Origin of the sequence: Paenibacillus sp. D9, assembly GCF_001188365.1 — a bacterium.
In the GTDB taxonomy this organism is placed as follows: Bacteria; Bacillota; Bacilli; order Paenibacillales; family Paenibacillaceae; genus Paenibacillus_O; species Paenibacillus_O humicus.
This window is the reverse complement of sequence record NZ_JZEJ01000001.1, coordinates 2,121,422-2,179,092: the sequence shown is the minus strand read 5'-3', so window position 1 is coordinate 2,179,092 and position 57,671 is coordinate 2,121,422. Positions and strand designations below refer to the sequence as shown.

51 protein-coding genes and 1 pseudogene (1 of these 52 cut by a window edge) are annotated in these 57,671 nt (G+C 59.1%); 42 read left to right on the top strand and 10 right to left on the bottom strand.

Annotation, left to right across the window (positions count from 1 at the left end; all coding sequences use genetic code 11):
* Together VE23_RS10010 and VE23_RS10005 are read left to right on the top strand one after the other, a co-directional pair.
* Positions 1-275, top strand: the 3' portion of a protein-coding gene (locus tag VE23_RS10010; RefSeq protein ID WP_048744837.1) for a hypothetical protein. Its footprint begins 61 nt before the window's first position; the window shows 275 of its 336 coding nt (coding positions 62-336); its start codon lies beyond the left edge, outside the window; the stop codon is at positions 273-275.
* An 86-nt stretch (positions 276-361) separates the two neighbouring features.
* Positions 362-1,030 carry a hypothetical protein gene (locus VE23_RS10005; protein ID WP_049867905.1) on the top strand — a complete coding sequence of 223 codons (669 nt, stop codon included), beginning with the start codon at positions 362-364 and terminating at the stop codon, positions 1,028-1,030.
* A gap of 222 nt (positions 1,031-1,252) precedes the next feature.
* Here VE23_RS10005 and VE23_RS10000 read toward each other — a convergent pair whose 3' ends face one another.
* Positions 1,253-1,876 (bottom strand): FMN-dependent NADH-azoreductase, encoded by a 624-nt coding sequence (locus VE23_RS10000; protein WP_049867904.1) that lies wholly within the window; start codon positions 1,874-1,876, stop codon positions 1,253-1,255.
* A 229-nt stretch (positions 1,877-2,105) separates the two neighbouring features.
* Here VE23_RS10000 and VE23_RS26985 point away from each other — a divergent pair, with 229 nt between their 5' ends.
* Positions 2,106-2,270: a hypothetical protein gene (locus VE23_RS26985; RefSeq protein ID WP_164763018.1), complete on the top strand. Its 165-nt coding sequence runs from the start codon at positions 2,106-2,108 to the stop codon at positions 2,268-2,270.
* A 112-nt stretch (positions 2,271-2,382) separates the two neighbouring features.
* Here the strand turns inward: VE23_RS26985 and VE23_RS09995 are convergent, their stop codons facing one another.
* On the bottom strand, positions 2,383-3,816 hold the full coding sequence (locus VE23_RS09995; RefSeq protein WP_049867903.1) for a SpoVR family protein: 1,434 nt from the start codon (positions 3,814-3,816) through the stop codon (positions 2,383-2,385).
* A gap of 626 nt (positions 3,817-4,442) precedes the next feature.
* Between VE23_RS09995 and helD the strand changes: the two genes are divergently transcribed.
* From helD to VE23_RS09925, 14 genes are all read left to right on the top strand, one after another.
* The gene (helD, locus tag VE23_RS09990; protein ID WP_049867902.1) at positions 4,443-6,860 is read left to right on the top strand and encodes an RNA polymerase recycling motor HelD; all 2,418 of its coding nucleotides are present in this window, start codon (positions 4,443-4,445) and stop codon (positions 6,858-6,860) included.
* Positions 6,861-7,495: 635 nt separating this feature from the next.
* Entirely contained in the window at positions 7,496-9,313 is a 1,818-nt protein-coding gene (locus tag VE23_RS09985; RefSeq protein ID WP_048744283.1) for an APC family permease, read from the top strand.
* Positions 9,314-9,444: 131 nt separating this feature from the next.
* On the top strand, positions 9,445-10,326 hold the full coding sequence (locus tag VE23_RS09980; protein WP_049867901.1) for a VOC family protein: 882 nt from the start codon (positions 9,445-9,447) through the stop codon (positions 10,324-10,326).
* Between the two features lie 152 nt (positions 10,327-10,478).
* Positions 10,479-10,745, top strand: coding sequence for a DUF3886 domain-containing protein (locus tag VE23_RS09975; protein WP_048749396.1), 267 nt, complete (start codon positions 10,479-10,481; stop codon positions 10,743-10,745).
* 124 nt (positions 10,746-10,869) lie between these two features.
* Positions 10,870-11,139, top strand: coding sequence for a hypothetical protein (locus VE23_RS09970; protein ID WP_021882416.1), 270 nt, complete (start codon positions 10,870-10,872; stop codon positions 11,137-11,139).
* A 264-nt stretch (positions 11,140-11,403) separates the two neighbouring features.
* Entirely contained in the window at positions 11,404-12,822 is a 1,419-nt protein-coding gene (locus VE23_RS09965) for a family 43 glycosylhydrolase (protein ID WP_049867900.1), read from the top strand.
* 121 nt (positions 12,823-12,943) lie between these two features.
* Complete coding sequence (locus tag VE23_RS09960) at positions 12,944-14,227, top strand: ABC transporter substrate-binding protein (protein WP_048749367.1); 1,284 nt, start codon at positions 12,944-12,946, stop codon at positions 14,225-14,227.
* Positions 14,228-14,335: 108 nt separating this feature from the next.
* Complete coding sequence (locus VE23_RS09955) at positions 14,336-15,229, top strand: carbohydrate ABC transporter permease (RefSeq protein ID WP_048749370.1); 894 nt, start codon at positions 14,336-14,338, stop codon at positions 15,227-15,229.
* Positions 15,230-16,069 (top strand): carbohydrate ABC transporter permease, encoded by an 840-nt coding sequence (locus VE23_RS09950; protein WP_021880036.1) that lies wholly within the window; start codon positions 15,230-15,232, stop codon positions 16,067-16,069.
* Positions 16,070-16,120: 51 nt separating this feature from the next.
* Positions 16,121-17,860, top strand: a complete 1,740-nt coding sequence (locus VE23_RS09945) for a family 43 glycosylhydrolase (protein WP_049867899.1) — start codon at positions 16,121-16,123, stop codon at positions 17,858-17,860.
* A 126-nt stretch (positions 17,861-17,986) separates the two neighbouring features.
* Complete coding sequence (locus VE23_RS09940) at positions 17,987-19,327, top strand: ABC transporter substrate-binding protein (RefSeq protein WP_083436624.1); 1,341 nt, start codon at positions 17,987-17,989, stop codon at positions 19,325-19,327.
* 28 nt (positions 19,328-19,355) lie between these two features.
* A complete protein-coding gene (locus VE23_RS09935; protein WP_049867897.1) occupies positions 19,356-21,161 on the top strand; it encodes a cache domain-containing sensor histidine kinase in 1,806 nt (601 codons plus the stop codon).
* Positions 21,162-22,790, top strand: a complete 1,629-nt coding sequence (locus VE23_RS09930; RefSeq protein ID WP_049867895.1) for a response regulator — start codon at positions 21,162-21,164, stop codon at positions 22,788-22,790.
* A gap of 232 nt (positions 22,791-23,022) precedes the next feature.
* Positions 23,023-24,789, top strand: coding sequence for a glycoside hydrolase family 2 protein (locus VE23_RS09925; protein ID WP_049867893.1), 1,767 nt, complete (start codon positions 23,023-23,025; stop codon positions 24,787-24,789).
* Positions 24,790-25,287: 498 nt separating this feature from the next.
* Here the strand turns inward: VE23_RS09925 and VE23_RS09920 are convergent, their stop codons facing one another.
* Both VE23_RS09920 and yhbH read right to left on the bottom strand, forming a co-directional pair.
* Complete coding sequence (locus VE23_RS09920; protein WP_049867891.1) at positions 25,288-27,246, bottom strand: prenyltransferase/squalene oxidase repeat-containing protein; 1,959 nt, start codon at positions 27,244-27,246, stop codon at positions 25,288-25,290.
* Between the two features lie 530 nt (positions 27,247-27,776).
* Positions 27,777-28,922: a sporulation protein YhbH gene (yhbH, locus tag VE23_RS09910; protein ID WP_049867888.1), complete on the bottom strand. Its 1,146-nt coding sequence runs from the start codon at positions 28,920-28,922 to the stop codon at positions 27,777-27,779.
* A gap of 199 nt (positions 28,923-29,121) precedes the next feature.
* Between yhbH and VE23_RS09905 the strand changes: the two genes are divergently transcribed.
* Positions 29,122-29,505 (top strand): DUF423 domain-containing protein, encoded by a 384-nt coding sequence (locus VE23_RS09905; RefSeq protein WP_048749378.1) that lies wholly within the window; start codon positions 29,122-29,124, stop codon positions 29,503-29,505.
* Between the two features lie 133 nt (positions 29,506-29,638).
* Here VE23_RS09905 and VE23_RS09900 read toward each other — a convergent pair whose 3' ends face one another.
* Positions 29,639-30,079 carry a hypothetical protein gene (locus tag VE23_RS09900; protein ID WP_049867886.1) on the bottom strand — a complete coding sequence of 147 codons (441 nt, stop codon included), beginning with the start codon at positions 30,077-30,079 and terminating at the stop codon, positions 29,639-29,641.
* A 224-nt stretch (positions 30,080-30,303) separates the two neighbouring features.
* Here VE23_RS09900 and VE23_RS09895 point away from each other — a divergent pair, with 224 nt between their 5' ends.
* The 4 genes from VE23_RS09895 to VE23_RS09880 all read left to right on the top strand — a co-directional run bounded on the left by VE23_RS09895 (position 30,304) and on the right by VE23_RS09880 (position 35,938).
* Positions 30,304-30,912, top strand: a complete 609-nt coding sequence (locus VE23_RS09895; RefSeq protein WP_048749380.1) for a biliverdin-producing heme oxygenase — start codon at positions 30,304-30,306, stop codon at positions 30,910-30,912.
* 27 nt (positions 30,913-30,939) lie between these two features.
* Entirely contained in the window at positions 30,940-33,489 is a 2,550-nt protein-coding gene (locus VE23_RS09890) for a diguanylate cyclase domain-containing protein (protein ID WP_049867885.1), read from the top strand.
* A 195-nt stretch (positions 33,490-33,684) separates the two neighbouring features.
* On the top strand, positions 33,685-33,996 hold the full coding sequence (locus VE23_RS09885) for a YunC family protein (protein ID WP_048749383.1): 312 nt from the start codon (positions 33,685-33,687) through the stop codon (positions 33,994-33,996).
* Positions 33,997-34,165: 169 nt separating this feature from the next.
* Positions 34,166-35,938, top strand: a complete 1,773-nt coding sequence (locus tag VE23_RS09880) for an ATP-binding protein (RefSeq protein ID WP_049867884.1) — start codon at positions 34,166-34,168, stop codon at positions 35,936-35,938.
* A 153-nt stretch (positions 35,939-36,091) separates the two neighbouring features.
* Here VE23_RS09880 and mtnA read toward each other — a convergent pair whose 3' ends face one another.
* Positions 36,092-37,189 (bottom strand): S-methyl-5-thioribose-1-phosphate isomerase, encoded by a 1,098-nt coding sequence (mtnA, locus tag VE23_RS09875; protein ID WP_048749386.1) that lies wholly within the window; start codon positions 37,187-37,189, stop codon positions 36,092-36,094.
* A gap of 85 nt (positions 37,190-37,274) precedes the next feature.
* Positions 37,275-38,486, bottom strand: a complete 1,212-nt coding sequence (mtnK, locus tag VE23_RS09870) for an S-methyl-5-thioribose kinase (RefSeq protein WP_048749388.1) — start codon at positions 38,484-38,486, stop codon at positions 37,275-37,277.
* A gap of 195 nt (positions 38,487-38,681) precedes the next feature.
* Between mtnK and VE23_RS09865 the strand changes: the two genes are divergently transcribed.
* The 6 genes from VE23_RS09865 to sufB all read left to right on the top strand — a co-directional run bounded on the left by VE23_RS09865 (position 38,682) and on the right by sufB (position 44,875).
* The gene (locus VE23_RS09865; RefSeq protein WP_084781383.1) at positions 38,682-39,287 is read left to right on the top strand and encodes a DUF1802 family protein; all 606 of its coding nucleotides are present in this window, start codon (positions 38,682-38,684) and stop codon (positions 39,285-39,287) included.
* Positions 39,288-39,451: 164 nt separating this feature from the next.
* Entirely contained in the window at positions 39,452-40,231 is a 780-nt protein-coding gene (gene sufC / locus VE23_RS09860; RefSeq protein ID WP_048749392.1) for a Fe-S cluster assembly ATPase SufC, read from the top strand.
* Positions 40,232-40,247: 16 nt separating this feature from the next.
* The gene (gene sufD, locus VE23_RS09855; RefSeq protein ID WP_049867883.1) at positions 40,248-41,546 is read left to right on the top strand and encodes a Fe-S cluster assembly protein SufD; all 1,299 of its coding nucleotides are present in this window, start codon (positions 40,248-40,250) and stop codon (positions 41,544-41,546) included.
* Positions 41,546-42,772, top strand: a complete 1,227-nt coding sequence (locus tag VE23_RS09850) for a cysteine desulfurase (protein ID WP_048748820.1) — start codon at positions 41,546-41,548, stop codon at positions 42,770-42,772. Before sufD ends, VE23_RS09850 begins: the two co-directional genes overlap by 1 nt.
* Positions 42,759-43,184: a Fe-S cluster assembly sulfur transfer protein SufU gene (sufU, locus tag VE23_RS09845; protein ID WP_021882199.1), complete on the top strand. Its 426-nt coding sequence runs from the start codon at positions 42,759-42,761 to the stop codon at positions 43,182-43,184. Before VE23_RS09850 ends, sufU begins: the two co-directional genes overlap by 14 nt.
* Positions 43,185-43,477: 293 nt before the next feature.
* Positions 43,478-44,875, top strand: coding sequence for a Fe-S cluster assembly protein SufB (gene sufB, locus VE23_RS09840; protein WP_048748824.1), 1,398 nt, complete (start codon positions 43,478-43,480; stop codon positions 44,873-44,875).
* A 78-nt stretch (positions 44,876-44,953) separates the two neighbouring features.
* On the opposite strand, the pseudogene VE23_RS25780 reads toward sufB, so the two are convergent.
* From VE23_RS25780 to VE23_RS09830, 3 genes and pseudogenes are all read right to left on the bottom strand, one after another.
* Positions 44,954-45,318 (bottom strand): annotated as a pseudogene (locus VE23_RS25780) (manganese catalase family protein); the annotation flags it as partial.
* A 22-nt stretch (positions 45,319-45,340) separates the two neighbouring features.
* On the bottom strand, positions 45,341-45,814 hold the full coding sequence (locus tag VE23_RS09835) for an ImmA/IrrE family metallo-endopeptidase (protein ID WP_048748826.1): 474 nt from the start codon (positions 45,812-45,814) through the stop codon (positions 45,341-45,343).
* Between the two features lie 24 nt (positions 45,815-45,838).
* Complete coding sequence (locus VE23_RS09830; RefSeq protein ID WP_021880849.1) at positions 45,839-46,231, bottom strand: helix-turn-helix domain-containing protein; 393 nt, start codon at positions 46,229-46,231, stop codon at positions 45,839-45,841.
* Between the two features lie 304 nt (positions 46,232-46,535).
* Here VE23_RS09830 and VE23_RS09825 point away from each other — a divergent pair, with 304 nt between their 5' ends.
* The 14 genes from VE23_RS09825 (at position 46,536) to VE23_RS09765 (ending at position 57,408) form a co-directional block, all read left to right on the top strand.
* Positions 46,536-47,240, top strand: a complete 705-nt coding sequence (locus VE23_RS09825; RefSeq protein ID WP_232316870.1) for an RNA polymerase subunit sigma-24 — start codon at positions 46,536-46,538, stop codon at positions 47,238-47,240.
* Between the two features lie 286 nt (positions 47,241-47,526).
* Positions 47,527-47,931, top strand: coding sequence for an HK97 gp10 family phage protein (locus VE23_RS09820; protein ID WP_127507011.1), 405 nt, complete (start codon positions 47,527-47,529; stop codon positions 47,929-47,931).
* Positions 47,928-48,389: a phage tail terminator family protein gene (locus tag VE23_RS09815; protein WP_049867881.1), complete on the top strand. Its 462-nt coding sequence runs from the start codon at positions 47,928-47,930 to the stop codon at positions 48,387-48,389. Before VE23_RS09820 ends, VE23_RS09815 begins: the two co-directional genes overlap by 4 nt.
* Positions 48,382-48,546, top strand: coding sequence for a hypothetical protein (locus VE23_RS26435; RefSeq protein WP_164763016.1), 165 nt, complete (start codon positions 48,382-48,384; stop codon positions 48,544-48,546). The genes VE23_RS09815 and VE23_RS26435 overlap by 8 nt, the downstream gene beginning before the upstream one ends.
* A 25-nt stretch (positions 48,547-48,571) precedes the next feature.
* Positions 48,572-49,861 (top strand): phage tail sheath family protein, encoded by a 1,290-nt coding sequence (locus VE23_RS09810; RefSeq protein WP_332310166.1) that lies wholly within the window; start codon positions 48,572-48,574, stop codon positions 49,859-49,861.
* 1 nt (position 49,862) lies between these two features.
* Positions 49,863-50,333 carry a phage tail tube protein gene (locus tag VE23_RS09805; RefSeq protein ID WP_048748829.1) on the top strand — a complete coding sequence of 157 codons (471 nt, stop codon included), beginning with the start codon at positions 49,863-49,865 and terminating at the stop codon, positions 50,331-50,333.
* An 18-nt stretch (positions 50,334-50,351) separates the two neighbouring features.
* Entirely contained in the window at positions 50,352-50,771 is a 420-nt protein-coding gene (locus tag VE23_RS09800) for a phage tail assembly chaperone (protein ID WP_021880856.1), read from the top strand.
* A gap of 207 nt (positions 50,772-50,978) precedes the next feature.
* Positions 50,979-53,207: a hypothetical protein gene (locus VE23_RS09795; RefSeq protein WP_049867879.1), complete on the top strand. Its 2,229-nt coding sequence runs from the start codon at positions 50,979-50,981 to the stop codon at positions 53,205-53,207.
* A gap of 62 nt (positions 53,208-53,269) precedes the next feature.
* Positions 53,270-54,079 carry a LysM peptidoglycan-binding domain-containing protein gene (locus tag VE23_RS09790; protein WP_232316868.1) on the top strand — a complete coding sequence of 270 codons (810 nt, stop codon included), beginning with the start codon at positions 53,270-53,272 and terminating at the stop codon, positions 54,077-54,079.
* Positions 54,076-55,065: an XkdQ/YqbQ family protein gene (locus VE23_RS09785; protein ID WP_232316867.1), complete on the top strand. Its 990-nt coding sequence runs from the start codon at positions 54,076-54,078 to the stop codon at positions 55,063-55,065. The genes VE23_RS09790 and VE23_RS09785 overlap by 4 nt, the downstream gene beginning before the upstream one ends.
* Positions 55,052-55,348 (top strand): DUF2577 domain-containing protein, encoded by a 297-nt coding sequence (locus VE23_RS09780; RefSeq protein WP_084781381.1) that lies wholly within the window; start codon positions 55,052-55,054, stop codon positions 55,346-55,348. Before VE23_RS09785 ends, VE23_RS09780 begins: the two co-directional genes overlap by 14 nt.
* Positions 55,345-55,734, top strand: a complete 390-nt coding sequence (locus VE23_RS09775) for a DUF2634 domain-containing protein (RefSeq protein ID WP_069202453.1) — start codon at positions 55,345-55,347, stop codon at positions 55,732-55,734. Before VE23_RS09780 ends, VE23_RS09775 begins: the two co-directional genes overlap by 4 nt.
* The gene (locus VE23_RS09770; RefSeq protein WP_049867878.1) at positions 55,731-56,816 is read left to right on the top strand and encodes a baseplate J/gp47 family protein; all 1,086 of its coding nucleotides are present in this window, start codon (positions 55,731-55,733) and stop codon (positions 56,814-56,816) included. Before VE23_RS09775 ends, VE23_RS09770 begins: the two co-directional genes overlap by 4 nt.
* Positions 56,809-57,408, top strand: a complete 600-nt coding sequence (locus VE23_RS09765; protein ID WP_232316864.1) for a putative phage tail protein — start codon at positions 56,809-56,811, stop codon at positions 57,406-57,408. Before VE23_RS09770 ends, VE23_RS09765 begins: the two co-directional genes overlap by 8 nt.
* Positions 57,409-57,671: the final 263 nt, after the last annotated feature.

The window sequence follows — 57,671 nt, the reverse complement described above, 5'->3', positions numbered from 1 at the left end:
TGAATCTTCTTTTGTCTTCGATCGCATTGGAAGAGATGGGCTTGTCCAACATCATCAACGCCGAAGGTGAAAAACTGCAAAAGGTCATTCATGCGGAAGAGAGCAGCTCGAAGGATTTGATGGAAGTCAATGAAAGCGTGGAGCGCATGATGCGCATCATTATCAAAAACCAGATGCTCCTGCAGTTCAAGCTGGAGGATGTGATCAAGCTCGAGAAATCCTCGTTCCAAGACGAATATCAGGACGAGTATCACGACGAGATTCACGAAGAGTAAGGTGAGGTAGGTGTATGACTCTTCATTCATCCACAAGTTCGGAATGGTCTGCCATAGTCACCTGGATAGCCAGGGAAGAACTGTCGTTGTCCAAGCTGGTGTTGTTTCGAATTCGAGCATCCAGCAAAACGATGGATCAGGATGATCTAATGACGCTGAAATCGATGGCGAAGACGCTGACATACGGAAAAATGTCGCAAAGGCTCGTATGGGATCGTCTAACCATGATTTCGGATACCTTCTCCTTCAAGAGCGGCGAAATTGACGCCATTCTTTTGGAGTCCATGGATATCTTTCACCAAGCCATCACGGAATTCCTGAACCTGTTGAATAAGCACTTAAAATCAAATAAAATCTATACGGTCGAAAATAATCATAAAGAACTGTGCCCGAACGTCTTGTTGACGCAGCTTTTAAGCACAGCATGGGATCTGCTGGAAAGTTATGACAGCATTCGATTCCGCTATGCTTCCTTGTGCGCGGGTCCAGAGACATCCAAGCGGATAAGCAGCGTTCAACCGGGATGGCTTGTGCCGCTATCCTCGGTTATTACTCTCTGTCATCAAATACTGCTCAGACATTCAGCTTCCTCATCGGAAGCTTTTTCCTACATTCATAAGATGAGAAGCTTTGTTCTGAGCACGACGCTTCTGTTCCGCCAGCATTCATCCCTGTCTGACCGGGAAGACAGGACGGGCAGCGGGAACAAGGAAATGAACAACTCGCGCACCAAGCCGTCCATTTTTTATAAATGACGGACGCTTTTTATGCATGAACCCATTTACATGTCCATTATGGCCGTTAAATTCAATGATACAGGCAAGGAGACAATCTCGCATGGACAGGAAAGACCAAGCAAGCGGAGCAGGGCATTCCCTCTCCTGTTGGCTCGATAGTCGAGCTTTGGCCAACAGGATTGAACAAACGTAAAGCCCCTTCCCGGCTATCCGGAAAGGGGCTTTTGTCATGAAGAGCTCTTAGAAAGCAGCGGCTTCGGCTTTGACTTTATCCAGACCTTCGCTGACGATGTCGGCAGCGCGGTCACGGAATTGGTTGTGGCCTTCGATGACGATTTCCTGGGCTTGTACGCCGAACAGGCCGAATGCGCCTTTGAGAGGACGGAGAGCCGATTCGAAGTCTGCCATAGGGGCCGTGGAGTATACGCCGCCGCGAGCGCTCAGCAGAGCGACTTTTTTGCCGGTTGCGAGGCCTACAGGACCTTCAGCCGTGTAGCGGAACGTCTTGCCTGCTTGCGCCAGGTAAGCGACATAGTTGATCAGCGGAGCCGGAGCGGTGAAGTTCCAGAGCGGAACGGTAATCACGACTTTGTCGGCTTCGAGGAATTGGTTGACGTATTTCGTGACGAGCTCGACAGCTGCCTGCTCCTCAGGAGTCGTGTCGATGCCTTGTCCAGCCTTGAACATGCCGGTCATGGCCGTGTTGCCGTAGAAAGGAAGCACTTCCTCGTACAGGTCCAGCTCGGTTACCGTGTCGTTCGGGTGAGCGGCTTTATAGGATTCGAGGAACGTATTGTACATTTGGACGCTGATCGCTTGATCAGCCGGACGGTCGTTCGCTTTAACAAAAAGAATGGATGCCATGATGGAAAGGTCTCTCCTTGTGTCTTTAAAATGTATTTGCAATAGTGACAGTATACATCGATAACGAAAATAATGCAACTAAACAAACGGAAGTGAAATCCTGCCTTTTTAGGTTTCCTCATCCGCTCTAGATACATGCCAGGACTTTGTTGGAAACCTTACTCTATGGGTAAATAAAGGAAACAGATACTACCTTCGCATCCACATTTCATTAAAAAGGTGGTTCTATATGGCGTCTAAAGGGCTTGAAATTCTCATTGCCATGATGTTGGGCTTCTTCACCGGCATCCTGCTCAGCGGAAATGGCATGCATGTTCAGGAGAGCGGAATCCAGATCCTGCTCGGATGCATCTTTTGGCTGCTTGCATTCTCCTACTTGAAGCGCCGCCCGTGACGTACAATTCCATCAGAGACGGCATCCTTGCGATGCCGCAGCAACAGCCGGCCCCAATAGGAGCCGGCTGTTTCCATGGTTTCTATACCGTTTCATCAAAACAAATTAACGTTCAAATAAACTTCCGGCTCGTCTTCTTCCCGTCGCAGCTGAAGACGATTTTCTTGTCCTCGACGACTGTCTCCAGATGCACGGATTTGCCCCAGAGGGCGACGACATGGGGGAGCGTGCGCTCCACATACTTCAGGTCCAGCTCCACGCCTTCATAATGGTGGACCAGGTACAGCTCGCCTGCCCGGTTGAAATCGCCGTTATGCACCTCGATGACGGGAAATCCGCCGTTGACGCGGGAGTAGACGAGCTGCTCGCGGATGTTTTTCCACGCCTTGTCGGTGATTTTCCATTCGGGGCCCTTCTTCTCGAAAATGTACAGGTCGAGATCGTCGACCAGTTTTTTGGTCAAGTAATTGCGGAGGAAGGAGGTGTCGGAGTCCAGCTCCCGGACCTCGAATATTTTTTCCCTGCCCCTTCCGGGCTTGTAGCCGAAGCGGCGCTGGTCTTCCTCCGTCGGGTCCTCCCAGCGCTTCTCGATATCCTCGAATATTTTCAGCCCCAGGTAATATGGGTTCAGGCTGCCGCGGCCCGGCACGACGACGGAGGCGTTCAGCTTGGCGAACTCGATCGTCTCCTCGCTGTCGAGATCCATCTCGCGGATAATCCGCTGATGCCAGTAGGAAGCCCAGCCCTCGTTCATGATCTTGGTTTCCATCTGCGGCCAGAAATAGAGCATTTCCTCGCGCAGCATGCTCATGATGTCCCGCTGCCAGTCGGCGAGATGGGCCGAATGCTCCTCAATGAACCAGACGAGGTCCTTCTCGGGACGAAGGGGGAACTTCGGCGGCTCCGGCGGTCCCGCCTCTTCTTCCAACGAGACCTCCTCCAGCCGCCACAGGTCGTCATACTCTCCAGGCGGCCGCTCCTCCGCGTTCTCGGCTTCCCTGCGCAGGTATTCGTCTCGCTTCGACTTGTCGAGCTGGCGGGGCTTCACAAGAGTCGGATCGATATGCTCTTGAATCGCGAGCACGGAGTCGATAAAACGCTCGACGGTCTCCGTTCCGTAGAGCATCTCGTACTGGCCGACCCGCTCGGCCGTCGCGGACATGCTCTCGACCATGTCCCGGTTGGTGCCGGAGAAGCGGGCGTTGTTCTTGAAAAAGTCGCAGTGGGCGAGCACATGGGCGACGATGAGCTTGTTCTGGATGAGCGAGTTGCCATCGAGCAGGAAGGCGTAGCAGGGGTTCGAATTGATGACGAGCTCGTAGATTTTGCTGAGGCCGAGATCGTACTGCAGCTTCATTTTGTTGAACGTCTTGCCGAAGCTCCAATGGCTGAAGCGCGTCGGCATGCCGTAAGCGCCGAACGTATAGATGATGTCTGCCGGGCAGATTTCATACCGCATCGGATAGAAGTCCAGGCCGAAGCCTGCGGCGATTTCCGTAATCTCGTCGATCGCCCGCTCCAGCTGGCGGATGTCGTCCTGAGTCATAAGCTCAATCCCTCCGTGCCGAGATAAGTAAGGTTCATACCCACTGTATGCTCCGGTGGACGGGACTATGAGCGGCGATATGGAGAGCATGGACGGCTCTCCGGATTTCTTCCATGAAGCCATGCAGGAAATAGGAGCCGGAGAGGCCGGCGTAGGTAACTTCCTTTATCCCGAGAGGGAGCGGGCCATGCCCAAAAAAAATGACCCTCCGGCATAAAGCCAGGGGTCCAAGGTGCTGCTATATTCAAAGGGGGGTCATGTCCTTATTATAAAACCGCTTTCTTAAAAAAAGCTGAAGAGGACATTTCAGTTGCATGACAATTCATTGCAGCACGGTTTAGGCTCGAACAACTTATCTGGTCCTTGCGATGTGCCGGGAAATCGAAGACGTTTATCGGAACGGCCCGGCGGTCCGAGTCCGCGTCCACCTTTGCTAGAAACACAAGCAAAAAAACATATTGAACGCAAAAAAGCGCTATGATAAAATCTATAGCGGAATTAAATTTAATGAAATTGTGGGTGCAAATATTCTTTTCCTAATCTAATTCTACATCTGGAACTCTGATTTTGTCAAGGCTCTTTTTTTGCCCCAGAAAAAGGAAGACGAGGAGTGTGTTGAGGGAGAGATGGAAGCGGAGGATTGGAAGCAGGAACAGGAGCGGTTGGAGCAGGTCCGGAACAAGCTGCAGGCGAGAATAAACGAACTGGAGCCGGAGGTTGCCGGATTGCACGGCCAAGCTGCGGACATCCGCAAGCGGTTTTGGGAAGATGTGACGATCAACACCAGCACGGACGAAGATTTTGAAGAGACGTTCCATACGATCAACCAGCAGTCCGCGGTATTGGCCGAACGGGAGCGCGGCCACAAGCTGCTGGCGCAGCAGTGGAAAAGCATGAAACGTCTGCTTCCTTCGCCCTATTTCGGACGCATCGATTTCAAGGAGGAAGGGCTGGGACTCTCCGAGCAGATCTATATCGGCGTTTCTTCCTTTGTCGACGAGGACGGCTTGAGCTTTCTGATCTATGACTGGCGGACGCCGATCGCGAGCCTATATTACGACCATTCCCCCGGCCCGGCTTCTTATGTTACGCCCGCTGGACCCATCGAAGGGACGATGGAGCTCAAAAGGCAGTTTCAAATTCATGACGGGCACATCCGCAACATGTTCGACGCGAGTGAAACGATTGGAGACGAGCTGCTCCAGCAGGTGCTGGGCAAAGGCGCGGACTCGCAAATGAAGAGCATCGTAGCCACGATCCAGAAGGAGCAAAATGCGATTATCCGCAATGACAAAAGCCGGATGCTGATCGTCCAGGGGGCGGCTGGAAGCGGCAAAACTTCCGCGGCCCTGCAGCGGGTGGCGTACTTGCTCTACAAGCACCGCCAGACGATCAAGGCCGACCAGATCGTTCTCTTCTCCCCCAATCCGATGTTTGCCAGCTATATCTCCACGGTTCTTCCGGAGCTCGGTGAAGAGAACATGCAGCAGACGACTTTTCAGGAGTATCTCGACTATTGGCTAGGTCCATCGCTCCGTCCGGAGGATCCCTTTGACCAAATCGAATATGTGCTGACCGCTCATGGAGCGCCGGGGCATGAGGCTCGTCTTCAGGGGATCGAATACAAAGCTTCCGAGCCTTTCCTGCAGGCGCTGCGGAGCTATGGAGCCTGGTTGGGACAGGAAGGCATGCGATTCAACAGAATTCGGCTTCGGGACCGCGATCTGATTGCCGCGGAGCGGATGGAAGCGGAATTTTACGGCTATGACCGTTCCCTGCCTTTGTTCAATCGGGTCGTATTGCTGCAGGAATGGCTTCTGCACGAGCTGGCTTTGCTGGAACGCAAGGAACGGAAAGCGGCTTGGGTCCAGGAGGAGCTGGATTATCTCGATACCGATCAGTACGCGGAAGTTTTCGGGATGCTTCATAAAGAAAGGGAGCTGTTCGACCTTGCGGAGCATTACGCCGCAGTCCGCGAGAAAATCATCCAGAAGCGCAGGGAAGATGAAAGCGACTTTGACTTCGCCCAGAGGGAGGAGGAGCTGCTCCGCCGCAGCATCGTGAAGGAGCTCTTCAAGCCGCTGAGGAAAAGCGTGAGAAGATTCATGTTTATTGATGCCGAAGGCATTTACGGTCAATTGTTTGCCGACGAAGCCGCTTATCGGGAGCGGACAAACGGGGCGGCAGTCCCCCCGCTGTGGCCCGAGATATGCAGGCAAACGAAGGAAGCGCTGCTCCGGAACGAGCTGCTCCACGAGGATGCGACGCCGTACTTGTATCTGAGAGAACTGATCGAAGGGGTGCGGACGAATACGGAGATCCGGCATGTCTTCGTTGATGAGGGCCAGGACTATTCGATGTTTCAATACGAGTATCTGAAAAAGCTGTTTCCGCGCGCCAGAATGACCGTGCTCGGCGACTTCGGGCAAGCGATCTTCGTTCAGGCGACAAGCTTGGACGCATCCGATTCGCCTCTGCTCCGTCTTTTTGGAGAAGCCGACACGAGCCTTGTCCGTCTTGTGCGCAGCTATCGTTCAACGAGGCAGATTGTGGAATGGACAAAATCGATGCTTCCCGGCGGGGAAGAAATCGAATCGTTTGAAAGGGGAGGCCGCAAGCCCCTTCTGACGAGGCTGGACAGCGTCGAGATGCGTGACGCCCGGCTGCTGGCAGACATCGCGGAGCTCAAGGGCGAGGGCTTCGAATCCATCGCTGTCATAGCGAAGACGGCAGCCGAAAGCCGGGAGGCTATTGCCTCGCTGCGGGCTCATGGCGGCGAAGCTCTCCAGCTCATTACGAAGGAGACGCCGGACTTCGAAAAAGGCGTAATGGTCCTTCCCGTGTATCTCGCCAAGGGTGTCGAATTCGATGCCGTGCTGGTCTATGAGGCCTCGTCCGAGGCTTACGGCCGGGACAGCGAACGCAAGCTTCTGTATACGGCATGCACGCGGGCCATGCACCGGCTTCATCTTTACTCGACGGGCGATTGGTCGCCGTTCGTGCAGGGATTGCCGGCGGATTTGTACGAGACAGCGCCCTATTGATGGATCGGAACCAAAAGCGGCCGGAAGAAGTCGGAAATTTCGAAGCCGTTCATACGGACCCGAAGCTGATGAAGCATGGACCGCGCGGATCGGCACCGATTCGCTCACAGCAGATAGCCTTGGCCTTTAGCGGCCAAGGCTTTTTTTTGTGCTGTTTTTTTGCCCGTTTGCACAGAAGCCAGTCAGAGCCTTCCGATCCTGCTTCACCATTGAACAACTGCTCGACAGAAGCGCAAGGGACTATTGTCCAGCCTGGAAGGATATAATTTCATCATCATCTCCATCCGTTTCTTTGCGCTCCTCCATTAAATGAGCATGCGTCTTTGTCTGCGTTTGCAGCTCCTGGAAAGCGCCGGCCAGAAATACATCAGAGCTTTTTGGAGAGGTTCAATTTCCACGAGTATTTTATTTCGAGATGTTTTTGGTCTAAATGGTTCGGCATTAAAGCAGCCGGGGTAAATTTGCTTTGGAAGCCGAGGGCGGAGGCAAGATTTTTCGTCCTTCAAGCAGCATACGCTCCGGGAAGAATCCCGTTTACAGAAGTTGGCTTCGGGTGTACGATACATCATGTTTCTCCAGCTGGGGCAAAGTAATTATTCACGCTGCGCACGATGCGCAAAGGAGCAAAAAGAATCATGGTCAACCGTATGAAACGCCTTCTGATCGGGCGCCCTATGAAGAGCAGAGAGCTTGAGGGCGAGAAGCTAACCAAATTGAAGGCGCTGGCCGTCCTTTCCTCGGACGCCTTGTCTTCCGTCGCCTACGGGACGGAACAGATTCTCATCGCCCTTATGGCGGCCGGCTTCGCCGCCGTATGGTACTCCATTCCCATTTCCCTTGCTGTGCTCGGACTTCTTCTCATCCTCATCCTGTCTTACCGCCAAACGATCTATTCCTACCCTATGGGGGGCGGGGCTTATGTCGTCGCCAAGGACAATATCGGCACGACGACCGGCCTGCTGGCCGGCGGCTCGCTTCTCATCGACTATATCCTGACAGTAGCGGTCAGCGCTTCCGCGGGAACCGACGCCATCACGTCGGCCTTTCCTTCCCTGCATGACAGCCGGATCCTGATCTCCATCATCGTCATCGTCCTGCTGACGATCATGAACCTGAGGGGCGTGACGGAATCCGCTTCGGTGCTTGCCGTGCCGATCTACCTGTTCGTCGTCTCCATCTTCGTGCTCATCCTTTCAGGCGTTGTCAAATACGCTTTCGGCGGCGCCCACCCGGATATTCCGGAAATCGGCGCGACGGTCAGCAACATCAGCCTGTTCCTGCTGCTGAAGGCGTTCAGCTCGGGCTGCTCCGCGCTGACGGGCGTGGAAGCCGTATCCAACGCGATCCCGAATTTCAAGCAGCCGGCCGAAAAAAATGCCGCGTCCACCCTGGTCATGATGGGCGTCATTCTCGGCTCGATGTTTCTCGGCATCAGCCTGCTGGCCTATTGGTACGGAATCACGCCGAAAGCGAGCGAGACGGTCGTATCGCAGATTGCCGCCGGCACGTTCGGGCGGGGCATCCTGTATTACTTCATCCAGGGCGTTACGGCGCTGATCCTGTTCCTGGCCGCCAACACAGCCTACTCGGCCTTCCCGCTGCTCGCGTTCATGCTGGCCAAGGACAAATACATGCCGCATGCCTTCATGGTGCGCGGCGACCGGCTCGGCTTCTCCAACGGCATCATCTTCCTGGCCGTATTCTCCATCATCCTCGTCGTGGTGTTCGGGGGCGACACCGAGAATCTGATTCCGCTCTATGCGGTCGGCGTGTTCATCCCGTTCACGCTGTCGCAGCTCGGGATGATGATCCGCTGGATCAAGCTGAAGCCGAAAGGCTGGATCGGCAAATTGACCATCAATACGATCGGCATGCTGACGACGCTCGGCATTACGCTGATCTTCATCTTCACGAAGTTCGCGCATGTCTGGATGGTATTCGTGTTCCTCCCGATCGTCATGTTCCTCTTCCATCGCATCCATAGGCACTACACCAAGGTGGCCGCCGAGCTGCGGATCAACCCGGAAGTCGACAAGCCGGTCATCAAGGGCAGCACGGTCGTCGTGCCGGTGGCGGGCATTACGCGAGTCGTCGCCAACTCGCTCGGTTACGCCAAGTCGCTCACCGACAACGTCGTCGCCGTTTATGTCGGCTTCAACGAAGAAGACATCGCGCGCATGGAGAAGAAATGGGAGGACTGGAACCCCGGCGTCCGTCTCATCACGCTGCGCTCGAGCTACCGGAGCATCACGAGGCCGATCCTGAAGTTCATCGACACGGTGGAATGGAAAACGGGCGAGCAGGATCATATTACGATTCTCATTCCGCAGTTCATCACGAAGCACTGGTGGCAGCATATCCTGCACAACCAGACGGGGCTTCTGCTGCGGGCCTACCTGTTCAGCAACAAGGATATCGTCATCGCCACGGTGCCATACCATCTGCGGCATTAGGATGGGTGAACAGGCTGCATGAATAGCAAGACGAAAGCGGGCGGATCCTACTTGGACCGCCCGCTTGAATTTTTTTGTTCCCGGCATTATACTTACTTTTAATAAGTTACTTATTCAAGGGGGAATACAGGATGACTCAACCGCATCTGTCCATCCATCCCGGCGTGTCGATCGGTCTTGTGAAGCTGAAAGTCAAAGAAATCGATCGTTCCGTCCGGTTTTATACCGATATCATCGGCTTTCAAGTTTTGCGCAGGGACGAGGAGGGCGTCTGGCTGACAGCCGGCGGCCCGGAGCCTTTGCTGCTGCTCGAGGAACGCCCGGATGCCGTCCCGGCGGCGGGACGCACCGCCGGCCTGTACCATTTCGCTATTCTCGTTCCGGACCGCTTGTCGCTCGGCCTTGTCCTGCGCCGTCTGGCGGAAGCCAGGCTGCCTGTCGGACAAGGCGACCACTGGGTGAGCGAAGCGTTGTACCTTGACGATCCCGACGGCAACGGCATCGAGATCTACCGCGACCGGCCGCGCAGCGAGTGGAAGCATGACGCCGAAGGCCATGTCCTTATGGGCACCGATCCTGTCGACGTCGAGGGCCTGCTGCAGCTGGCGGAAGGACAGGAGTGGCAAGGACTGCCGGCCGGCACGGTCATCGGCCACGTCCACTTCCATGTATCCGACCTGCAAGCCGCCTACGACTTCTATTGCGGCCTGCTCGGCTTCGACCTGATCGCGGACGGCTGGCAGTCGATGGGGGCGCTTTTCGTCTCGGCGGGCGGTTATCATCATCATATCGGGCTGAACATCTGGGCGGGCAAAGGAGCGCCGCCTGCGCCCGAGCGGGGAGTCGGGCTTGCCTACGCCACGATTCTCTATCCGGATGCCGAATCGCTTGCGGCCGCCATGGACAGGCTCCGCGACGGCGGAGCCGAGGTCAGGGACGTGCCGGAAGGCGGCGAAGTGACCGATCCTTCGGGAATCCGGCTGCGCCTGGCGAGCGCCGCGAAGCAGGCATGAGGCCAGGCTGCACGGCAAGCAAGGCGTGCTTGTCTAGGGGAGGCGCGCGCTTCCAGCTCCCCATCCTTCCTCTATGAGACTTCCAGGCGGAGCCGTCGCCGGCTTTGTGCTATAATTCAGCCATGACGCAAGTGAAAGGGGAGCATCCGGAAATGGCGAAGAAGAAGCATGCGCCTGCCCGCCGTCCAGAGCCGGGAGCGGAAGCGGCCAAGCCGGCGACGCTCAAGGATCTGCTGCCGGCGGATATGGTCCAGCGGCTGAAGTCCCAGGCCGACGGCATGAAGGCCGAGCAGGAGCGCGCCCGCGAGGAGGAGCGCCGCCGGGCGGAGGAAGCCCGCAAGGCCGAGCAGAAGCGCAACGAGAGCAGCATGGAGTATCTGCTCGACAACAGCAGCATGGATTGGAAGAAATTCAAGTAAGAAGGTCTCGTCCGGTTTGAGGATGTGCTTGGGTGGTAATAAAGGAAGCGGACGGCGGTTCTGCAAGGCAGAGCCCGCCGCAGCCCGCGAATACCGCAACCCCAAGCAGGAGGATTTGACCGACATGATGACCGAACCAAACCTATGCCATGAACGCGAAGCCTTCCAGCCCGCCCTCGCCGATCCTGCGGTTCTTCAGGAGGAGCTGATGGAGCTTGACCATACATTATATGAAATGCGATTCTATCTGAAGCGCAACCCCGAGGACGAGATGGCCGTTCTGCATCTGAAGCAGTTCGAGCGCAAGCGCCGTCGTCTGGCTGCGGAGCTTGCCGAGGCTGTCGCAGCCTCCTCGTTCTCCCTCAAGGGAGAAGAGAATCTCCAGCCGGCTTGACACCGGCCTTGAAATGGAGCGGCAATCGGCGGCAAGCGGATTGTTTGAAGCAAGAAAGCATCGGTACCCATAATCGCCAAGCGGCAGTCAGGATTTCCTGGCTGCCGCTTTTTTGCATTCCTCGGGTTTCGTTCGAGAACGATGCCGCCCCTCCTAGCCAAAGGACCACAACTCCAAAAGAAATGTCATGGGAGCGCACCCGCAATCCCCATAAAATGGAGGCGCTGCGGCAGAAGCCGCAGACAGACAAAGGAGGAATACATCATGTTCAAAAGATGGTCCCTGCTTCTGCTCGCCTTCAGCTTGACCCTGGCTTTGGCGCTCCCTATGGGCAGCGGCAAGGCGGAGGCCGCTCCGGTCTCGAACTTCTTCAACGTCATCAAGCAGGACGGAGCCGATCCGTGGATGTACAAGCATACGGACGGCTATTACTACTACACCCAGACGACCGGCAACAACATCACGCTGTGGCGCTCCAAGACGATCACCGGCATCGACGCCGGCGACAGCGCGGTCGTCTGGACGCCGCCGGCGGGCACGATGTACAGCTCCAACATCTGGGCGCCGGAGCTGCACTACCTCGACGGCAAATGGTACGTCTATTTCGCCGCCGACAACGGCAGCAACGAGAACCATCGCATGTACGTGCTGGAGAACGCGAACGCAAATCCGCTTGCGGGGGGCTGGACGTTCAAGGGCAAGATCGCCGATGCGTCCGACCGCTGGGCGATCGACGGAACGGTGCTGACGGTCGGGGCGAGCCGCTATTTCATCTGGTCGGGCTGGGAAGGCACGGTCAACGACAAGCAGCATCTGTACATCGCCCAGATGAGCAATCCGTGGACGATCTCTTCCGCACGGACGCGAATCGCGACTCCAACCTACAGCTGGGAAACGAATACGACGCCGCAGGTCAATGAAGGTCCGCAGGTCATCGTCAGGGGAAGCACGATCAGCCTCGTCTACTCGGCCAGCGGCAGCTGGACGGACGGCTACTGCCTCGGCCTGGTGACGGCGGGCACATCCGCGAACCTGCTCAACGCCGCTTCCTGGACGAAAAAGAGCGCGCCTCTGTTCGCCAGCGCGAACGGCGTCTACGGCCCTGGCCATCACAGCTTCACCAAGTCGCCTGACGGCACGCAGGACTGGCTCGTCTACCATGCCGCCAGATGGCAGGGCTCCGGCTGGACCCGCAATGTCCGCACCCAGCCGTTCGGCTGGAACGCCGACAATACGCCGAATCTCGGCGCGCCGGTCAATCCGAACGCTCCGATCGCCAAGCCTGCCGGCGAACCGGGCCGGGACCGCTACGAAGCCGAGAGCGCTCTGCTGGCAGGCGGAGCGGCCGTGGCGAACGAAGCCAGCGCTTCGGGCGGCAAGAAGGTCGGCTATCTCGATACGACGAGCAGCTACGCCCAGTTCACCGTCTCCGCCCCTTCGGCGGGCTGGTACGTGCTGGCCGTCCGCAACGGCAACGGCACGAGCGGACAGCCTTGGGCGATCCACTCGCTGTCCGTCAACGGCGGCGCGGCGTCCAGCTTCTACGTGGCCTACTCCGGCTGGAACAACTGGGGAGCCTCGACGGCCAAGGTGTACCTGAACGCCGGCACGAACACAATCCGCTTCACCGGCTCCAGCAATTACGCCGAGATCGACTGCATGGACATCTTTCCCGCCGGGTGACCTGTAAATATGTCCATTGTTCCTGTAGAAGCGGCATTTTTTCGCCGATCCCCTTCCCTTACGATAGAGCTATCAAAGCGCTCGCGCCTTGAACTACCAGGCAAAAGGGGATTAGAAACAGATGAAGACTCCGAAGTTCAAGAAAGCTTCGATCCTTGCCATGACGATGATGGTTCCGCTTCTTGCAACCGCTTGCTCCAGCAATGGCGGCGGCAACGCGCCGGCCGGCGAAGGCCAGAAGAGCGGCAGCGGCAAAAAGACGGAAATTTTGTTCTGGTCGCCGTTCTCCGGCTCCGACGGCCCGTTCATGAAAAAGATCGTGGACAAATACAACAGCTCCCAGGACAGCTACAAGGTCAACTTCGTCATCCAGCCGAACGGCGAGTACTACAAGCAGCTGGATGTGGCGCTCAGCACCGGCAAGGAGCGTCCGGACTTGATGATCATGCACGTGGACAGCGTGCCGACCTACCAGAGCAAGGACCAGCTGCAGCCGGTCGATGAGCTCGCCGCTTCCGCCGGCATCAATCCGGCGGACTTCGCGGAAGCCCCGGTCAAGTACGCCACGATCGACAGCAAGCTGTACACGATTCCGCTGGACATCCACCCGCTCGTCATGTACTACAACAAGGATCTGTTCGAGAAGGCCGGCATTACTGCGCCTCCGACGAACCGCGCGGAATTCGACTCGGCGGTGGAGAAGCTGACCGACAAGTCCAAGGGCGTCTACGGCTACGTGGTGCCGAGCCTGTGGCCGCAGCAGTTCATCTTCCCGTCGCTCGTCTGGCAGAACGGCGGCGAGCTGTGGAACGGCAGCGACGTCGCCTACAACTCTCCGGAAGCGGTCGAGATGGTGCAGTGGCTGCGCGGCATGGTCGAGAAGGGCATTTCCCCTGGCAACGTGCAGCAGGACGGCGAGAACACGCTGTTCCTCCAGGGCAAAAACGCCATCCAGTTCAACGGTCCGTGGATGAAGTCCCAATTCGACGAGGCCGGCCTGAACTACGGCGTCGCCGTCATTCCGCAGATCGGCAAAGCGAAGCAGGCGATCTATGCCGGCTCCCACGGCTTCGTCGTGCCGAAGGCCGTAACCGACGCGGACAAAATCGCGGGCATCGGCGATTTCCTGAAGTACGTCGCCGGCAACTCGCTCGACTGGGCCGAATCCGGCCAGGCGGTCGCCTCGCACAAGGTGCTCGAGAGCGCCGAGTTCAAGGCGATGGCGTTCCAGAGCACGGTCGCCGAAAGCTTCCCTTCCGTTCAATTCGCGCCGAACGTGCTGAACTGGGGCACGATCGTCGAGCCGATGTGGGGCGAGCTTAGCAACGCGATTCTGGGGAAGAAATCTCCGCAGCAAGCGATGGACGACGCCGTCGCGAAGTCCCGCCAGGCGATCAAAAAATAACGGCTTTCCAAACGTAATGAGGCGGAAGGGACGGGGAGCGCGGGCAGCCGCCTTCCCGTCCCTCCTTCCGTCCACGACTATCGGAAAGATGAAATGGAGGCATCGTCTATGAAAAGCGCCTGGACTTCCCGGCTGACCTCGTTCCTGTTCATTCTCCCCTATCTGGCCGCCTTCGGGCTGTTTCTGCTCTTCCCGATCCTGTACGGCGTCGTCATCAGCCTCCAGGATTTCGAGCTGCTGTCGGCGGAGCATGCCTTCGTCGGCTTAAGCAACTACATCACCATCTTCACTCCCGGCACCTACGAGAACAGCCTGTTCTTCAAAGGCTTGTGGACGACGGCTCAGTTCGTCCTGTACTCGGTGCCGCTGCTCATCGTCATCGGCCTCGGCCTCGCGATGCTGCTGAACGCGCTTCCCGCCCGGGTGCGCGGCTTGTTCCGCACGTTCTATTTCCTGCCGTACGCGCTGTCCGCTTCCGTCATGGCCGTCATCTGGCTCATGATGTTCGACACGAACGCCGGGTTCCTCAACAGCCTGCTCGCCAAGCTGGGCATGGCCGGAATCCCGTGGCTCACCGATACTCCCTGGGCCTGGATATCGCTGGTCTCCACGACGATCTGGTGGACGATCGGATTCAATATGATCATATTCATCAACGCGCTCAACGAGGTTCCGGAGGAGTATTACGAGGCGGCCTCGATCGATGGCGCCGGGCCCTGGTCCCGCTTCGTCTCCATCACGCTGCCGACGATCCGGCCCGTCCTGCTGTTCGTCATGATCACCTCGACGATCGCCTCCTTCAACATTTACGCGCAGCCGTTCCTGCTCACGCGCGGCGGTCCCGGCGATACGACCCGGGTGCTGCTCATCAATGTGCTCGACCAGGCGTTCGCGCGCAAGGATGTCGGCTCCGCCTCGGCGATGGCGATCCTCATGGCCGTGCTGATCATGGCCGTATCCGTCGTCCAGTTCAAGCTCACCAACCGGAAGGAGAAGGCATAGATGGCGAACCCGAAAACCAAACAAGCGATTCTTCTCCTGCTCGCTGCCGTCATCGCGCTGGTCATGGTCCTGCCGCTCGTATGGATGCTGTCGACCGCGTTCAAGAACGACTTCGAAGCGCTCTCGGGAAGAATGGATTTCCTCCCGCGCAAGCCGACCCTCGACAACTTCAAGCAGGGGCTGGGCGGCGAGCTGATGAATACGCCCGTGCTGCGCTGGATCGCGAACTCGCTGTCCGTCGGCGTCATCGGCACCGGACTCGTGCTGCTGATCGATTCCATGGCGGCCTTCGCGCTGGCCAGGCTGAACGATCTGCCGCTGCGCCGGGTGCTGCTGCCGATGTTCATCGCCTCGCTGATGATCCCGGGCGTGCTGACGTTCCTGCCGATGTATATGGAATTCAACTCCCTCGGCCTGATCAACACGTATCCGGCGCTCATCCTGCCTGCGACGGCCGGAGCCTTCGGCGTGTTCCTGCTGTACCAGTTCTTCGTGTCCTTCCCGAAGGAAATCGAGGAGGCGGGACGAATCGATGGAGTGAACAAATGGCAGCTGTACGCCCGCATTCTGCTGCCGTCGGCCGTGCCGATCATGGTGACGCTCGGCATCTTCACGTTCATGGGCATCTACAACGACTTCGTCTGGCCGCTGTACGCCACGACCTCGCCGGAGATGCGGACGATTACGGCCGGCATCGCAATGATGGCGACCGGCAGCTACACGCAGAGCTACGGCAAGCTGATGGCGATGACGACGATCGCGGCGCTTCCGGTCGTGCTGATTTTCATCCTGGGCCAGAAATCCTTCGTGCGGGCGATTACGAGCGCCGGCGTGAAGTAGCTCGGGGCAGCCGGCTCCGGGCCGGACAACATGAGAGCAAGGAGACGACCGATGTCAATACGAGGCAAAAGAGCTTTCCTGCTCGCGGCGGGAGCGCTTTTAGTCCTGATCGCAGGAGGAATCTATTGGATGCAGCAGCAGGGAGACGAAGAGAAAACGCTTTCGTATAATGGACATGGAGGCATGTTCAAGAACACGCTGGCCGAGATCGACACGCCGGATCCGAGCGTCGTCTACCGGGACGGGTTCTATTACATGACATTCACGCACAATGGAGCCGACATCATGGTCATGAAATCCAGAACGCTGGATTTCCGCGCCGCAGAGCGCAAGGTCGTCTGGTATCCGCCGGCGGAAACGGCTTATTCGGCCAATCTATGGGCGCCTGAGATCCAGTATCTCCAAGGGAAATGGTACATCTATTTCGCCGCCGACGACGGGGACAACGCCAATCACCGGATGTATGTGCTGGAAGGCGAAAGCGGCGATCCCATGGGCAGCTATGCCTTCAAGGGACAGATCAAGGACGACAGCGATAAATGGGCGATCGACGGGCTCGCGATGGAGCATGAAGGCAAGCTGTACTTCGTCTGGTCGGGCTGGGAAGGCGACGTGAACGAAGCCCAGAACACGTATATCGCGCCGATGAGCGATCCTTGGACGATCAGCGGGCCGCGGGTGCTGCTGAGCCGGCCGGAGCTGGACTGGGAAAAGGCCGGAGGCCCGCCTTACATCAACGAAGGCCAGTCGCTGCTGTACAAGGACGGCCGCGCCTTCATCGTGTATTCGGGAGCGGGAAGCTGGACTCCGCTCTACAGTCTCGGGCTGCTGGCGCTGAAGCCGGGCGGCAATCCGCTGGAGCCTTCCGACTGGACCAAGGCGCAGGAGCCGCTGCTCGCCATGGACGAGGAGGCCGGCGTCTACGGACCGGGGCATAATTCCTTTGTCCCTTCGCCGGACGGCAGCGAGGCATGGCTCGTCTATCATGCGACCTCCGGCGCGGCCGACGGCTGGAACAACCGCAAGGCGCGGGCTGCGCGGGTGGAATGGGACGAGAACGGGCTGCCGGTCTTCGGCAAGCCGCAATCGCTGGCGACGCCGCTCCGGATGCCGTCCGGAACGGGCGTCTTCCAGGCGAAGGACGCCGTCCGGGACGGAGATCGGCTCCTCTTCGGCGCGATCCCGTCGACGGTGGAGGCCGGCGCTCCGGTGCGGGTCCATTATCGGAACGCCGGGGGAAGCGAGGCCGCTGCGAGCATCGGCAGCGAAGCGGGAGAAGCGGCGGAGCTGAAGCTGGCCCCGACGGATGCGGACAGCATCGGCTACGCCTATGCGCAGGTTGGGTTGCGCGAAGGGATGAACGAGCTGGCGGTGGAGGCGGCAGGCAGCGGCGTGGAGGTGCTTGCCGTGGAAATTCCGCGTTATGAAGCCGAATGGGCGGCGTTCGGTGGCGATGCGGCGGAGGAGGAGAATCCGTATGCCTCCAGGGGCGCGGCCGCTGGATTGTACGGCGAGGGAGATACGCTGCGGTTCGCGAATGTGAACGTGCCTCGCGGCGGCAAGTATACCGTATCCGTGGCCGTCCTGAACCCTGCCGAAGGAGCGGAGCTGTCGCTCGCCGCGAACGGCGGGCGCAAGAAGGCCGTGAAGCTGAAGGCGCAGGAACGCAATGCGCGAGGCGTGTACGAGGCGGAGCTGGAGCTGGAGGCCGGGGAGAACGAGCTTGTTCTCTTTGACAGCCGAGGAAGCTTCATTATAGATTATGTGGATATATGGAGAAGGCCCGGCTGACGGGTCTTCCCGGGACAGCGGACCGAATAGGACCGGAAGAGCGGGCCGTACCCGGAATGCGGGGAAGGATGCCGTCAATCTCAATCATTCCGCTTGAAGACAGCGCGAGACGGGGGAGCATGCAGCATGACAGGCAGCCGAGGCAGCAGGAACAGGAACAGTCGGATCGGATATGGGAATCGAACGATAAGGCGGATCGCGCTGCTGATGGGCGCTTCGATCGCCGTCGCGGCCGCAGCGGGCTGCTCCGGAGAGAAGCCGGCCGAGAAGCTGCCGGATCCCGTCCAGCCGGTCGTGCTGGAGTATTGGACCCCCTTCAGCGGCGGGGACAATATTTTCATGACGGAGCTCGTCGAGAAGTTCAACGCGGAGCATGAGGACATCCGGGTCGAGCAGATCAATTCCCGGCTGGACGACTATTATTCGCGCCTTCGGACCGCCATCCTGGCCGGCAACGCGCCGGACCTGGCTATCGTCCATGCGACGAACCTGCCGCAATTCGTCCAGAACGGCTACATCGAGAAGCTGGACGGGCCGGCTGCGGAGACGGGGCTCGACTGGAGCATGTTCAATGCAAATATCGCGGAATCGACTCTGTACGGCGGCGGCCATTACGCGGTTCCGCTCGACACGCATGCGCTGGTGCTCTATTACAACAAGAAATTCCTGCGGCAGGCCGGGCTTCTCGATGCGGAGGGCAAGCCGATTCTGGAGCCTGGAGAGCAGGGCTTTGCGGGCTTCCTGGAGCGGATCAAGGAGCGCGTTCCGTCCGGCATCGCTCCGCTTGCCCTGCCGAGCACGAGAATCGATTCCGTCTGGCTGTGGTGGAGCCTGTACAACCAGATCGACGGCGGCGGCCGGTTTTTCAGTCCGGACGGGACGAAGGCTGTCTTCGACAATTCCGATTCGCTGCGGGCGCTGGAGTTCGTGGACAGCCTCTACAAGCGCGAGCTTATTCCTCCCGGCATCAACGATGCGTTCAAGATGTTCCATGACGGAGAAGCGGCGGCGCTCATTACCGGCATGTGGGGAACAGGAGCATTCGAGAAGGCCGAAGGCCTGGAGCTCGGCGTCATTCCTTTTCCCGTTATTTACGATCATCCTGCGGTATGGGGAGACACGCACACGCTGGCTCTGCCTGCCAAGGCGGGCCTGACGCCGGAGAAGCGGAAAGCCGCGCTGACGTTCGCCAAGTGGGCGGTCGACAACGGCGTCATGTGGGCGGAGGCCGGGCATGTCCCGAGCTCCAAGAAGGTCGTGGCGAGCGAAGCGTTCTCGGCGCTCAAGTTCCGCAGCGACTATGCGGCTACAGCCAACTACGTCGTTTATTGGCCTCGCCATGTCAAGCAGTGGACGATGATCGAGAAGCTGATCTCCGAGTGGGAGAAGATGATCTACCGTCAGCAGACTCCGGCGCAGGCGCTGGAGCGGGCGGCGGCGAGCGTGGATAATCAGCTGGGCAAGTAGGCATCGCGGCGGAAGGGGAGAAAGGAATTTGAAGGCATTCGGCAACTGGTTCCGCAATCTGGAGCTGGCGCGCAAGCTGATTCTCATCAATGTCGTTTTCATCGTGCTGCCGCTTGGCCTGATGGGGTATCTCGCCTTCTCCCGCTTCTCCGCAACGACGGAAGCCAAGGTGGGCGATTACCAGCTCCAGACGCTGAAGCAGATGACGCTGAATATCGACACCTATATGAACGAGCTCAACCGCCTGACGGTGATGCCTTACCAGTATCCCAAGGTGACCGCTTATCTGGAGTCGAAGCGGGCGCCGGGCCAGGCGCTGTCGCTGGAGGAGATCAACGAGCTGAACAGCTTCGTCACCCAGGTGTTCCTGAACGGGCGCGTCGACATTCTCGGCGTCTCTCTCTACGGCCAGGGCGGAGCGTCTTACGTCGTCCTTCCGGAGAGCCAGTACGTGACGACCTACAAGCTGGACGAAAGCGCCGAGTGGCTGGACCGGTTCAAGGGCCAATACGGCGAGCCGGTCTTCATCGCGACCCATGACGTCCGGTCGACCGGGGGCAACGTGTACCAGGCGTTCTCGATCGCCCGCGAGCTGCGCAGCTTCGACAGCGGCCAGTCGCTCGGCTATATCGTGATCGACGTGGATCCGAAGTTCATCCGCGAGATTCTGTCCAAGGTGAAGCTGGACCCGGAGGAGTCGCTCTACATCGCCGACCGGTCCGGCAACCTCGTCATCCGCAAGGATGACGGGGGAAGAGAGATGGCTCCCGGGCTGTACCTCGGGCGCACCGGGGAAGGCGTCAGCCATGTCCGCAATGACGGGCGCGGGCTGCTGGTCTCCCATTTCACCTCGGAGGTGACCGGCTGGACGACGGTCGGCATCGTGCCGGTGGCGAGCCTGATGAAGGATACGGATACGCTGCGGACGTTCATCATCGGCATCGGCGCGACGAGCGTCGGGCTTGCGCTGCTGCTGTACGTGTTCATCGCCTACCGGATTACCCGGCCGCTGCGCAAGCTGAGCCGCCTCATGCGGAACGTCGAGCGGGGAGAGCTCGGCCAGAGCTTCCCTGCAGAGGGACGGGACGAGATCGGAGCGCTCGGCCGCTCCTTCAACGAGATGGTCGCCAAGCTGAGCGAGCTCGGCTACCTGCTCTACGAGACCGAGATCCGCGAGAAGGATGCCCAGATCGCGGCTTTGCAGAGCAAGATCAACCCGCATTTTCTCTACAATACGCTCGGGTCGATCAGCATGTACGCGGAGATGGAGGGCAGCCGCGAAATCATCACGATGTCGAACAATTTGAGCCGGCTTCTGCGCTACAGCCTGAGCGGACGCAAGGAGCGGGTGACGCTGAAGGACGAGCTCGACCATGTCTCCGGGTACATGAAGATTCAGCAGATGCGCTACGAGGAGCGGATCAAGTTCACGATGGATGCCGATCCCTCGCTGCTGGAGTGCGAGGTCATCCCGCTCATCATTCAGCCGCTCGTGGAGAACGCGATCAACCACGCTCTGGACAAGGGCGCGGGCCAGGGGCGGATCGCGCTGACGGCGGAGGCGGCGGGGCAGGTGCTGGAGATTGCGGTAGCCGATGACGGGATCGGAATGAACGCGGAGGCGCTGGAAGGGCTTCGCGCCCACCTGCAGAGCACCAAGGAGCTCGGCGGCCAGTCGGGCAACGGCCTGCTCAACGTCCACCGGCGGATCGTGCTTCACTATGGCGAGGAATACGGCCTGACCTTGGAGAGCATGCCCTATCAGGGCTTCCGGGTCGTGCTCCGGTTTCCGCTGCTTCATCATGCAGGCGCCAGATTGGAGGAGATCGGGTAAATGCCGAAAATATTGATTGTCGATGACGAGTCGATCTTCCGCAGAGGGCTCCGCAAGATGATCGCCGGCCTCGACGAGAGCTGGGAGATCGTCGGCGAAGCCTGCGACGGGTACGAAGCGCTGGATAAAATCGAGGAGCTCGCTCCCGACGTCCTGCTGACGGATATCCGCATGCCTCGCATGGACGGCATTCAGCTGCAGCAGATGGCGGGCAGCCGGCGCCAGGAGCTGCTGACCGTCGTTGTCAGCGGCTACGACGATTTTGCCTACGTCCAGCAGTCGATGCGCCAGGGGGCGATGGACTATCTGATGAAGCCGGTCGAGCGCGAGGAGCTGTCCCAGGTGCTGGAGAGGCTCAAGGCAGAGGTGGAGCGGCGCCGGAAGTCCGCCCGTTCGGAGACGGGCTGGGACGCGCAGCCGGCCGTGCGGCGCCATATGACGGAGCATCTGGCCGAATCCCTGCTGTCGGGCAGGGTGGATGAGAGCGAGCTGCGGCTGCTGGAGCAGATGGGCATAGCGCTCCCGCATCCGTACTTCGTCTGCATGGTCATCAAGCTCGACAAGCAGTCGGTCGGGGAGGAGCGCTACCGGAGCGGCGACGCTTCGCTGTTCCAGCTGTACATCCGGCAGTTCGTGCAGGAAATGCTGGACCGGCACGCCAAGGGGCTCAGCTTCGTGCTGTCGGATTCGAAGGTGGTCGCGCTCATCAATCTCGAGCGGCCGGAACCGCTGCCGAGCCGTTCGGATTCGCTGGCGGACATGATCCGCAGGCAGATCTCTTCCCTGTCGCGGCTTACGGTGACGATCGGAGTCGGCCGGCCGGCCGAGGGGCTGGCCGGCATTCCGAAGGCGTACGGCGAAGCCGAAATCGCGCTGCTGCACCGGCTCATCGTCGGCGGCGACAGCGTGCTGGACTATGCCGAGGTCGCCGGGAGCGGCCGTGCGGACGACGAGGCCGCGAAGCGTTCCGCCGACAGCCTGGAGAAGGCGGTCATGGAAGGCCGGAGCGAGATCATCGCGGCCATGGCGCGCCAGTGGATCGACGAGCTGTGCGGCACGGCCCGCACGCCGGAGAGCATCCACCAGCAGCTGTGCAAGCTGCTGATCCGCTACTACGAGCTGGCGGAGGAGCTCGGGGCGGCGGGCGCCTGGCTGGACCGTTCGGATATCGGCAGGGTGCTCGTCGAGATTTGCGCCATCACCTCCCGGCAGGAGCTCGCGGAGCGGCTCGAGGAGCTGCTGTGCCGGCTTGCGGAGGCGATCCAGCAGTCCAGGGAGCAGCAGGACCGGGACCCGATCGCGGCGGCGAGCCGCTACATTGAGGCGAACTTCCGGGAGGCGCTGACGCTGAAGGACGTCGCGGACGAGGTGTTTTTGAACCCGGCTTACTTCAGCAATCTGTTCAAGCAGCGGACGGGCGTCACCTTCATCGAGCAGCTGACCCGCGTCCGCACGAGAGAGGCCCAGCGCAAGCTCGCTTTCACCAACGAGAAGATTAATGCGATCGCCGAGGAAACCGGATTCGCCCATGTGCGGCATTTCAACCGGGTGTTCAAAAGCCGGCTCGGCGTCTCGCCCAAAGAATACAGGGACAGTATGCGCGCGGGCGGCGATCGTCCGCTGGCATGAGTTCAATGCTTACGCAAATGAGGCCAATTCGGCGTGCAAATGTGGACGATGCCGGCGCGCAAATGAGGCCAATGCCGACGTTCAATTGAGGCTATGTTGCGAACGGATGAGGCCTATGCCGAAGGGCATCAGTCCCGAATCGGCAAGTTGGATAAGATCCATGCTTAAAAGTGCTTGAGGACCACAACGGTGAGTGCATGAGGTCTATAACAATGAGTGGAGGAAATTTCGAATGGTAGATCAGCATCGCGCGGAGTATCCGAGGCCGCAATTCGCCAGGGAGAGCTGGATCAATCTGAACGGGGAATGGGAATTCGGCTTCGACGACGCCGGAGAAGGAGAGAGGAAAGGCTGGCATAAGGGTGAGACGCCTTTGGAGCGCGTCATCCAGGTGCCCTTCGCCTTCCAAAGCAAGCTCAGCGGCATCGGAGATCCGGAGTTCCACGACATCGTCTGGTACCGCCGGGAGCTGGAGCTTCCCGAGCCGTTTGCAGGCAAGCGGATTCGGCTTCATTTCGGAGCGGTCGACTACGACGCCTCGGTATGGGTGAACGGGATCCTCGTCGCCCGCCACGAGGGAGGGCATACGCCGTTCAGCGCGGATATCACCGCTGCCCTGCATGATGGCGGGGAGAAGAACCAGCTCGTCGTGAAGGCGGCCGATTACAGCAAGGACGTCACGCTTCCGCGGGGCAAGCAGTACTGGAAAAGCGACTCGGCAAGCATCTTTTACACCCGCACGACCGGCATCTGGCAGACGGTATGGATGGAGGCGGTCTCCGAGACCTCGCTGGGCAAAGTGAGATTCACGCCGGATATCGACAGCCAAACGGTGGAAATCCGTTCCTGGGTGGAGGGGCCGCTGAGAGACGGATTGACGCTGCAGGTGGACATTTCGTTCCAGGGCGAGCCGGTTGCCAGCGATACGTTCTCGGTTCGCGGCGCGCATGAAGCCCGCAGCATCCGGCTGGCGGACTTCAACGACCACGGTCTCGGCCGGTGGTGGTCGCCGGAGCGGCCGAACCTGTACGACGTCCGGTTCAGCCTGCTGGACGGGGAAGAGGTGCTCGACGAGGTGGCGAGCTACTTCGGGATGCGCAAAATCTCGATCGAGAGCGGCAGGCTGTGCCTGAACAACCGGCCTTATTTCATGAAGCTGGTTCTGGACCAGGGGTATTTCCCGGACGGCAACCTTACGCCGCCGAGCGACGAGGCGATCCGGCGCGATGTCGAGCTGACCAAGGAAATGGGCTTCAACGGAGCCCGCAAGCACCAGAAGCTGGAGGATCCGCGCTATCTGTACTGGTGCGACAAGCTGGGCCTGCTTGTATGGGGCGAGGCGGCGAATGCGTACGAATATTCGGAGGAATACGTGCGGCGCTTCACCCAGGAATGGCAGGAGAGCATCGAGCGGGATTACAATCATCCGTCCGTCGTCGTCTGGGTGCCGCTCAACGAGAGCTGGGGCGTGCCGAACATCGCCGTCGACAAGCGGCAGCAGGAGCATGCCCAGGCGATGTACCATCTGACAAGGTCGCTTGACGCGACGCGTCCGGTCATCTCCAACGACGGCTGGGAGATGGTGAGCACCGACCTGTTCAACATCCACGACTACGAATGGCGCCGCGAGGTGCTGGAGAAGCGCTATTCCACGGCGGAAAACGCCGTCTCGGCATCGCCGGCCGGGCGCGTGCTGGCGGTGGACGGCTTCCCTTACCGCGGACAGCCGATCCTCGTGACGGAGTTCGGCGGCATCGCTTACAAGAAAAGCGACTGGGAAGGCTGGGGCTATTCCGGAGCGGAGAACGACGAGGACTTTGCGGCCCGGCTGAACGCGGTCATATCGCCGCTGCTTCTGTCCGGATGCGTGCAGGGATATTGCTATACGCAGCTGACGGACGTGGAGCAGGAGATCAACGGCCTGCTGACGTACGACCGTCAGCCCAAGCTGCCGCTGGAGACGATCCGGACGATCAATGAGGGACGCTGGCAGGAATAGAATCAGGCAGAGGACTGTTCCGCTAGCCGCTTTCTTGACCTTTCATCCGAATGTAAAACCGGAATAAGGCGAAAAAACCGTCTTATTTCCACTACTTGGGCTCTTGGGACCGGAATAAGGCGAAAAAACCGTCTTATTTCCACTACTTGGGCTCTTGGGACCGGAATAAGGCGAGAAAGCCGTCTTATTCACTCTCTTCGGGCTCACGGGGCGGACTAAGGCGAGAAAACCGTCTTATTCGCTTATCTGGCCTCAGCCCTCGGTGCAGGGCTTTCCACTTGCACTGGAGATGAAGGCGAGGTCGGATTTTCTGCGGCAGAAGGAGCCGGAACTGCGGCTTGAATAAACAGCAAAACCCGGCTCCGAGAGAGCCGGGTTTTGCTGTTTAAAGGATTCGCTGAGATGAGATGGCCGCCGCATGTGTTTCATATTCCCCAACCCAGGCTCGGGGAGAACGCGACGACTGAAAATCACCCAGCTAAAGCGGTCCCATGGGAATCAGCTCTTTGGCTCGGCGCCGTTCAGCTTCGAGGCTGCGCTTGCCGCATAAGCGGACAACACCCGCAGCGGCCATATGTACCGGCTGCTGTGATAGTTCAGGTACACATGGCCGGGCAAGCCGCCGCCGGTCGGATAGCGGCTGCGCCAGTCGTCCGCCTCCAACAGCTCGATCAGGCATTCGATGCCCCGATCGATGGCGACGGGGGGCGAGGAGGGATGAGCCATCAATCCTTCGAGCGCCCAGGCGGTTTGCGATGGCGTGCTTGCTCCGAGCGCACGGTATTCTGAAGCGACGTCGCTGAAGCAGGATTCGCCCCAGCCGCCGTCCGCATTCTGCACGGAGAGGAGCCAGTTCATGCCGCGGTAGAGGGCGGAGGCGCTGCGCTTGGCGCGCATGGCCATTAGACCGGTGATCGCTGCGCCGGTGCCGTGCACATAGGCGATTCCCCAGCGTCCCGGCCAGCAGCCGGAGCGCTGCTGCTGCTTCAGGATCCAGGCGGCTGCACGGACAGCGGCATCGCCCTGCGGATCCTGTCCGCCTTCTCCGGGGTCCACCGCCGCGCTTACCCAAGAAGGAGCCGGGTCATTCCGGCGGCTTGACCACGCAAGCGTGCGGGCGGTCAGGTCGACCGTAGAAGGATCGGTGACGATCTGCGAGGCCTGCTCGAACTGGATAAGCCCGATCAGCGGGCTTCCGGATTCACGCTCAAAGGCCGGCCAGCCGCCGTCTTTGTTCTGCATCGACCACACCCAGCGGTCCCCTCGTTCGCGGGCTTCATCCGGGAAAGCATCCGCTGCGGGAATCCTTTGGAGCATCGAGAGAGAGGCTGTCGTATCGTCGATATCCGGATAGCGGGTGTTCACATCCGAGAATCCCCAGCCTCCGGGCGGCGTGCGAGGATTGCGGCGAGCCCAGTCGCCCTTGGCCGTCTGCTGGCGGGAGGCTATATATCCTGCCGCCCGCTGCAGCGCGTCATGATCTGCGGAAAGTCCACTTTCATGCAGCACGCAGCCCAGCATCGCCGTATCCCATACGGTCGAGGAGGCGATCTGCAAATGGGAGATCTCGTGACGCGGATCATCCCATACGAGCGACCGGATTCCGTCGAGGCCGCGCCTTATGACCTCGTGGCTTGGCGGGTAGCCGATGGAGACGAGAGCTGCGATCATGAGGATGGTGGCGGTGGAATAGGTGAGCAGAGTGCCGTTCGGCTCTATCCGGTCGAGCATGAATTTCTCGCCCTTGTCCAGCGATGCCGGGTAGAGAGGGGAATGGCCGGCAGCGAGCGCCTCGGCCATGCCGGCAAGCGGCCCCGGAAGCGAAGGAGGCTTCAGAAAGCTCCTGCTCTCTCCGGCCACGAGCTCCGAGAGATTGGGCAGGCGCCCATCGCCGAGCTTGAAGCTGCCGGAGGCCAGCATGAGCACCGGCACGAGATGAACGCGGGCATGGCCGGACAGATCGAACAGGCTGAGCGGCAGCCAGGACGGGGCGAGCAGCGTCTCGACCGGAATGCGCAGAACCCGCGGCCAATCCAGCTGGCCGGTCATGCAGAGCAGCACCTGGGTCATCATCGTCCGTACTTCTCCAAGCCCGCCTCGTGCGAGAATGAAGCGGCGGGCGTTGACCATCCGAGGATCGCCGTATTCGTAATAGCCGGTGGCGAGCAGCGCGTAATAGGCTTCCACGGTCGACTCCAGATGGCCTTCCTTCTGATCCTCATGCAGCTTCCAGCCTCCGCCGTCTTCCTGAAGCACGGCAATGCGCTGCGCAATCCGCCGAGCCAGCTCGCGATGATCCTCCATCCAATCCATCGCCTTCAGCAGGATCAGCAAAAAAGCATCGCTCATGACGCCGCTCTCGCAGCACAGCCGCCATGCGCCGTCGGGACTTTGCCGCTCCAGAAGCTCTTCCCGGAGCCGTTCTGCCGTTTCCTTCGCCTGTCCGCTCCATTTCATTTCGACTCACCTCGGTTTCAGCAAGGATAATCATCGCGTTCAACAAGGATATTCATCGCGTCGGAGGCACTTGTCCAATCATGAGCGCCATGTTCCGCACGGGTTGAACCATACGTTCGTGTGAGGAGATGAAAGATGAAAGACGTGCCGGTTGCCGGAGGAGGCGGATGGACCCGCACAAGCCTCATTCTTGTCCTGTTCATTGGGCTTGTCATCGTCGACCGGGTCGGGTTCGTACACGCGAGCAGCGATAAGAAGGGCGGGCTGCCGGGAGGCGTCCTGACGCAGGCAAAGGCTGTGCCGGCCGCTGGACCGCACGAGGTCGGGCGGGGCGCAGCCCTTTTGGCGCGTCGTGAGGCGGCGTCATGCCAACCGCCAAGAAACGGCCAATGGCATAACGCCTCGAGTTGGCCAATGGCATGACGCCGCGAAGCAGCCAATGGCATGACGCAGCGAGGCAGCCAATGGCATGAATGCCTCGAGCCGGCGCTCGCCTCGTCAGGACGAGCCAGGAGGCTGCCTGCCGGGCCTCAGCCTGCCGGCTTCGCGAAGAACCGCTTGAGGGCATCATAGACCTCGCTTTTGTCGCGGATGACGGAGAACAGGAATTTCTTGTCCTGGATATGCTTGTAGGCGGACATCAGGGTGCTGCTCCGGTTGTACTGGTTGACCTCGCCATAGCCGAACAGGTTGGAACGCTTCATCAGCTGGTCGATCAGCTTGATGCATTTCTCGTTGTCCGAGGTCAGGTTGTCGCCGTCGGAAAAATGGAAGGGGTAAATATTCCAATTGGCTGAAGGGTAGCGGCTGTCGATGATGTCGAGAGCCTTCTGATAGGCGGACGAGCAGATCGTGCCGCCGCTCTCGCCGCGGGTGAAGAACTCCTCCTCGGTCACTTCCTTCGCTTCCGTATGGTGGGCGACGAATACGATCTCGACATGCTCGTATTTGCGGCGCAGAAACTTCGTCATCCAGAAGAAGAAGCTGCGGGCGCAGTATTTCTCGAACGAGCCCATGCTGCCGGATGTATCCATGAGGGCGAGCACGACGGCGTTGGAGTGGGGCTTCATGACCTCCTGCCACGTTTTGTAGCGCAGATCCTCCGGAGTGATCCCCCCGATGCCTTGACGTCCCGCGTTGGCGTTGCGCCGAAGGTTTTCAAGCAGCGTGCGCTTTTTGTCGATGTTGCTCATGATGCCTTTTTTGCGGATATCCTGAAACACGATGTCGGCGGCTTGAACGTTCTCCTTCTGCTTCTGCTCCAGCCTTGGCAGCTCCAGCTCCTCGAACAGCAGATCCTCCAGCTCATCCATGGTGACCTCGGTCTCGAAATAATCCTCGCCGGCCTGATCCCCCGCCCCTTGCCCTTTGCCTTTGCCCTTGGCTGCGGAAGGGTCCACGCCAAGAACGTCGCCTACCTGGGAGTCCCCGTCTCCTTGTCCGACATGCTGCTGCTTGTTGTGATTGTAGACGAAGCGGTACTCGTCGATGCTTTTTACCGGCACCTTGACGGTTTCGCGCCCATTCGAGAGGATGATGCTTTCGTCGGTGACGATATCTTTCAGATTTTGCTTGATGGCCTCGCGCACCTTCTGCTGATGGCGGGTCTGGTCCTGATAGCCTTTGCGATGCAGGGACCAATCCTCGCGGGAGACGATGGACAGCGGTTCCGTCATAGCCGCTCACCCCACTATGTGTATTTCAGAGCCTGTAGGACCTGTTCTCCAAGTATATTCATGGGGAGGGGATTCATTACCGAATGCAGGCGCAAGGCGAGGCGTCTGCCGGCGCTGGACGAGCATTCAAGGGGATATGGTATAATGGGAACATTCGCGAGCCGGATTACGTGCTTGCAAGAAGAGGTGAAGCCGCATCATGTTTCCCCGTTATATCGCCTACGGCTCGGTCCATGCCCTGATCTCCGTCGCGCTCGGAGCGTTCGGAGCCCATGGGCTCAAGGACCGCCTTACGAGCGACATGCTGGACGTATTCGAGACCGGCGTCCGTTATCAGATGTATCATGCCATCGCCCTTATCCTCATCGCCTTCGCCGCCAGCCGTCTGGGAGAGATCCGGGCCTTGCGCAACGGCGGCCGGCTCATCAATGCGGGCATCTTCCTCTTCTCGGGAAGCCTGTACGTGCTGAGCATGAGCGGAGACACTTGGCTCGGAGCCATCACGCCGCTCGGAGGACTCTGCTTCATCGCCGGCTGGGCGCTGACCGCCTGGGCCGCCTGGAGCGCCCGGGGCCGTTCCTGAAGAGCGGGCAGCCGCCCGCGGATGAGGCCTTGAAAGCAAAAAAAATGCGGCGGCACCTTTGCGGTGCCGCCGCATTTGCAACAACAGGGAATGGAAGAGGACCGCAGCCGCCAACGGGCGCGCTGCATGCTTGCTAGCTGAAGTCGTCGATTTCCTGGAGCAGGAACGTGTAGACCTGCTTCTCGTCGACATGATAGACGGTGATGAGCTCGTTCTCGATGTTGAGGATTCTTCCCGGAATGCTCATGCGGACGCCCTTGCCCTTGTTGATGCTGAGCCGGACGAGAGTTTTTTGTTCCATATGATGCAGCAGGGTGGACGTGACGCCGGAGGATCCGGAGCCGCTGGAAGGCTGTGCGGCCTCGGTCGATCCGGAGCCTGCCTTTCTCATCCCGGACGGAATGTCTTCCTCGGGGAACGAAGCGCCGACGAGGGAGCTCCTGCCGATCTTGTAGGTGCTTATGCCTGCCGATTGCAGCAGCTGCTTGAGCCTGGCCTCGGCAAGGTCCCGGGTAACCGCGTCAATGATGAGATCCGCCTGGAAGGAATAGGTATTTGGTCCTTTATCGTTCATGATGTATGTAGTTCCTCCGAACTTGATAGAGATATTGGTATAACTATATCATCAGATTACCTAATGACATAGACCTATTTTTGGAGGCGGGATTTGCAGTGAAATTGGTTTTGGAATTTGGGCAATAAGGTAGATGACCATGACGATCGAACCGTGGCGCGGAATGGAAATCAGGGATATTCTGGAAGATAAAAGGAAGTCGATTAATAGAGGAGGTTTTCCGAATGTCCGCAGGCATATTGGAAAGATTGCGCGAGGAAACGGCGCCCAGCCATGAGCAGCTGGAAAGCAATGCATATGCCAGAGCCATCATGGATCAGACGATGACTCTCCAGCAATACAAGCAGTATTTGGAGCTGTTCTACGGCTTCATCAAGCCGATGGAGGCGATCGTGCTGGCAGCCCCGGCAGCGGAAGCATGGGGCATCGATTTCTCCAGGCTCGCCAAGCTGCCTTTGCTGGAGCGGGATTTCACGGAGCTCGGCTATTCGAGGACGGACATCGAATCCATTCCCGTCTGCGGTTCCCTTCCGGATGTCTCCGTCCCGGCGCGCATGCTCGGTTACCTGTATGTCATGGAAGGCTCCACGCTCGGCGGACAGGTCATCAGCAGGAAGCTGGCTTCCGGCTTGCAGCTCGCCCCCGAATCGGGATTGTCGTATTTCTACGCCTACGGTCCCGACACGAGGGCGAGATGGGGCGAGATGAGGGAGCTGCTCGTTCGGGAAGGCTCCGAGCCGCGGCAGGGCGGCGAAATGGTCGAGGCGGCAAAAGAAACGTTCGCTCTTCTGGATGCCTGGATTCATGCACGCCTTCAAGAGCAGGCCGTATAGCAAAGAGTGCGGGAGGCCTGAGCGGCTATGAAAGAGGACGGAAACGCGAATGAGCATGAGCTGCTGGACAGAACCCTTCTGACGGAAGGCGATTTCGTCCCGCAGGACGACAACATCGATTTGACGAACTGCGACAAGGAGCCGATCCATATTCCCGGACGCATCCAGCCGCATGGCGTATTGGTGGCCGTGACGAGGGAGGACGGCTGCCGGATCGGCACGTGCAGCGCCAACACCGAAGAGATGCTCGGCATCGCTGCCGGCAAGCTGCTCGGAACGCCTTTGGCCGATCTGATCGGGGAGGAGCGGGTCAGGGAGCTGCTTTCTCTGGACTTGCGGGCATCCTCGACCTCGGAGCTGCAGCATGTAAAAATTGAAATCGAAGTAAGAGGCGTTCTGACGCCATTTTACGGCATCGCCCATGAAAGCGAAGGGCTGCTCATCCTGGAGATGGAGCCCTCCGGGGAGGACAGCGGTCCGGCTGCTCGGGATTACCGCTGGATCAGCCTGTTTTTCGGGCGCATCAAGCAGACGCAGAGCCGGGTGGAGGCGAGCCATGCGGCGGCCGAGCTCGTGCGCGAGATGCTGGGCTACGACAGGGTCATGATCTATGAGTTCGATAAGGAGTGGAACGGCAAGGTCATCGCCGAATCCAGGGAGCCGGACATGGAGCCTTTTCTCGGCCATCATTATCCCGCCTCCGATATTCCCAGGCAGGCAAGAGAGCTGTACCTGCGCAATTGGCTCCGCACCATCGTGGACGCAGGGTACAAGCCGGTCGATATCATCCCGGCGGGGCATCCGCTTACGGGCAAGCCGCTGAATCTCAGCCTCTCCGTGCTCAGAAGCGTTTCGCCTCTGCATATCGAATATTTGCAGAATATGGGCGTAGGGGCTACGACCACGATATCGCTGATTCACGGCAGCGAGCTGTGGGGGCTGATCACCTGCCATCATCGTTCTCCCAAGTACGTCCCGCACCGGATCCGCAGCCTGTGCAACTTTCTCGGGGCTTTCTTCTCCAATGAGCTGTATCAGCGCCAGCAGCTGGACGACTACTCGGAGGCGCTCCGGCTGAAGACCTCCGCGTCGCTGCTGTCCTCGATCCTGATCGGCGTCCAGGATCCGCTGAGGCTTCATCAGCGGCTGGAAAAGGAAAAGGACAGCCTGCTCGGACTGATGTCCGCGACAGGCGCGGCCGTCAGCTTCCGCGGGCAGTTGATGCTGTTCGGCGATGCGCCGCTGCCGTCCCATGTGCGGGAGCTGGCGGAATGGCTGGAGAAGCAGAGCGTGGACTATACCTACCATACCTCTCGGCTGAGCAAGGAATTCGGTCCGGCTGCCGCATACAGGGAAAAGGCTTCCGGAGCGCTGTTCCTATCCCTCTCGCCGGACATGCGGGAGTATATCATCTGGTTCCGGCCGGAGCTCATCCAGGTGGTCGATTGGGCGGGGGATCCCGCCAAGTCGGTCATCCGGACCGATGACGGCATCCGTCTGTCGCCCCGCAAGTCCTTCGAGAAGTGGCGGCAGGTCGTTCAAGGAACTTCCGCGCCCTGGAAGCTGTCCCAGCTGAGCGCCCTGCCCGAGCTCAAGGCCGTCGCCCTTCGGCATGCCGAGGAGCAGCTGGCGCGCGCGGAGGAGCAGGCCGAGCAGAACGCCAGGGTCATGCGGGAAAATGAAGAGCGCTATCTTCAGCTGATGGAATATTCCCCGGTTCCCTTCCTCACCGTGACCGGAGGCAGGATCGTGTACGGCAACCATCAGGCGATGCGGCTGCTCGGCTTCGACAGCGCCTCGGAAATCAGAGGCGCATCGTTGATTGAGGCGCTGGGTCCGGAGAACCCGGCCGAGCTGCTGGCGGCACTGGAGAGGCTGGAGCAAAATCCGCTGCAGCTGGAAACCTGCCGGGGACGATTCCGGGCGGGCGGCGGAGCCTTGCGCCTGCTGGATCTGACCTTTGCGACGGTCGTCCATTCCAGGCAGCCGTCCATGATGGTCATTGCCCGCGAAAGCTCCTCCCTTCCCGAGACGGATCTGTTCACGGACGCGCAGGACCAGCTGCAGATGTACATGACGACCGACCCGCTCACGGACATGCAGAACCTCCCTTCCTTCGAGCAGTCTCTCAAGCTGGATTGGGAGCAATCGTTGCTGTCGGGCAGGCCCGTCGCGCTGCTTCTGATCGACATCGACGATTTCCGCACGTACAACAAGCTGCAGGGTCTGCGAAGCGGAGATGTATGCCTGCAGTGGGTCGGGGATGCCCTTAGCGTGCTGGCGGACCGCAGCGAAGCGAATATCGCCAGGTTGACCGGCGGGACGTTCGTCATGAAGCTGGAGGCGGAAGAAGCCGAGGCTCTGCTTCTCGCCGAGCAAATCCGGACCAATGTCATCTCGCTGCAAATTCCTCGGGATCCATCGCAAGCCGGAGGCTTCATTACGGTCAGCATCGGCATATCGGTGAAATTAGCGGATTCCTCCCTGGAGGGCGGGGTGCTCATGAAAGAGGCCAGAGAGGCTTTGGTCCAGGCCAAAAACGAAGGCAAAAACCGTATCCGGGTGGCGGGACGCTAAGTCTGGACCGACGCCCAAACCGAGATCGCCACTAAACCATAGATTCCCTGCTTTCCCTATGATCGAGGCCGCTGCCGCTCTGTTGACGGCGGCCTCGGCTGTCGACGCCGCCATAGTCGAAGATCCGGCATTCACCTTCCCCGACACGCCGCGCATACAATACGGAAGTGCTGAGAAGGGAGGTGGCCCATTGTCATGATGCAGATGGTACCGGTTGCTCTCGGAGACGGAAAAACCGCGATCGGCATCGAGGTGAAGCTGCCTAAGACGACGCTGCTCGCTGTAACGACGGATAAAGGATACATCATGTGCGGAGCGCTCGACGTCGCTTTGTTCGACAGCAACCCCAAGCTGAAGGAACGGGGAGTCGTCGCTGCGCGCGCCGTCGGCGTCCGGACGCTGGAAGAGCTGCTGGACGCTCCGCTGGAATCGGTGACGGAGGCGGCTCGGGAAGCCGGCCTCTATGTAGGCATGAAGGGAATCGAAGCCGTCCGGCAGCTGGCTTGACGGAAAGGCGGGCGCATTCCCAAAACAGGGGATGAAGCAGGATGGCAAGGAAGGGCGGAGGGGATGCCGCCCTTTTTTGTTGTTTTTTTGGAAAATCGGCCGTCCCGCTAGAGGGATTGATCCGTTCGTTGATGAAATAGACACAATCAATTTCCTGGAGGGAGAATGAATGCGTCCATTTGCCAATGAAGAGTGGTTTTCTGCAATCCTTCCGAATTCCAACGTGCCGTTGAGCGGGATGATGAGCATTTCGGGACACGGCCATATCTTATACATTTATGAAAATTTGGACCGCTACATCCAAAACGCCGTTGCGTTTGTCCGCATGGGAATCCAGCAGGGGCATCAGACCTTAATCATCGAATCCGTGACGCGATATCAAACCATCCGCAAGCTGCTCTCCCGCCAGATGGATGAGAGCCAGCTTGCCCTTGTCCATCATATCGATCGGGAAGAGCTGTACCGGATGGACGGAGGGTTTCGGAGCGGCATCTTCATGGAGAGATTTTCCCGCGCCGTGGAAGCCTATCAGAAACACGGCCTGTTGCTGCGTACATGGGGCAATATTCCGCTCAAGGATGTGCAGGAGATCAGCTGCGAGCTCGACGCCATGGAACATTTGGCGGATGAATGCGTAGACGGAAACGGGCTGATCTCCGTATGCGCCTATGACGGCAGGCAAATATCGGCCGCCTTCCAGCTTGCGCTGCTGCGGAGCCATGAATATCATATGACCGACGAGGAATTCGTCGCGTCCAGCCTGTACTTGCGGCGCTCCGACATATACCCGTCCCTGGCCGTGCAGAACGAGCATCAGCTCGACATGGACCGCAGCAAGCAGGAAGCGAGCCTGATGCGGAGCCAGCTGCTGGCGACGAAGCATCAGCTGGAGTCCTTCATTACCCGGAACCTGGACCCGGTGCTTATTCTGGACGACCATGATCTGGCCGTCAGCGTCAACCAGGCTTTCGAGACGACATTCGGCTGGACCAAGGATGAGCTGGTCGGGATTCCCAGCCATGCGATGCCTCTGCTCCCGGACGAGAGAACCTTCGAGGTGCGGCGCAATAAATCGATCATTGCCGCCGGGGGAAGCATCGAGGGATACGAATCGGAGCGTGTCACCAAAGCCGGCGTCCGCCTCCATGTCATGGTGTCCAGCTTTCCGCTGCACGACTCCGAGGACAGGATCAGGGGCCGGGCTGTCATCATCCGCGACATTACCGAGAGAATGCAAGTCCAGGAGCTGCTGATCCGCTCGGAGAAGCTGTCGATCGCAGGGGAGCTGGCGGCCGGCATCGCCCATGAGATCCGCAATCCGGTCACGGCGCTCAAGGGCTTCCTTCAGCTCCTTCAGTCCGGAAGCACGGAGAAACGGGATTATTTCTATGAAATCATGGCTTCGGAAATCCGCCGAATCGAGCAGATTCTCAGCGAGCTGCTCATGCTGGCCAAGCCTCAGGCGGTCCACTTTGAAGCGAAGGATATAAGGCTTCTGCTGGAGGATGTCGTCACGCTGCTGAACGGGCAGGCAATCCTGAACGACGTGCAGATCGTCACTTCCTTCAGCGACGAGGAAATGATGATCATGTGCGAGGAAAACCAGCTGAAGCAGGTGTGCATCAACATGATCAAAAATGCGATCGAGGCGATGCCGAGAGGCGGCAGCCTGATAATCGACGCCCGGATGAATCCATCCGGACGAGGCGTGATGGTCAGTTTCATCGATGAGGGCTGCGGCATTCCGGCCCATTTGCTGGAGAGGCTCGGCCAGCCGTTCTATACGACCAAGGAAAAAGGGACCGGCCTCGGGTTCATGGTCAGCAAAAAGATTGTCGAAAACCATGGCGGCACGGTCGCCGTGCACAGCGAGGAGAACAAAGGAACGACGATCGTCGTCAGGCTGCCGCTGGACGGGGAGCGGACGGGCAATGACGAGTGAGGGAGTCCGCCGACCGGAAGCGGAGCCTGAGGCTGGGGAAGCGATGCATGGGATTTGAGCGGCTTTCATCCCGCAGCCGTTCCATGCCGCTCAGGGCCGGGCACAAAAAGCCGCCATGGAAATCTCCATGGCGGCTTGCTGCTGGATGGGGCCTTATCCCTGGCGGAGCTCCTCGAACAGCTTTTTGAGGTTTTCGCCGTAGGGCGGCCGGATGACGCCTTTTTCGGTAATGATGGCGGTGACGTATTCGGCAGGCGTCACATCGAAGGCCGGGTTGTACACCTTGACGCCGTGAGGGGCGGTGCGCTTGCCGAAGCCCTCGGTCACTTCCTCCGCGTGGCGCTCTTCGATCGGAATCTCCGCTCCGGTAGGCGTGCCGAGATCGATGGTGGAGAGAGGGCAGGCGACATAGAAAGGAATTCCATGCGCCTTGGCGAGCACAGCGACGCTGTACGTGCCGATCTTGTTGGCGACATCGCCGTTGGCGGCGACGCGGTCGGTGCCGACGATGACAGCGTCGATCCAGCCCTTGCTCATGACCATGCCGGCCATGTTGTCGCAGATCAGCGTCACGTCGACGCCCGCCTGCTGCAGCTCGAACGCGGTCAGCCGCGCTCCCTGGAGGACGGGACGAGTCTCGTCCGCAAATACTTTGAGCGAGATTCCGCGCTCCTGAGCGAGGTAGAACGGAGCCAGCGCCGTGCCGTACTTCGCGGTGGCGAGCCCGCCCGCGTTGCAGTGGGTCAGAACGCCCATGCCGTCGCGCATGAGCTCCAGCGCATGCTCGCCGATCATCCGGTTCGTCGCCTCGTCCTCGCTTTGGATGGCGATCGCCTCATCGAGCAGGCTTTGCTTGGCCTCATCGAGGGTGACGGCGCTTTGGGCCAGCTCCGCCGCGCGTGCTTTCATGCGGTCCAGCGCCCAGAACAGGTTGACGGCCGTGGGGCGGCTCGTCGCCAGATAACCGGCTTTCTCGTTTACGCGGCCAAGCCAGGCGGCGAGGCTGTCCTCCGCCTGGAAGGGCTGGCCGGGCAGTCCGCTGCCGAGCACAAGCCCGTAGGCGGCGGCGATGCCGATGGCGGGGGCTCCCCTTACTTTCATATGTCGGATCGCTTCCCAGACGCCTTCGGCATCCGTCAAGGGAAGATAGACGGTCTCCTCCGGAAGCAGGCGCTGGTCAAGCAGCTGAAGCTGGCTTCCCGCCCAAATGAGGGATTGTAGGCCGGGGTAGGCGGCTGCGCTGTCGGTCATGATGGTTCCTCCGTTCATTATGCCTGTCCGGCGATCGTGCCGGCGGAGCCGGCTTCCGGGCAAGGTGTCGATAGGCCGTCCGCGCCTAGCGCGCGGATGCCGTAAGTGCGATGTCGATGACTTCCTCGATCGAGGCGATGGTGCGGTGGCGCTTGATGAGCTCCTTGCCGATCGCCAGCGCCATCCGCTTCGCGCGCTCGCGGACGGCGTCGTCCGGAATCGCGTCGAGATCGGCGACATGGGCGAACCCGACGACGCGGCGGACCATCTTGGCGCCGGCGAATCCGGCCGTATCCTGCAGCAGGCGGTTCATATAGAGATCCTGGAAGCCCTCCGCTACGGAGAAGACGGGATCCTTGCCATGCTCGTCCCACAGCGTGCGGAACTTGGCGGCGAACTGAGTCCATACGCCGCGAACGGTCTCCGTCAGGAATTCCCGGTACTGCTTGCGGGAATCCGCCTCCGGGCTCCAGTGCTCCTGTCCGGCAAAGTTCAGCAGCAGGTTCGCGATGACTGCGCCGATATCGAAGCCCATCGGGCCGTAGAAGGCGAACTCGGGGTCGATGACCTTGGTGGAGTCGGGCAGGGCGAAGATGCTGCCGGTATGAAGGTCTCCGTGAAGCAGCGCCTCTCCGCGCGTGAGGAACTTCTCCCTCAATACGGCGATTTCCAGATGGAGCGCGGCGTCCGTGCGGAGCGCCAGCGCCTCGTCGGCGATCGAATCCTCATAGTTGTTGCGCTCATGCTCGCGGTAAGGCTCGTCGAAGATGAGGTCTTCCGTGATCTGGCACAGCTCCACGTTGACGAACGACTGCTGGCGCAGCTTCTTCTCCTGCTGGCTCATGCCCAGATCCGAGGTGAAGAACAGCGTCTGGGCGAGGAAGGTGGAGATGTCGCTCGCGAATCGCGGATACAGCGTGCCTTCCATCAGCCCTTTGCGCATGATGACATGGCTGCTGAGGTCTTCCATGACGGTGATGGCCTGCTCCTGGTCGGTGAAGTAGACTTGCGGCACCAGCTCAGGCGCCAGGCTGTGCTGGATCTTGAGGGCTTCGCCTTCGATCCGCGCGCGGTCGACCGACAGCGGCCAGGACTCGCCGAACACTTTGACATAAGGCAGCGCCTGCTTCACGATAAGCCCCTTGCCGGTCGCAGGCTCGGTAATATGGAAGACGAGGTTCAGGTTGCCGTCGCCGATCTCGGTGCATTCCAGCTCCGCTCCGGGAGCGAAGACTCCTTCCACCGTGCGGGCGAGCTCGACCGCTTCCGCCTCGCTGTAGGGATGATATGCTGGCATTAGTGATTTCCACCTTTCATGGGTAGCATAATAAAAGAAGGAACAATTCATGAGAATCGCTTGCGGCCGCGTGCGTACGCCAGGCTCTTGTTCTACATAAGCTCTAATTATAGCCCATCTTTTTTAGACTTGAAATAGGCTCGTTTGATATAATGGGGCGAATATGCTTGACGGGTGAAAGGATGTGTGGCCGAAGTGAACGTACCTGATGGAGCCGGCGCAGGAGCCGCCGCGCTGAAGGAATGGGCCGTCGCGGTCCGGGCGCTCGAGGAAGGGCGCCAGATCGTCGTCCTGCGCAAGGGCGGCATCGCCGAGGAGACCCGCCATTTCCGGCTGGAGCGGCCGGATTTTTATCTGCTCCCGGCTTATGAGCATCAGCGGCCGGAGCTTCTCAAGGAGGAAGCCCGCCCGATTCTGGACGAAGTGCTCGGAGAATGGGACGGTCCGGATGCGGGCGCGGTGTCGATATCGAGCTGGGCTCATGCGGTCGAGGATATTCCGGTTACGGACCCGGGCGTTCTGGAGCGGATCAGGGAGAGGCATATCTGGACGGATTCCTTTGCCGAGGAACGCTTGAAATGGAAGAAGCGGGATCCGCTGCATGTGCTGCTGCTTCGGGTGTACAAGCTGAGGCAGCCGCTGCGGCTGCCGATGGAGCCGGCTTTCACCGGCTGCAAGTCGTGGATTTCCTTGCCTGGGGGGCTTGGAGCCGATCATTCGGAGCCTGTGCTTGGAGACGAGGAGTTCAACCGAATGAGAATGGAAATCCGCAGCTTGCTCGGAGCGGCCGAGATTAATTGATTTATAACGAGTTTTATACTAAAATTATTATTGAGAACGACTGAGAATGACCTTCGGGCGCAATTGCTCCCGGAGACTCGCAAAGCAGACAGCTTCCACGGCGGAATCCGCCAGGCGGTACACCGTCGCCGGAAGTACTCATATTTGAAGGGAGCATTTCAAAGATGGCAACGCAATTCGTCATTGACGGACTCAAGGCAACGATCGAAGGCAAGGAAATTCTCAAAGGCATCAACCTCAGCATGAAGGGTGGAGAAATCCACGCGATCATGGGACCGAACGGAACGGGCAAAAGTACGCTGGCTTCCGCTCTCATGGGGCATCCGAAGTATGAAGTGACCGAAGGCACCGCGACGCTGAACGACGAGGATCTCATGGAAATGGCCGTGGACGAGCGCGCCCGCGCAGGCCTGTTCCTGGCGATGCAGTACCCGAGCGAGATTTCCGGCGTGACGAACTCCGACTTCCTGCGCAGCGCGATCAACGCCCGCCGCGAGGAAGGCAGCGAGATTTCCCTCATCAAGTTCATCCGCCAGATGGAAGGCAAGATGAAAGAGCTGGACATGAACCCCGAGTTCGCCCACCGCTACCTCAACGAAGGCTTCTCCGGCGGCGAGAAGAAGCGCAACGAGATTCTGCAGATGATGCTGCTGGATCCGAAGGTCGTCATCCTGGACGAAATCGACTCCGGCCTCGACATCGATGCCCTGAAGATCGTCGCGCAAGGCGTCAACGCGATGCGTTCCGAGGACCGCGCTTTCCTGGTCATCACTCACTACCAGCGCCTGCTGAACTATGTCAAGCCTGACTTCGTGCATGTCATGATGCAAGGCCGCATCGTCAAATCCGGCGGTCCTGAGCTGGCTGAGCGTCTCGAGGCGGAAGGTTATGACTGGGTTAAGGCTGAGCTTGGCATCGAAGACGAAACAGTCGGCCAAGCCTAAGACGGGAGGGAACCAGATGAGCACAGAAGTATCGAACCCCGTTGAACGGGCATATGCGGAAGAAGTATCCCGCGGCAAGGGCGAGCCGGCATGGCTGACCGCCCTGCGCGGCGAAGCGGCCGAGCTGTCGGCAAGCCTGGAATGGCCGAAGCCGGAGAAGACACGCATCGACCGCTGGAATCTCGGCGCGCTTGGCCAGCATGGCCAAACCACGCCGCTTGCTTCCGAGAACGAGCTGCCTGAGCAAGCGGCATCGCTCGTAGCCGGCGCGCAGGCGCTGCTGGTGCAGCGCGGATCGGGCAATGTCCTGCGCCGCCTGCCGGAGGAGCTGGCTGCCAAAGGCGTCATCTTCACGGATCTCGAGACGGCTGCTTCCGAGCATTCCGAGCTGCTGCAAAAATACCTGTTCAAGGCGATCGCCAAGGACGAGAACAAGCTGACGGCGCTGCACGCGGCGCTGTGGAACGGCGGCGTATTCCTGTACGTGCCGAAAAATGTCGAGGTCGAGGTTCCGCTGCAGGCCCTCTTCTACAACGAGGATGCATCGGTATCGTTCGCTCCGCATATCGTCATCGTGGCCGAGCGCCACAGCCGCGTGACTTATGTCGACAACGCTCTTACCGTAGGCGGAGGAGCCGACGCGGTCCACCATTCCATGGTGGAGATCTTCGTTGAAGCCGGCGCCCACGTCGACTTCGCTTCGATCCACCAGTTGGGCTCCAACGTGATCGACATGTCCGTACGCCGTGCGGTGCTTGAGAACGACGCGCGCATCCAATGGGTGATCGGCGATCTCAACGACGGCAATGTCATGTCCGACACGCTGTCCGTCCTCAAGGGCAACGGCTCCTCCTCGGATGCGGCCGTCGTCAGCATCGGCGCGGGCAAGCAGCGCATGAGCCTGACGACTCAGGCGAAGCATTTCGGCCTGAATTCCGACAGCAACATGGTCACCCGCGCCGTCATGAGAGACGAAGCGACGGCGATCATCAACGGCATCACCAAGATCGAGAAGGGCGCGACCAAAGCCAACGGCGTTCAGACGGAGAAAGTTCTCATGCTGAATCCGAAAGCACGCGGAGACGCGAACCCGATCCTTCTCATCGACGAGGATGACGTAACGGCAGGCCACGCGGCCAGCGTAGGGCAAGTCAACCCCGAGCAGGTCTACTACTTGATGAGCCGGGGCATTTCCAAGCAGGATGCAGAACGGCTCATCATCTACGGATTCCTGGCGCCGGTTGTAACTGAAATTCCGATCGACGCGGTCCGCGAGCAGCTGCAGCAACTGCTCGAAAGGAAGCTGAACGCCTAATGAATATCGAGGAGATCAGGAAGCAGTTCCCGATTCTTCATCAAGAGGTGAACGGGCATCCGCTCGTTTACCTCGACAGCGCGGCGACTTCCCAGAAGCCGCGTTCCGTCATTGAGGCCGTCAAGCGGTATTACGAGTATGACAACTCCAACGTGCATCGCGGCGTCCATACGCTGGGCTCCCGTGCTACGGACGCCTACGAAGGCGCCCGGGCGCGCGTCGCGGAGTTCATCGGCTCTCCTTCGCCGGAGCAGATCATCTTCACACGCGGCACGACTTCCGCGCTGAATCTGGTCGCGTCGGGATATGCCCCGTCCGTATTGGAGGAAGGCGACGAGATCGTCATTACGCCGATGGAGCATCACAGCAATCTGATTCCATGGCAGCAGGCGGCCAAGCGCTCCGGCGCGGTGCTGAAGTATATTCCGCTGCAGCCGGACGGCTCGATCTCGCTCGAGGACGTGGAGAAGACGATCACGGACCGTACCAAGATCGTATCCGTCATGTACGTCTCCAACGTGCTCGGTGTCATCAATCCGATCAAGGAAATCACCGAGATCGCGCATCGCAGCGGCGCCGTGATGGTCGTCGACGGCGCGCAGAGCACGCCGCACATGAAGATCGACGTGCAGGCGCTCGATTGTGACTTCTATGCCCTTTCCGGGCACAAAATGTGCGGGCCTACCGGCATCGGAGCGCTCTACGGGCGCAAGTCGCTGCTGGAGAACATGGAGCCGATTGAATTCGGCGGCGAAATGATCGACTTCGTCGACCTGCAGGATTCCACCTGGAAAGACATTCCTTGGCGCTTCGAGGCCGGCACTCCGATCATCGCAGGCGCGATCGGCCTTGCGGCAGCGATCGACTTCCTGGAGGAGATCGGCCTCGACAACATCGACCGTCACGAGAAGGAGCTTGCGGCCTATGCCTACGGCAAGCTGTCGGAGATCGACGGCATTACGATCTACGGTCCGCGCGAGGGCCGCGTCGGCCTGATTACGTTCAATCTCGACGACGTGCATCCGCATGACGTGGCGACGGCGCTCGACTCCGAAGGCATCGCCGTGCGGGCCGGCCACCATTGCTGCCAGCCGCTGATGCGCTGGCTGGATGTATCGGCCACTGCGAGGGCAAGCTTCTATCTGTACAATACCGAGCAGGATGTCGACGCTCTGGCGGCTTCCCTGCTGCGGACAAAGGAGTTCTTCGGACATGCAATTGGATGATTTGTACCGCAGGGTCATCATGGATCACTATAAAAACCCGCGCAACCGTGGTACGATGGACGAAGACGCCGTTACGATCAACCTCAACAATCCGACCTGCGGCGACCGCATTTCTCTCCAGCTCCAGCTGGAAGGAGACGTGGTCAAGCAGGCGAAGTTCACCGGAGAAGGCTGTTCCATCAGCATGAGCTCGGCTTCCATGATGACGGAGGCGGTCAAGGGCCGCACGCTTGAAGAGGCTTACGCCATGGCCGACAGGTTCTCCTCTCTCATGAAGGGCGAGCCGGTGGAATTCGAGGAGCTTGAAGATATAGAGTCCCTGTCGGGCGTGAACAAATTCCCGGCGCGCATCAAGTGCGCCACCCTGGCCTGGAACGCCCTGCGCAAGGGCGTCGAGGCTCAGGGCAAGTAGGCTTGATTGCAGTCCGTCGCTTCTGCGACGGTTTTGGTTGGTGACTTTCCGTTAAGCAGGATAACGCAGAAAGCGATGAATTCTGGAGAAGCGCAGGTCCGACAACTCCATTGATTCTTTGCAGCAATAGCGCAAAGGGAGTGTCGGCAAGCGGTCGCCTTTGTTCCCGGATTCCAACTGTCAGTTGATGTTGAAAGGAATCTGGGAGCAACAGCGATTGGAAGAATCATTGGTTTCGGAGTGAATACTGTGCAATGGGGAGTTCCAATCCCATAACAAGGAGCGTGAAAACCATGGCAAAATCGATGCCGGAAATGGAAGAATATAAATACGGATTCCGCGACGAGCACAAATCCATTTTCCAGTCGGGCAAAGGCCTGACCCCGGAAATCGTCCGTACGATCTCCGAAATGAAAGGCGAGCCGGAATGGATGCTTAAATTCCGCCTCAAGTCCCTGGAGCAGTTCAACAAAATGCCGATGCCGACATGGGGCGGCAACATGGACGATCTTGATTTCAACGACATCCAGTACTATGTCAAGCCTTCCGAGAAGCAGGGCAAGACATGGGAAGAAGTGCCGCAGGAAATCAAGGAGACGTTCGACAAGCTGGGCATTCCGGAAGCCGAGCAGAAGTTCCTCGCCGGCGTATCCGCCCAGTACGAATCCGAGGTCGTCTACCACAGCATGCAGGAAGACCTCGAGAAGCAGGGCGTCATCTTCATGGATACGGACTCCGCTATCCGCGAGCATCCCGAGATTTTCCGCGAGCACTTCGGCACGGTCATTCCTCCGGCGGACAACAAGTTCGCTGCGCTGAACAGCGCGGTATGGTCCGGCGGCAGCTTCATCTATGTTCCTAAAGGCGTCAAATGCGAGGTGCCTCTGCAGGCTTACTTCCGCATCAACTCCGAGAACATGGGCCAATTCGAGCGCACGCTGATCATCGCCGACGAAGACAGCTTCGTGCACTACGTCGAGGGCTGCACGGCTCCGGTCTACAGCACGAACTCGCTGCACAGCGCGGTCGTCGAGATCATCGTGAAGAAGAACGCCCGCGTCCGCTACACGACGATCCAGAACTGGGCTCCGAACATCTACAACCTCGTCACCAAGCGCGCCGTTGCTGAAGAGAACGCCACGATGGAGTGGGTCGACGGCAACATCGGCTCCAAGCTGACGATGAAATACCCGGCTGTCGTCCTGAAGGGACGCGGAGCGAAAGGCATGGTTCTGTCCATCGCCGTCGCAGGCAAAGGCCAGCATCAGGATGCCGGCGCGAAGATGATCCACCTTGCTCCGGACACGACGTCGACGATCGTCTCCAAGTCGATCTCCAAGCACGGCGGCAAAGTATCCTACCGCGGCCTGACCTCCTTCGGACGCAATGCCGAAGGCGCCAAAGCCAACATCAAATGCGATACGCTCATTCTCGACAATCAGTCCACGTCCGACACGATCCCGTACAACGAGATCATGAACGACAACGTGACGCTCGAGCATGAAGCGACCGTCTCCAAAGTATCCGAGGACCAGCTCTTCTACCTGATGAGCCGCGGTCTGACGGAAGCCGAGGCGACGCAGATGATCGTCATGGGCTTCATCGAGCCGTTCACGAAGGAGCTGCCGATGGAGTATGCGGTCGAGATGAACCGTCTCATCAAGTTCGAGATGGAAGGCTCGATCGGTTAATCCGCTCAAGCCATTCTCCCCGTGCTTAGCACAAATAGAGCAGGCGCCCCATTTGGGGCGCCTGCTCTATTTGCGCATTCAGTTGCTCATATCCGTAAATCCCGGAGCATGCTCGTTCGGCATGTCCGGGTTGAACGGAACCGGATAACCTAGCGGTGGAGGCGTGACCTGCAGCTCGCCGCCGCTGCGGCTCGGGGTCTGACCGCTGAAGATTTCCCCGATGCGGGTATCGTCTAGGCGTACTTGTCGAGATCGTAATTCGGCACCGGGAACAGCTTGCCCCAGCTGACGCCGAGCGTCTCGAGCGCCTTGGCGAATGCGTTCTGATGCGCATTGTCGCGCACGATCAGGAAGCCGAGCGTCTCCCGGAACGTTTTGTTGGAGCTCATCTCATAAATGCGGGACTTCTGAAGGACGCCGGTCGATTCCAGGACGACGTTGTCTGCTTGCTTCTCGGAAGAGAGTTCATTTCCCGAACATTTCCGCTATGCCCAGCGGGTCGAAATAGAGGCAGCAGCTGCCCAGCATGACCATCTGTCCGTATTTTTCCTGGTAATGGATGATCGATCTTCCGAGGAACTCCTCCGTTACCTCCAAATAATCCGCAATCTCGAATGCATTGCGGCAGCCCGCCCGGTAGGCGTCGACGAAGTCGGGTAAAGGAATCAGCTTCTCGTAAGCCCAGTTGCGGGCTCTCTTTTCCTGCTTGCGGTTGACCAGCTTGGACTGATCGGTGATGTCGCCTGCCGTGGTATGATAATGCCCCAGCTCCTCGGCGAGAATGCAGCCCTTCTCGGCTGCGGTGGGGATGTTCCGGTTCAGCAGGATGGCCTGGCTGGATCTGCTCTCGATATAGAGTCCCTTGATTTCTTCCGGCAAATCGGCCTTTTCACTCAGAAAGACGGGCGTTTCCCGCAGCAGGCTTTCATATTTCGTCATGAACCCTCTCTCCTAAACCGAATGCTATTTTTTGGACAAGGCGATGCGCACCGCCAGCTTGATTTGCTCCAGCTCCTGGCTAGACAGCGGACCTTCATGGCCGACCCGGTGGGCGGCGAGCGTCAGAATCTCTTCATCGCTAAATTCGCTGGTCCGCAGACTGCCATCCGAAGCTGCCCTGTCTCCGGAATCTCCTGCAGGACCGGCGTCGAAGCGGCCCATTGACCGTCCGAGCAAATAATCGGAAGAAACGCCGAGAATATCGGAGAGCTGGTTAAGCTTGTCGCTCGGCGGAGCGCTCTTGTCCCGTTCATAACTGGAAATATTGGCTTCCGTCATTTGAAGCCTGACGGCAAGCTGCATTTGCGTCAATCCTCGTTTGATCCGGTATTCCCGGATTCGTTTGCCTAATGACATGTCTGCGACCTCCGTTCGATCCTTTTTCAGCTATTGCCCAAATATAATTTGAGTGCTATAGTAGGGATACATTTCGTGGATAACCAGCATTTGGACGGTCTGGATGTATGCAGGGGCATATGGTTTATAATGATGATGAAAACGGGAAAACAAGGAAAGCTCATCGATTTCGCTCAAATTATATTTTACTTCTAGGCTCGATTATAAAAGCAAAACGTCCAAAGCACAAGCCGGATGTGAGGAGAGAGGCTTCACCCGAAAATAACTCAAATATAATTTTAGCTATATCCAAGGAGGATGACAGATGGAGATTGGAAGACAGCGTGAAATGATGCCGGCATCCGCGGCCCCCCGCAAAACGATCGAGGAGCTGGTCGAGGAGCTGGACAACAAGCAGGTCGAAAGGCTCGTCCGCGATGCGGCCAAGCGATACCGCGCGATCGGCGTTCAAGCGAAGGCTCTCGGCAATTACTCGATTGGAGGCGGCATGACGGTCAGCCGGCTCAATCAGGAGGATCAGCTTCAAGATTTGCACAAGCGTCTCCGTCCTATGCCTTCCTATATGTATTTGAACGCACATGAGCAGAAGCTGGAGACCGTTGCCCACGCTTACCTGGACAAGTACCCGGCGGGTACGAAAGCTCAGCTGGCCGCCATTCCGAAAAAGGGCGCCGATCTGGAGGACGACAGGCTGCTGCGTGAGCTGAGAGGCAAGGTCGAGAAGGTGGTCGAAGCGAGAGCCGGGAGGCAAGGGGATTACGATGCCGTGATCGAAAGAATGACGAAGCTGCAGGCGCTGCTGGAGGAAAAGGAGCAGACGGATGAAGCGGTCCGTCTTGTGGAGGAGGAGCGGGACGGCTTCGGCCAGCTCATCCGGCTGTATTACCTGGAGCAAAGAACGGCGGATTCCGCGGCCATCGCTTTATGTGTATCGAGGCCGACCTTCTTTCGCTGGAAGCCGCAGGCGGCAAGGATGTTCCTTCGGGTGCTGGAGTGGCAGCGGGGGTGAGGGGAATCTGGAGGAGAGGAAAAGGAACAACCAAGGCAAGCTGCCGAATCGCGGAGCTTGCCTTTCTCATTGCGCTCGACAGGCGAAACTTGCGGACTTGAATCGGGATGAGACGGTCTTGAGACGGGAATGAGACGGATATGAGCCTTTGAGGCGGGTTTGTCCGTGCTAATATGCTAGTATCAGGAACGATGAAAAGAGGGAAGCCGTCCGGCATACAGGACGGCTTCCTTTCCTTTTCATGCAAGCCTGATGATGCGCGAGCTGGACGAAAGGAGGAATGGCCGTGTCCGTTATGGGCGCGATAACCGTAGACGATCCGGAGAATCTCCGGAAGCGGTTGAAGGATTTGGAGAAGGAGTGGCCCGCGCTGATGGGACGAGTGCTGGCCGAGGAGGCCGGCAAGCTGGCCGCCATGGCTGCGGAGCATACTCCTCCCTTATGGGCGGGCAGCCGCCGCGGCTGGAAAACCGGCCCCGTCAAGACGGGCGGAGCGCTGATGAGCGTGGATGTCTACCACCCCGATCCTGCGGCGGCGAAGCTCGAATACGGGAGCCGCGACGGAGGAGGCCGGCAGCAAGGGCGGTTCATGCTGGCGCTGGCGATGTCCCGGCTGGAAAGGGAATGGCCGGCAACGCTTGGACAAGCGCTGGATGCCATGCTCAGCGGCAAGGGGGGAGCGGGACGATGACAGCGATGAAACAAGTGGCGATGGCCGTCTCCCGCTCGCTGCAAGCCGAGTTTCCCGGCGTTCCCGTCATCAACGGGGAGGAGCCGGGCGGCGGGCCTCCAGCCGCGGGGGCGTATTTCGAGGTGAGGCTCCTGGCAGGAAGCCGTCAGCATCAGCTCGGAGGCCGGTACCGGCAATCGGACACTCTTCTCGTCGCCCACCGGCCGGCCGAAGGCGCGTTGGCGGCGACGCCGGCGGATTCGCTTTACCGGCTGCTGGACCTGGTGATGCTGCCGGATGGGACGGCTGCCAGAGGGAGCGGCATCAGCCACGAGCTGGTCGACGGGATGCTTTATGCAAAGGCGGCCTACGTTTCCTACGGCGGGGTGCAGCAAGAGCCGGGCATCATGATGCACAAATTAATGGAGGAGGTTGAGCCGATTGGCCCGACAAACGAAGGAAGAAAGCGGCATGCCTGAGGAACAGGCTGTCTATGGCAAGGAACAGCTTTTGGCCAGCGAGCTCTACTTCCCGCTGCGCGATCTGCTGACCGTGCTGCTGGAGGACGGAGCGTCTTATACGAAAGAGCAGGTAGCGGAGAAAGTGGACGAATTCATGAAAAGGGAGGCCGTATAACATGGCAGGAGGCACATTTACAGCAATGAACAAGGTAAGGCCGGGCGTCTATATCAACTTCGCAACGAGCGGGGCTCCGGTTGTTCTCGGAGAACGGGGAACGGTGGCGCTGGCGCTGCCGCTGTCTTGGGGAGCTCCGAGCGCGCTGACGGTTCTCGATGCGGGAGAGGATACGACGGCGAAGCTCGGCTACAGCTTGGCGGCTCCGGAAATGCTGCTGGTCCGCGAGGCGTTCAAGCGCGCCAGCCGGCTGCTGCTGTACCGACTGAATGGAGGAACAGCTGCCAAGGCGACGAGCGGCACGCTGACCGCTACAGCCAAATATGCCGGCGTCCGAGGCAACGCTCTGTCGATTGTCATTGCCGCGAGCGTGGACAAGGCCGGCCAATTCGATGTGACGACGATGCTCGAAGGCGTCGCGGTGAACAAGCAGACGGTGGCGAACATCGCCGGTCTGGCGGCGACCGATTGGATCGTCTGGAGCGGAACGGGCGAGCTGGCGGCGACAGCGGGAGCGCCTCTGACCGGCGGCGCCGATGGAACGGTGACGAACCAGAATTATACGGATTTCCTTGCCGCTATCGAGCTGCAGGATTTCAATACGGTCGTTTACACGGGTACCGATGCCGTCATTAAAGGGCTCTTTGCCGCCTTCGTCAGCCGCATGCGCGAGGATGAGGGACGCAAGATCCAGACCGTGCTGGAAAATTACACGACGGCCAATGACGAAGGCGTCATCAGCGTCAAGAACGGCGTCAAGCTGGACAACGGCACCGTGCTCACCGCCGGACAGACCGCGGTATGGGTAGCAGCCGCTACGGCTGCAGCAGCGGCGAATGAATCGCTGACTTATTCCCGTTATGAGGGTGCGGTCGATGCGGCTCCTCGCATTACGAACTCGGCGACGATCGCCGCCCTGCAGGGAGGCGAGTTCCTGTTCACGGCACGGGGAGGCGGCGTCGTGGTGGAGCAGGATATCAACTCCTACCACTCGCCGACGGCCCTGAAGGGCAAGGTGTTCGGCAAAAATGCGGCGCTGCGCGTGCTGGATGGCTTGGCCAACGATTTCAAGAACACGTTCGAGAATTTCTATATCGGGAAAATGGCCAACAACGACAACGGCCGCTCCCTATTCCGCAAGGACTGCGTGAAGCTGATGGATCAATATCAGGCTATCGGCGCCATCCAGAATTTCGATCCCGGCCAGGACATCAGCGTGTCGCAGGGAGCGGAGCCGGATACGGTCGTTGTGAATGCCGCGATTCAGCCGGTCGACTCGATTGAAAAAATCTATATGAAAGTTCAGGTGAAGTAAAATGACGACTCCTTTTCTGAGAGCCGGGGACACTCTTTCCGGATATTCGGGCACGGCATTTGCCACGATCGACGGGCAGAATGTCGAAATGTTCTTTGTCAAAAACCTGCGTGCCACGGCGAAGAAAAACAAGGCCGACATCAAGACGCTCGGCAACCGCAACACGCAGAAAAAAGCGACCGGCTGGGAAGGCACCGGCACGATGACGATCTATTATGTCACTTCCCGTTTCCGCGAGATGATGCAGAAATATATTCAAACGGGCGTCGATACCTACTTCGACATCACCGTCGCCAATGAGGATCCGGCTTCTGCCATCGGCAAGCAGGTTGTCTCTCTGATCGGCGTCAATCTCGACGAAATCGTCATGGCTGCTCTCGACGTGGAGTCCGACGCGCTGGATGAGGAAGTGCCGTTCACGTTCCACAACGTTCTCATCACCGACAAATTCACCGACCCGATTCCGGGCTAACCCAAGGAGGAATGAACCATGAGCATGAAAATGTTTTTCGCGGACAACGCCGTACAGGCGGAGCCGCAGGATGTTGTCGTCTCGGACCGTTTTCTGGACGCCTCCGGGCGTCCGGCCGCCTGGAAGCTGCGCGCGATCTCCGAAGAGCTCAATGAAGAGATTCGCGGCGCCTCGACCAAGCGGACTAAAGGAAAGGGGAGCTCGGGCGTGCCCGAGCTCGACTACAACGCCTACCTGGGCCGAATGGTCGCCGCATGCGTCGTCTATCCCGACCTGAACGACGCCGAGCTGCAGCAATCCTACGGCGTACGCGGCGCATCCGCCGTCGTGCGTAAAATGCTGCTCGCGGGAGAGTTCGCCAATCTGGCGGCCAAGGTGCAGGAAATCAACGGCTTCGACCGCGATGTCAGCGAGATTTCCGATGAAGTAAAAAACTGATCGACGAGGGCGATGCGGAATGGAACTACGCCTACTTCGCCCTCAATGAATACAATCTGATGCCCTGGGAATTCGCCGCGCTGTCCGCGCGGCAAAAAGGGGCTCTGATCGGGATGGTGCGGGTACGTCTGGAAGCCGAGAAGAGATCGCGGCTCCAGTCGTCCGCCGGTTCCCGCAGGCGTTAGAGGCAAGGAAAGGAGGAATGAAATGGCGACTTTGCAGGCGACATTGGTGCTTTACGACCGGTTCTCCGCCGGCCTAAGGCAGGTGAACAAAGCGCTGGAGCAGACGATCAAGCTGACGGACAAGCTTCAGGCCAAGCTGGGAAAACCGCTGGATGTTCGGATTCGGACCGATTCGGCCTCGCGGCAGCTCAATTCGGTGCAGAAGCGGATCATCGCGATGAATAAAAGCAACCTCGTTCTGAACGGGGTCCGGATCCGTATCGACGGGGCTGCGCTGCGTTCGCAAATTCAAGCTGCGCTGGATTCCGGGCCGTTCAAGATCAAGCTGGCGACTGATGTCTCGAGCTCGGGCAGCGGGGCATCATCTCCGGGGAAAGGTTTGGGCTCTGCGCTTAAGGGAGCGTATGACGCAATCGCTCCGATCTTCAAGGAATCGGTCGGCGGGGCTATGGAACGCAAACGGCAAATCGATGCTTATTCGGCTCGTGCCGGAAGCGATACCGGCGGTCAGGTCATTTTCGATGCCGTCAACAAGCAGGCCTTGAAGGCCAATTACGATCCGGCCGAGGCCCATAAGTCCGCGATGTCCATGATCGGAACGACAACGGATCCGGCGATGCTGACGGCACTGAATGGCATCGCCATGAGAATGCAGAAGCTGAGCCCGTCCAAAAATCTGGAGTCGGCAACGGGCTCGCTCAAAGGCTTGATGACGGGCGATCCCAAGGCTTTTCTGGAAAGCTCCGGCATCAGCCAGAAAAATCTGGACGACAGCGGCGCCATGAAAAAGGCGGCGGAAGGGGACCTGACCGGCTTTCTCGCTTCAATGGACAGCTTGCTGAGCAAGCAAGGGATGAGCCAGGAAAGCTTCGAGAAGGCGACGAACAGTCCCGCAGCCCAGGTGGAGGGCTTCAAGCAGCACATTAATGACGGCAAAGCCCAAGCCGGCATGCCGGCTCTCGAAGCTCTCATGCCGACGCTCGACAAGCTGAGCGAGGCTTTCAATGCCGGCAGGTTCGATCCGTTCTTCGAGGCGCTTTCCGCCGGTCTGTGGGTGGTGGCGGAGCTGCTCAGCCTTGCGGCGGATGCGGCGTTTTTCCTGTTGGACGTGTTCACGAACAACGGCGATGCCGTCATTGCCATTATCGCCGGTCTCGGGGCTGTCGCAATTCCGATGATGATCGGCCAATTATGGGCGATGCTGCCGGCGTTGTGGGCAATGGTCGCTCCGGTGCTGTCGACGGCGGCAGCCTGGCTGGCGATGAACTGGCCGATTCTGCTGATTATCGCCGTGATAGGCGGGCTGGTGTACATCATGCTGAGCATGGGGGCGACGGTGGGAGAAATTATCGGAGGCGTCATTGGGGCTTTCTATATGCTTGGAGGAGCGATTTACAACATCATTGCGGCTTGTTGGAATCTATTTGCCAGCTTCGCCGATTTCATCATCAATCTGTTCGTGGACCCGGTATTTACGGTCCAAAAGCTGTTCTATGATCTGGCTACCTTCTTCGGCAATGCCATGTACCAGATGCTTTACGGCGCAGAAACGTTCGCCGGAGGCTTCATGAAGGTGATCTTGGAAGGAATCAACGTTGTACTAGATGGATTCAATGGGCTTCTCGGCCTGTACAACAAGCTTACCGGCTCCGACATCAAGCCGGTCGATCCGTTTAAAACGGATAATATCCATGCCATCAGCGACAAATACAAGGATTTGATGGGCAAGTACCTGAAGGAGCCGGAAGGGAAAAGCAAAAAATACCTCCCGAGAATGGATATGGCGAATCTGCAGGACCTCAACAAAAAAGGAATGGATACGGGGATAAACCTGACGGGCAAAGTCGCTAAATTTGCCGGCAGCTTCGACTTCTCGGCCGGTCCCAAGGATGCGGACAAATACAAAGGCGTTACCAACTTCCCTCCGCAGGACAAAAACGGCGCCCAAGCCAAAACGGAAGCGCTGACTGGCTTCGGGGCTGCCGGCAAGGGCGGCATCGGCACCATCGACAAGGTCGGCGAAGTCGGCAGCATCAAGGATGAGGTGAACATCGGCAGCGAGGATCTCAAGGTCATGCGCGATATGGCCGAGATCAAGGCGCTGCAGAACTTCGTCACCTTGACGCCGACCGTTCAGGTCACGACAGGCCCTGTCATGAAAGAGATGGATGTCGATCAGATCATCGGCAAAATCGACGCTTATATGGTTCAGGAGCTGAGCGCCTCGGCTCAGGGAAGCTTTGGGGTTTAAGCCGCTTGGTCTTGAAAAATAAACGGCAGGGTGCACGAAGGGCGTAAAGGAGGTTCGAAAGCGTGAGCAGTACAACGGCAAAACAAGGGGACGATTCCGGAACAAGCGAAAAAATCATACCGGTTCTGCTTCCGTTCACGATCTGGCTCAGCTGGGACAACAGCACGGAAGGATTCCCGCTTCCGGTCATGCCGGAAAAGATCAGCATCAGCCGAGGCGGCAGATCGAGCGACTATCAAGTGCTCGGGACGGGAAGCGTATCGGTGCCCGAGAGTCCCGAGCTGGCCGAAATCAGCTTCGAAAGCTTTTTTCCGCAGCAGGAAACTTATCCGTTCATTCATCCTTACTATTCAATCAAGGAAAAGGAAGTGGTGAAGGAAGGGGTCGTCATCAAGCAATTCTTCAAGCTTAAGCCGCCAAGCTTCTACGTCCAATCCATAAATAAATGGATGGCCAGCGGGTATCCGATCCGGGTCATCTACATCGGCGCCGATGCGGCCAAAGGCAATATCATCAATTTGCCGATGACGATCGAATCGTTCGAGCGTTACGAGGAGGCGGGCTCGGCGGGAGATGTGTTCTACTCTCTGAAGCTCAAGGAATACGCCTTCTTCTCTCCGCGCAAAGTCAAGGCCGTGCAGAAAAACGGGCAGACCGCGCTGCGCAAGGAGGCTTCCACACGCCCGGATGAAAGAATCCCGCCGCAGAAGTACGTTCTGCGTTCCGGCGATACGCTGATCGGAGTGTCGAAGTCGCAGCTGGGCGATTCCGGCCGCTGGCGTGAAATCCAAAAGCTGAACGGCATCAAGGATTCCGAGCTGAATCGGCTGCAGGCCGGGCGCACTCTGCAGCTGCCGCCGAAAAAGAGGTGAGCGCGCTGTACGAAGTGTTGATCGACAATCTGGACGGCACGTTATGGAACGTGACGGAGTCCATCTCCCAAATGACCTGGAAGACGAGCCGAATCGGCAAGCCTTCCTCTCTTGAAGCGACTCTCGTGTATGCCAAAGGAATGGATAGAGGCGGCTTCAAGGCCGAAAACGGAAATCCTATTCAAGTCAAGCTGGACGGGAAAGGCTTTTTTCTGGGGCGGATCTTTTCGGTGGATGACAGCGAGGAAGCCTCGATCCAACTGCTCGCCTATGACCAGCTGCGCTATCTGAGCGAGAGCGATACGTATATCCGCAAAAACATTCGGGCGGACGAGGTCATCCTCGACCAATGCAAGGCGATCGGACTGACGGTCGGCAAGCTGGCGAACACGGTCCATCGAATTCCCAAGGTTTCCGAGGACGGGCAGAAGCGCATCGACATCGTCAGCCGGGCTCTGGATTCGACGCTGATGGCCAATGGAGACCTGTATGTGCTCTACGATGATTTCGGCAAGGTGACGCTGACTCATGTGCGCGATATGGCGGCGGATATCGTGCTTGGAGATGAAAGCCTCGTATACGGCTACAAGCGCAAAAAAAGCATCGAAGACGACACGTACAACTTCATCAAGCTGGCCCGGGACAATAAAGACGGCGTCCGGCAGGAGTTCGTGGAGCCGGATAAAGGCTCCATGAACCGATGGGGCAAGCTGCAATATTATCAGAAGGTCGACGAGAAATTGAACGAGCAGCAGATCAGGGAGATGGCGAAGCGGCTCCTGGCCGTGAAAAACCGGGAGCAGCAGAAATTCTCGCTCGAGGCGCTCGGCTATCCGGGGCTTCGGGCAGGCATGAAGGTCCAGGTTACGGTGGACAAGCTGGGGCTGAACCGGTTTTTCCTGATCGAGGAATGCACCCACAAGCTCAATGGGAACAAGCATACGATGTCATTGGAAATGAAGGTGGTTGCCGATGAGCCTGAATGATTCCGTCAAAGCGATTGCCGAAGGCTGCGTCAACGCCATGAAGCTGGCCGACGTCATGCCCGGCGTCGTCGTGTCGGCTGGGCCGCTGGTCGTTCGCGCCGATCAGCGGCTGAATCTGGACGACGATTTCTTGATCGTGCCGGAGCATCTGACCGAGCAGAAGCTCGTGATCGGGGGCTCGGAAATTCTGCTGCGCAAAGGTCTGGAAGCCGGGGATCGGGTCGTGCTGATCCGGCAGCAGGGAGCCTTGAACTTCTATGTGGCGGGGAGGCTGGCGCCATGATGAAGGTGGAAGGCGCTTCTCTGGGAGCCGCCGTCGAAGAAGAGCTTCAGACCAGCCGCACTTATCGGCTGGACCTGGACAACGGACGCATCGCCGGGATGATTGATTCCCTGGATGCGGTGGAGCAAGCCGTGTATAAGATTCTCGACACGGACCGGTTTGCTCATTTCATTTATTCGGATAATTACGGGATGGAGAAACAGCTGGGACAAAGGATCGTGCATGATCTGGAACGGCTCGTGACCGAAGCGCTGCTGGCGGACGACCGCATAACGGGCGTCGAGCAATTCCGCATGGAAGCGTCCGGGGACGAGGCGCGTGTTTCATTTCGGGTACGGTCCGTGTTCGGGAGCCTATCCGTCTCCTATGGGAGGAAGCCGGAATGAAGCTGTACGAAGACCGCACGTTTGAGACGATTCTGGAGGAAATGCTGGATTCCGCAAGCGATGCGGTGGATAAGCGGGAAGGCAGCATCCTCTACGATGCGCTTGCGCCCGCCGCCCGCAAGCTGGCGGAGGCTTATGCCGAGCTGGGCAGGCAGAATCTGCTCGGCTATGCGCATACATCCAGCGGGGATGAACTGAGGGCGAGGGGCGCGGATTTCGGCGTCGATCCGCTGCCTGCGGAGTCCGCCGTACGGGAAGGGTTGTTCGCGGATGCGGCCGGAGCTCCTCTGGATGTGGCGGCAGGCAGCTTGTTCGGAGCCGGAGGCTTGCTGTTCCGAGTGCGGGCGCGGCTAGCGCCCGGCCGGTGGGAGCTTGTGTGCGAGAGCGCTGGAGAGCAGGGCAATCTTCCGACCGGTCCGCTGCTGCCGCTTGAATATGTAGATGGACTTGCTACGGCTGTTCTTGGCGGAGTGCTGAAGCCGGGCAAGGACGAAGAAGACGACGAAGCGTTCCGTGAACGCTTCTTTGCGTATGTCCGCACGCCGCCGACGAGCGGCAACCGCGCAGCCTTCCGCAGCTGGGCGCTTGAGATCGGCGGTGTCGGGGACGCCTACGTGCTGCCGGCGTGGAAGGGGCCGAATACGGTCAAGATTTTGCTGCTGGACAAGAAAAAGGTTCCCGCTTCGGCCGACATCGTGAAGGCGGTAAAAGCCTATATCGATCCTGCGGCGGGCCTCGGAGAGGGGATGGGCGAAGGCGCGGCTCCGGCCGGCGCGGTCGTGACGGTGGAGGCGGCTCCCCTCGTAAATGTGGAAATCACGGCTACAATTTCCCGGACAGGCACCCGGTCCTTGGCCCAGATCCAGGCTGATTTCGCGGAGGCCGTCCGCTCTCATCTGGCGGACATCGCCTATGGCGATGATCGCAGCGTCAAGTATGCGCGGATTGGAACGCTGCTGCTGGATACTCCGGGCGTTCAGGATTATTCCTCCTCCTCGTTGATGCTGAATTCGGGCAGCGCCAATGTTGCGGTCCCGGCCGGATCCGTGGCAGCGCTGAAGGCGGTGACTCTGCGTGAATGACGGCTTCGCATCATTAAGGGGGATAGCTGATTTTCCGGCCGCCGCCTCCGCGCTGATGGCGGAATGGCCGGAGTTCTATCAGGATGTGCGGGAGATGCAGGCGATTGCGGCTGCCGAAGGAAGTCAGCTGGCCCGGCTGCGCGCCGAGCTGGCGGAGCAGTTGCAGCAGCGCTTCGCCTCGACCGCAACCTGGGGGCTGGAGGATTGGGAGCGGGAGCTGGGCATAACCGCGCAATCGGTCATGCCGCTGGAGCAGCGGAGGGCGGTCGTGCTGTCCAAGATCCGCGGCTTCGGCAAGTTCAGCGGGCAGCTGCTCAAGTCGGTCGCCCAAGCGTACGAGAACGGACAGATCGAGGTCGGCTACGATCCGGCGATCGGCACCTTCACGATCCGCTTCGTCAGCACGCTGGGGCTGCCGCCTAACCTGGCCGATCTCAAGGCGGCGGTCGGCGAGGTCCTGCCGGCCCATTTGCTGGTGAAGTATGTTTTTCGGTATTTATTGGTGAGAGAGGTAGAAGGGCTCAAGCTTCAGAATCTGGAGCTTAGGAAGCTTTCTGATTTTGCACCTTTTCTGGAGGAAAAGGGGAAATGAATGCTGCAAGTAAGCATTCTGAGAGATGGTGCAGAGCTGCTGCATCATCTCGGTATCATTTCAAAATATGAGAATACGGGCGGTAGGGAAGGAATGAGAGCATGCCTGGTCAAACACCGAATTTGAATCTGTACAAAAAAAATCCGCAGACTGACGGCGAGGATACTTTCAACATCGAGACAATGCTCAACAATAACTGGGACAAGCTCGATGCGGCAGTAGGGGGAAAGGTTGACAAAGCGGCGGGGGGCGGCCTAACCGGC

What these genes read in the sequence shown, in the direction of transcription:
- VE23_RS10000 (WP_049867904.1), bottom strand. Translation starts at nt 1,876, where the DNA reads ATGGCATCCATTCTTTTTGTTAAAGCGAACGACCGTCCGGCTGATCAA.
- VE23_RS09895 (WP_048749380.1), top strand. Translation starts at nt 30,304, where the DNA reads ATGTCCGCAGGCATATTGGAAAGATTGCGCGAGGAAACGGCGCCCAGC.
- sufB (WP_048748824.1), top strand. Translation starts at nt 43,478, where the DNA reads ATGGCAAAATCGATGCCGGAAATGGAAGAATATAAATACGGATTCCGC.
- VE23_RS09965 (WP_049867900.1), top strand. Translation starts at nt 11,404, where the DNA reads ATGTTCAAAAGATGGTCCCTGCTTCTGCTCGCCTTCAGCTTGACCCTG.
- VE23_RS09940 (WP_083436624.1), top strand. Translation starts at nt 17,987, where the DNA reads ATGACAGGCAGCCGAGGCAGCAGGAACAGGAACAGTCGGATCGGATAT.
- VE23_RS09850 (WP_048748820.1), top strand. Translation starts at nt 41,546, where the DNA reads ATGAATATCGAGGAGATCAGGAAGCAGTTCCCGATTCTTCATCAAGAG.
- VE23_RS09970 (WP_021882416.1), top strand. Translation starts at nt 10,870, where the DNA reads ATGATGACCGAACCAAACCTATGCCATGAACGCGAAGCCTTCCAGCCC.
- VE23_RS09960 (WP_048749367.1), top strand. Translation starts at nt 12,944, where the DNA reads ATGAAGACTCCGAAGTTCAAGAAAGCTTCGATCCTTGCCATGACGATG.
- VE23_RS09830 (WP_021880849.1), bottom strand. Translation starts at nt 46,231, where the DNA reads ATGTCATTAGGCAAACGAATCCGGGAATACCGGATCAAACGAGGATTG.
- VE23_RS09835 (WP_048748826.1), bottom strand. Translation starts at nt 45,814, where the DNA reads ATGACGAAATATGAAAGCCTGCTGCGGGAAACGCCCGTCTTTCTGAGT.
- VE23_RS09775 (WP_069202453.1), top strand. Translation starts at nt 55,345, where the DNA reads ATGATGAAGGTGGAAGGCGCTTCTCTGGGAGCCGCCGTCGAAGAAGAG.
- yhbH (WP_049867888.1), bottom strand. Translation starts at nt 28,922, where the DNA reads ATGACGGAACCGCTGTCCATCGTCTCCCGCGAGGATTGGTCCCTGCAT.
- VE23_RS09955 (WP_048749370.1), top strand. Translation starts at nt 14,336, where the DNA reads ATGAAAAGCGCCTGGACTTCCCGGCTGACCTCGTTCCTGTTCATTCTC.
- VE23_RS09815 (WP_049867881.1), top strand. Translation starts at nt 47,928, where the DNA reads ATGACAGCGATGAAACAAGTGGCGATGGCCGTCTCCCGCTCGCTGCAA.
- VE23_RS09770 (WP_049867878.1), top strand. Translation starts at nt 55,731, where the DNA reads ATGAAGCTGTACGAAGACCGCACGTTTGAGACGATTCTGGAGGAAATG.
- VE23_RS09780 (WP_084781381.1), top strand. Translation starts at nt 55,052, where the DNA reads ATGAGCCTGAATGATTCCGTCAAAGCGATTGCCGAAGGCTGCGTCAAC.
- VE23_RS09810 (WP_332310166.1), top strand. Translation starts at nt 48,572, where the DNA reads ATGAACAAGGTAAGGCCGGGCGTCTATATCAACTTCGCAACGAGCGGG.
- helD (WP_049867902.1), top strand. Translation starts at nt 4,443, where the DNA reads ATGGAAGCGGAGGATTGGAAGCAGGAACAGGAGCGGTTGGAGCAGGTC.
- VE23_RS09950 (WP_021880036.1), top strand. Translation starts at nt 15,230, where the DNA reads ATGGCGAACCCGAAAACCAAACAAGCGATTCTTCTCCTGCTCGCTGCC.
- mtnA (WP_048749386.1), bottom strand. Translation starts at nt 37,189, where the DNA reads ATGACCGACAGCGCAGCCGCCTACCCCGGCCTACAATCCCTCATTTGG.
- VE23_RS26435 (WP_164763016.1), top strand. Translation starts at nt 48,382, where the DNA reads ATGCCTGAGGAACAGGCTGTCTATGGCAAGGAACAGCTTTTGGCCAGC.
- VE23_RS09985 (WP_048744283.1), top strand. Translation starts at nt 7,496, where the DNA reads ATGGTCAACCGTATGAAACGCCTTCTGATCGGGCGCCCTATGAAGAGC.
- VE23_RS09900 (WP_049867886.1), bottom strand. Translation starts at nt 30,079, where the DNA reads ATGAACGATAAAGGACCAAATACCTATTCCTTCCAGGCGGATCTCATC.
- VE23_RS09805 (WP_048748829.1), top strand. Translation starts at nt 49,863, where the DNA reads ATGACGACTCCTTTTCTGAGAGCCGGGGACACTCTTTCCGGATATTCG.
- sufU (WP_021882199.1), top strand. Translation starts at nt 42,759, where the DNA reads ATGCAATTGGATGATTTGTACCGCAGGGTCATCATGGATCACTATAAA.
- VE23_RS09995 (WP_049867903.1), bottom strand. Translation starts at nt 3,816, where the DNA reads ATGACTCAGGACGACATCCGCCAGCTGGAGCGGGCGATCGACGAGATT.
- VE23_RS09920 (WP_049867891.1), bottom strand. Translation starts at nt 27,246, where the DNA reads ATGAAATGGAGCGGACAGGCGAAGGAAACGGCAGAACGGCTCCGGGAA.
- VE23_RS09885 (WP_048749383.1), top strand. Translation starts at nt 33,685, where the DNA reads ATGATGCAGATGGTACCGGTTGCTCTCGGAGACGGAAAAACCGCGATC.
- VE23_RS09925 (WP_049867893.1), top strand. Translation starts at nt 23,023, where the DNA reads ATGGTAGATCAGCATCGCGCGGAGTATCCGAGGCCGCAATTCGCCAGG.
- VE23_RS09980 (WP_049867901.1), top strand. Translation starts at nt 9,445, where the DNA reads ATGACTCAACCGCATCTGTCCATCCATCCCGGCGTGTCGATCGGTCTT.
- VE23_RS09880 (WP_049867884.1), top strand. Translation starts at nt 34,166, where the DNA reads ATGCGTCCATTTGCCAATGAAGAGTGGTTTTCTGCAATCCTTCCGAAT.
- VE23_RS09890 (WP_049867885.1), top strand. Translation starts at nt 30,940, where the DNA reads ATGAAAGAGGACGGAAACGCGAATGAGCATGAGCTGCTGGACAGAACC.
- VE23_RS09975 (WP_048749396.1), top strand. Translation starts at nt 10,479, where the DNA reads ATGGCGAAGAAGAAGCATGCGCCTGCCCGCCGTCCAGAGCCGGGAGCG.
- VE23_RS09905 (WP_048749378.1), top strand. Translation starts at nt 29,122, where the DNA reads ATGTTTCCCCGTTATATCGCCTACGGCTCGGTCCATGCCCTGATCTCC.
- VE23_RS09825 (WP_232316870.1), top strand. Translation starts at nt 46,536, where the DNA reads ATGGAGATTGGAAGACAGCGTGAAATGATGCCGGCATCCGCGGCCCCC.
- VE23_RS26985 (WP_164763018.1), top strand. Translation starts at nt 2,106, where the DNA reads ATGGCGTCTAAAGGGCTTGAAATTCTCATTGCCATGATGTTGGGCTTC.
- sufC (WP_048749392.1), top strand. Translation starts at nt 39,452, where the DNA reads ATGGCAACGCAATTCGTCATTGACGGACTCAAGGCAACGATCGAAGGC.
- VE23_RS09800 (WP_021880856.1), top strand. Translation starts at nt 50,352, where the DNA reads ATGAGCATGAAAATGTTTTTCGCGGACAACGCCGTACAGGCGGAGCCG.
- mtnK (WP_048749388.1), bottom strand. Translation starts at nt 38,486, where the DNA reads ATGCCAGCATATCATCCCTACAGCGAGGCGGAAGCGGTCGAGCTCGCC.
- VE23_RS09930 (WP_049867895.1), top strand. Translation starts at nt 21,162, where the DNA reads ATGCCGAAAATATTGATTGTCGATGACGAGTCGATCTTCCGCAGAGGG.
- sufD (WP_049867883.1), top strand. Translation starts at nt 40,248, where the DNA reads ATGAGCACAGAAGTATCGAACCCCGTTGAACGGGCATATGCGGAAGAA.
- VE23_RS09795 (WP_049867879.1), top strand. Translation starts at nt 50,979, where the DNA reads ATGGCGACTTTGCAGGCGACATTGGTGCTTTACGACCGGTTCTCCGCC.
- VE23_RS09945 (WP_049867899.1), top strand. Translation starts at nt 16,121, where the DNA reads ATGTCAATACGAGGCAAAAGAGCTTTCCTGCTCGCGGCGGGAGCGCTT.